At 72.3% G+C, this 56,059-nt stretch carries 52 protein-coding genes, 1 rRNA gene and 1 riboswitch (1 of these 54 cut by a window edge); of the genes, 19 read left to right on the top strand and 34 right to left on the bottom strand.

Annotation, left to right across the window (positions count from 1 at the left end):
- A protein-coding gene (locus tag GPA10_RS26835) for an ATP-grasp domain-containing protein (protein ID WP_246259819.1) crosses the window boundary here: on the bottom strand, positions 1-365 show its beginning. The gene continues 697 nt to the left of window position 1, outside the view; the window shows 365 of its 1,062 coding nt (coding positions 1-365); its start codon is at positions 363-365; its stop codon lies beyond the left edge, outside the window.
- A gap of 378 nt (positions 366-743) precedes the next feature.
- Positions 744-1,349: a GNAT family N-acetyltransferase gene (locus GPA10_RS26830; RefSeq protein ID WP_157167749.1), complete on the bottom strand. Its 606-nt coding sequence runs from the start codon at positions 1,347-1,349 to the stop codon at positions 744-746.
- Positions 1,350-1,520: 171 nt separating this feature from the next.
- Between GPA10_RS26830 and GPA10_RS26825 the strand changes: the two genes are divergently transcribed.
- Positions 1,521-4,358 (top strand): alpha/beta hydrolase, encoded by a 2,838-nt coding sequence (locus tag GPA10_RS26825; RefSeq protein WP_157167748.1) that lies wholly within the window; start codon positions 1,521-1,523, stop codon positions 4,356-4,358.
- On the opposite strand, the gene GPA10_RS26820 is transcribed toward GPA10_RS26825, so the two are convergent.
- On the bottom strand, positions 4,330-4,878 hold the full coding sequence (locus GPA10_RS26820) for a cupin domain-containing protein (RefSeq protein ID WP_157167747.1): 549 nt from the start codon (positions 4,876-4,878) through the stop codon (positions 4,330-4,332). The two genes, GPA10_RS26825 and GPA10_RS26820, sit on opposite strands and share 29 nt — an antisense overlap.
- A gap of 204 nt (positions 4,879-5,082) precedes the next feature.
- On the opposite strand from GPA10_RS26820, the gene GPA10_RS26815 reads away from it, so the two are divergent.
- On the top strand, positions 5,083-5,994 hold the full coding sequence (locus GPA10_RS26815; protein ID WP_343041364.1) for a LysR family transcriptional regulator: 912 nt from the start codon (positions 5,083-5,085) through the stop codon (positions 5,992-5,994).
- 153 nt (positions 5,995-6,147) lie between these two features.
- Here GPA10_RS26815 and GPA10_RS26810 read toward each other — a convergent pair whose 3' ends face one another.
- Positions 6,148-6,888 carry a TetR/AcrR family transcriptional regulator gene (locus tag GPA10_RS26810; protein ID WP_157167745.1) on the bottom strand — a complete coding sequence of 247 codons (741 nt, stop codon included), beginning with the start codon at positions 6,886-6,888 and terminating at the stop codon, positions 6,148-6,150.
- Between the two features lie 66 nt (positions 6,889-6,954).
- Here GPA10_RS26810 and GPA10_RS26805 point away from each other — a divergent pair, with 66 nt between their 5' ends.
- The 5 genes from GPA10_RS26805 to lnt all read left to right on the top strand — a co-directional run bounded on the left by GPA10_RS26805 (position 6,955) and on the right by lnt (position 12,212).
- Positions 6,955-8,535 (top strand): MFS transporter, encoded by a 1,581-nt coding sequence (locus tag GPA10_RS26805; protein WP_157167744.1) that lies wholly within the window; start codon positions 6,955-6,957, stop codon positions 8,533-8,535.
- A gap of 171 nt (positions 8,536-8,706) precedes the next feature.
- Positions 8,707-9,300 (top strand): DUF2165 domain-containing protein, encoded by a 594-nt coding sequence (locus GPA10_RS26800; RefSeq protein WP_058848875.1) that lies wholly within the window; start codon positions 8,707-8,709, stop codon positions 9,298-9,300.
- Between the two features lie 183 nt (positions 9,301-9,483).
- Positions 9,484-9,663 (top strand): hypothetical protein, encoded by a 180-nt coding sequence (locus GPA10_RS26795; protein WP_079086477.1) that lies wholly within the window; start codon positions 9,484-9,486, stop codon positions 9,661-9,663.
- Positions 9,664-9,815: 152 nt separating this feature from the next.
- Complete coding sequence (locus tag GPA10_RS26790) at positions 9,816-10,349, top strand: nuclear transport factor 2 family protein (protein WP_157167743.1); 534 nt, start codon at positions 9,816-9,818, stop codon at positions 10,347-10,349.
- 105 nt (positions 10,350-10,454) lie between these two features.
- A complete protein-coding gene (lnt, locus tag GPA10_RS26785; RefSeq protein WP_157167742.1) occupies positions 10,455-12,212 on the top strand; it encodes an apolipoprotein N-acyltransferase in 1,758 nt (585 codons plus the stop codon).
- Here lnt and GPA10_RS26780 read toward each other — a convergent pair.
- On the bottom strand, positions 12,136-13,041 hold the full coding sequence (locus tag GPA10_RS26780) for a Gfo/Idh/MocA family protein (RefSeq protein ID WP_343041382.1): 906 nt from the start codon (positions 13,039-13,041) through the stop codon (positions 12,136-12,138). The two genes, lnt and GPA10_RS26780, sit on opposite strands and share 77 nt — an antisense overlap.
- Positions 13,042-13,051: 10 nt before the next feature.
- Positions 13,052-14,290, bottom strand: a complete 1,239-nt coding sequence (locus GPA10_RS26775; protein ID WP_157167741.1) for an FAD-dependent monooxygenase — start codon at positions 14,288-14,290, stop codon at positions 13,052-13,054.
- Positions 14,291-14,381: 91 nt separating this feature from the next.
- Here GPA10_RS26775 and GPA10_RS26770 point away from each other — a divergent pair, with 91 nt between their 5' ends.
- Positions 14,382-14,999, top strand: coding sequence for a TetR/AcrR family transcriptional regulator (locus tag GPA10_RS26770; RefSeq protein ID WP_058848878.1), 618 nt, complete (start codon positions 14,382-14,384; stop codon positions 14,997-14,999).
- Positions 15,000-15,156: 157 nt separating this feature from the next.
- Positions 15,157-15,720, top strand: coding sequence for a hypothetical protein (locus GPA10_RS26765; RefSeq protein ID WP_157167740.1), 564 nt, complete (start codon positions 15,157-15,159; stop codon positions 15,718-15,720).
- 49 nt (positions 15,721-15,769) lie between these two features.
- On the opposite strand, the gene GPA10_RS26760 is transcribed toward GPA10_RS26765, so the two are convergent.
- The 7 genes from GPA10_RS26760 to GPA10_RS26730 all read right to left on the bottom strand — a co-directional run bounded on the left by GPA10_RS26760 (position 15,770) and on the right by GPA10_RS26730 (position 22,168).
- A complete protein-coding gene (locus GPA10_RS26760) occupies positions 15,770-16,267 on the bottom strand; it encodes a hypothetical protein (RefSeq protein ID WP_343041362.1) in 498 nt (165 codons plus the stop codon).
- A gap of 283 nt (positions 16,268-16,550) precedes the next feature.
- Positions 16,551-17,234, bottom strand: a complete 684-nt coding sequence (ung, locus tag GPA10_RS26755) for a uracil-DNA glycosylase (protein WP_343041361.1) — start codon at positions 17,232-17,234, stop codon at positions 16,551-16,553.
- Between the two features lie 90 nt (positions 17,235-17,324).
- Complete coding sequence (locus tag GPA10_RS26750) at positions 17,325-18,917, bottom strand: ABC transporter substrate-binding protein (protein ID WP_343041360.1); 1,593 nt, start codon at positions 18,915-18,917, stop codon at positions 17,325-17,327.
- A gap of 145 nt (positions 18,918-19,062) precedes the next feature.
- Positions 19,063-19,818, bottom strand: coding sequence for an SDR family oxidoreductase (locus tag GPA10_RS26745; RefSeq protein ID WP_058848882.1), 756 nt, complete (start codon positions 19,816-19,818; stop codon positions 19,063-19,065).
- A 50-nt stretch (positions 19,819-19,868) separates the two neighbouring features.
- Positions 19,869-20,630, bottom strand: coding sequence for a 3-oxoacyl-ACP reductase FabG (fabG, locus tag GPA10_RS26740; protein ID WP_058848883.1), 762 nt, complete (start codon positions 20,628-20,630; stop codon positions 19,869-19,871).
- A 354-nt stretch (positions 20,631-20,984) separates the two neighbouring features.
- The gene (locus GPA10_RS26735) at positions 20,985-21,386 is read right to left on the bottom strand and encodes a DUF3037 domain-containing protein (protein WP_157167739.1); all 402 of its coding nucleotides are present in this window, start codon (positions 21,384-21,386) and stop codon (positions 20,985-20,987) included.
- 5 nt (positions 21,387-21,391) lie between these two features.
- Entirely contained in the window at positions 21,392-22,168 is a 777-nt protein-coding gene (locus GPA10_RS26730; RefSeq protein ID WP_157167738.1) for a HipA family kinase, read from the bottom strand.
- Positions 22,169-22,396: 228 nt separating this feature from the next.
- On the opposite strand from GPA10_RS26730, the gene GPA10_RS26725 reads away from it, so the two are divergent.
- Positions 22,397-22,870 carry a Rieske (2Fe-2S) protein gene (locus tag GPA10_RS26725; protein WP_425505821.1) on the top strand — a complete coding sequence of 158 codons (474 nt, stop codon included), beginning with the start codon at positions 22,397-22,399 and terminating at the stop codon, positions 22,868-22,870.
- A 65-nt stretch (positions 22,871-22,935) separates the two neighbouring features.
- Here GPA10_RS26725 and GPA10_RS26720 read toward each other — a convergent pair whose 3' ends face one another.
- Positions 22,936-23,580, bottom strand: a complete 645-nt coding sequence (locus tag GPA10_RS26720; protein WP_157167737.1) for a cysteine hydrolase family protein — start codon at positions 23,578-23,580, stop codon at positions 22,936-22,938.
- Positions 23,581-23,685: 105 nt separating this feature from the next.
- Here GPA10_RS26720 and GPA10_RS26715 point away from each other — a divergent pair, with 105 nt between their 5' ends.
- On the top strand, positions 23,686-24,153 hold the full coding sequence (locus GPA10_RS26715; RefSeq protein ID WP_058848886.1) for a pyridoxamine 5'-phosphate oxidase family protein: 468 nt from the start codon (positions 23,686-23,688) through the stop codon (positions 24,151-24,153).
- A gap of 419 nt (positions 24,154-24,572) precedes the next feature.
- Here the strand turns inward: GPA10_RS26715 and GPA10_RS26710 are convergent, their stop codons facing one another.
- Positions 24,573-25,475, bottom strand: a complete 903-nt coding sequence (locus GPA10_RS26710) for a LysR family transcriptional regulator (protein ID WP_157167736.1) — start codon at positions 25,473-25,475, stop codon at positions 24,573-24,575.
- A gap of 74 nt (positions 25,476-25,549) precedes the next feature.
- Here GPA10_RS26710 and GPA10_RS26705 point away from each other — a divergent pair, with 74 nt between their 5' ends.
- The gene (locus GPA10_RS26705) at positions 25,550-26,587 is read left to right on the top strand and encodes a DMT family transporter (RefSeq protein WP_157167735.1); all 1,038 of its coding nucleotides are present in this window, start codon (positions 25,550-25,552) and stop codon (positions 26,585-26,587) included.
- Here the strand turns inward: GPA10_RS26705 and GPA10_RS26700 are convergent.
- Positions 26,578-27,909 (bottom strand): aminotransferase class I/II-fold pyridoxal phosphate-dependent enzyme, encoded by a 1,332-nt coding sequence (locus tag GPA10_RS26700; RefSeq protein WP_343041359.1) that lies wholly within the window; start codon positions 27,907-27,909, stop codon positions 26,578-26,580. The genes GPA10_RS26705 and GPA10_RS26700 overlap by 10 nt on opposite strands.
- A gap of 84 nt (positions 27,910-27,993) precedes the next feature.
- Between GPA10_RS26700 and GPA10_RS26695 the strand changes: the two genes are divergently transcribed.
- A complete protein-coding gene (locus GPA10_RS26695) occupies positions 27,994-28,689 on the top strand; it encodes a pyridoxamine 5'-phosphate oxidase family protein (protein WP_157167733.1) in 696 nt (231 codons plus the stop codon).
- A gap of 206 nt (positions 28,690-28,895) precedes the next feature.
- On the opposite strand, the gene GPA10_RS26690 is transcribed toward GPA10_RS26695, so the two are convergent.
- Positions 28,896-29,918 carry an EamA family transporter gene (locus GPA10_RS26690; RefSeq protein WP_343041358.1) on the bottom strand — a complete coding sequence of 341 codons (1,023 nt, stop codon included), beginning with the start codon at positions 29,916-29,918 and terminating at the stop codon, positions 28,896-28,898.
- Positions 29,919-30,183: 265 nt separating this feature from the next.
- The gene (locus GPA10_RS26685; protein WP_343041357.1) at positions 30,184-30,738 is read right to left on the bottom strand and encodes a Clp protease N-terminal domain-containing protein; all 555 of its coding nucleotides are present in this window, start codon (positions 30,736-30,738) and stop codon (positions 30,184-30,186) included.
- A 197-nt stretch (positions 30,739-30,935) separates the two neighbouring features.
- On the opposite strand from GPA10_RS26685, the gene GPA10_RS26680 reads away from it, so the two are divergent.
- On the top strand, positions 30,936-31,124 hold the full coding sequence (locus GPA10_RS26680; RefSeq protein WP_058848890.1) for a hypothetical protein: 189 nt from the start codon (positions 30,936-30,938) through the stop codon (positions 31,122-31,124).
- A gap of 218 nt (positions 31,125-31,342) precedes the next feature.
- Here GPA10_RS26680 and GPA10_RS26675 read toward each other — a convergent pair whose 3' ends face one another.
- Positions 31,343-32,122: a putative protein N(5)-glutamine methyltransferase gene (locus GPA10_RS26675; protein ID WP_157167731.1), complete on the bottom strand. Its 780-nt coding sequence runs from the start codon at positions 32,120-32,122 to the stop codon at positions 31,343-31,345.
- Positions 32,123-32,512: 390 nt separating this feature from the next.
- A complete protein-coding gene (locus GPA10_RS26670; RefSeq protein ID WP_198351715.1) occupies positions 32,513-33,151 on the bottom strand; it encodes a PadR family transcriptional regulator in 639 nt (212 codons plus the stop codon).
- Between the two features lie 275 nt (positions 33,152-33,426).
- On the opposite strand from GPA10_RS26670, the gene GPA10_RS26665 reads away from it, so the two are divergent.
- Positions 33,427-34,302, top strand: a complete 876-nt coding sequence (locus GPA10_RS26665) for a PhzF family phenazine biosynthesis protein (RefSeq protein WP_157167730.1) — start codon at positions 33,427-33,429, stop codon at positions 34,300-34,302.
- A gap of 191 nt (positions 34,303-34,493) precedes the next feature.
- On the opposite strand, the gene GPA10_RS26660 is transcribed toward GPA10_RS26665, so the two are convergent.
- The gene (locus GPA10_RS26660; RefSeq protein ID WP_058848894.1) at positions 34,494-35,294 is read right to left on the bottom strand and encodes a CPBP family intramembrane glutamic endopeptidase; all 801 of its coding nucleotides are present in this window, start codon (positions 35,292-35,294) and stop codon (positions 34,494-34,496) included.
- A gap of 165 nt (positions 35,295-35,459) precedes the next feature.
- Here GPA10_RS26660 and GPA10_RS26655 point away from each other — a divergent pair, with 165 nt between their 5' ends.
- Positions 35,460-37,454, top strand: coding sequence for a substrate-binding domain-containing protein (locus GPA10_RS26655; protein ID WP_157167728.1), 1,995 nt, complete (start codon positions 35,460-35,462; stop codon positions 37,452-37,454).
- 230 nt (positions 37,455-37,684) lie between these two features.
- Here GPA10_RS26655 and GPA10_RS26650 read toward each other — a convergent pair whose 3' ends face one another.
- Positions 37,685-39,205, bottom strand: a complete 1,521-nt coding sequence (locus GPA10_RS26650) for a glutamate-cysteine ligase family protein (protein ID WP_157167727.1) — start codon at positions 39,203-39,205, stop codon at positions 37,685-37,687.
- A 549-nt stretch (positions 39,206-39,754) separates the two neighbouring features.
- On the opposite strand from GPA10_RS26650, the gene GPA10_RS26645 reads away from it, so the two are divergent.
- Together GPA10_RS26645 and GPA10_RS26640 are read left to right on the top strand one after the other, a co-directional pair.
- On the top strand, positions 39,755-40,339 hold the full coding sequence (locus tag GPA10_RS26645) for a hypothetical protein (protein ID WP_058848896.1): 585 nt from the start codon (positions 39,755-39,757) through the stop codon (positions 40,337-40,339).
- Between the two features lie 380 nt (positions 40,340-40,719).
- The gene (locus GPA10_RS26640; protein ID WP_058848897.1) at positions 40,720-40,926 is read left to right on the top strand and encodes a DUF5999 family protein; all 207 of its coding nucleotides are present in this window, start codon (positions 40,720-40,722) and stop codon (positions 40,924-40,926) included.
- Positions 40,927-41,071: 145 nt separating this feature from the next.
- Here the strand turns inward: GPA10_RS26640 and gcvP are convergent, their stop codons facing one another.
- Positions 41,072-43,960 carry an aminomethyl-transferring glycine dehydrogenase gene (gcvP, locus tag GPA10_RS26635; RefSeq protein WP_157167726.1) on the bottom strand — a complete coding sequence of 963 codons (2,889 nt, stop codon included), beginning with the start codon at positions 43,958-43,960 and terminating at the stop codon, positions 41,072-41,074.
- Between the two features lie 188 nt (positions 43,961-44,148).
- Positions 44,149-44,246, bottom strand: a riboswitch (glycine riboswitch).
- A 188-nt stretch (positions 44,247-44,434) separates the two neighbouring features.
- Between gcvP and GPA10_RS26630 the strand changes: the two genes are divergently transcribed.
- Positions 44,435-44,809, top strand: a complete 375-nt coding sequence (locus tag GPA10_RS26630; RefSeq protein WP_343041356.1) for a PRC-barrel domain-containing protein — start codon at positions 44,435-44,437, stop codon at positions 44,807-44,809.
- Between the two features lie 692 nt (positions 44,810-45,501).
- On the opposite strand, the gene GPA10_RS26625 is transcribed toward GPA10_RS26630, so the two are convergent.
- The 11 genes from GPA10_RS26625 to rrf all read right to left on the bottom strand — a co-directional run bounded on the left by GPA10_RS26625 (position 45,502) and on the right by rrf (position 56,053).
- Positions 45,502-47,049, bottom strand: coding sequence for a DNA polymerase IV (locus tag GPA10_RS26625; RefSeq protein ID WP_343041355.1), 1,548 nt, complete (start codon positions 47,047-47,049; stop codon positions 45,502-45,504).
- Positions 47,050-47,102: 53 nt separating this feature from the next.
- Positions 47,103-47,735 carry a MerR family transcriptional regulator gene (locus tag GPA10_RS26620; RefSeq protein WP_079086484.1) on the bottom strand — a complete coding sequence of 211 codons (633 nt, stop codon included), beginning with the start codon at positions 47,733-47,735 and terminating at the stop codon, positions 47,103-47,105.
- 226 nt (positions 47,736-47,961) lie between these two features.
- A complete protein-coding gene (locus tag GPA10_RS26615; protein ID WP_005475662.1) occupies positions 47,962-48,435 on the bottom strand; it encodes a bifunctional nuclease family protein in 474 nt (157 codons plus the stop codon).
- 53 nt (positions 48,436-48,488) lie between these two features.
- Positions 48,489-49,232 (bottom strand): transcriptional regulator FtsR, encoded by a 744-nt coding sequence (ftsR, locus tag GPA10_RS26610; protein ID WP_058848902.1) that lies wholly within the window; start codon positions 49,230-49,232, stop codon positions 48,489-48,491.
- Between the two features lie 43 nt (positions 49,233-49,275).
- Positions 49,276-50,217: an FHA domain-containing protein gene (locus GPA10_RS26605; RefSeq protein WP_079086485.1), complete on the bottom strand. Its 942-nt coding sequence runs from the start codon at positions 50,215-50,217 to the stop codon at positions 49,276-49,278.
- 82 nt (positions 50,218-50,299) lie between these two features.
- Positions 50,300-51,169, bottom strand: a complete 870-nt coding sequence (locus tag GPA10_RS26600; protein WP_157167827.1) for a DUF881 domain-containing protein — start codon at positions 51,167-51,169, stop codon at positions 50,300-50,302.
- Positions 51,170-51,201: 32 nt separating this feature from the next.
- The gene (locus GPA10_RS26595; protein ID WP_030794354.1) at positions 51,202-51,534 is read right to left on the bottom strand and encodes a small basic family protein; all 333 of its coding nucleotides are present in this window, start codon (positions 51,532-51,534) and stop codon (positions 51,202-51,204) included.
- A complete protein-coding gene (locus tag GPA10_RS26590) occupies positions 51,531-52,430 on the bottom strand; it encodes a DUF881 domain-containing protein (RefSeq protein ID WP_157167723.1) in 900 nt (299 codons plus the stop codon). Before GPA10_RS26590 ends, GPA10_RS26595 begins: the two co-directional genes overlap by 4 nt.
- A gap of 89 nt (positions 52,431-52,519) precedes the next feature.
- Entirely contained in the window at positions 52,520-55,015 is a 2,496-nt protein-coding gene (locus GPA10_RS26585; RefSeq protein WP_058848905.1) for a mannose-1-phosphate guanyltransferase, read from the bottom strand.
- A gap of 116 nt (positions 55,016-55,131) precedes the next feature.
- Positions 55,132-55,740 carry a cardiolipin synthase ClsA gene (gene clsA / locus GPA10_RS26580; protein WP_058848906.1) on the bottom strand — a complete coding sequence of 203 codons (609 nt, stop codon included), beginning with the start codon at positions 55,738-55,740 and terminating at the stop codon, positions 55,132-55,134.
- A 196-nt stretch (positions 55,741-55,936) separates the two neighbouring features.
- Positions 55,937-56,053 (bottom strand): 5S ribosomal RNA (gene rrf / locus GPA10_RS26575).
- Between the last annotated feature and the right edge of the window lie 6 nt (positions 56,054-56,059).

Here is a 56,059-nt window from a genome sequence, read left to right as displayed (position 1 = left end):
AAGTACGCGAGCGTCCGGTCCTTCTCCGTGGCCGCCCGCCACGCCGCCACGCCCGCGCCCAGGGTCACCGTCCGGTGGTGGGCGAGGAGCCGCTGGAAGGCGGCGAGGGAGCGGCGGCGGTGCGGTGGGATCTCGTACAGGACCACGACGTCGGGCACCACCTCGACCCCCTGCTCGGGGACGTGCAGGCGTAAGCGGGTGCCGTCGCGCTCGCGGACGCGGCCGGTGCCGCAGGCGGCGAAGTGCCGGGAGTCGATACGGCACGGCGGCGCCCCCGTGAGCACTTCGACGGCCTCGGCCAGATACTCCCGGCAGCCCTCGGGGGACGTGGGGTCGGCGATCAAGGCGACGCTCGGTCCGGACACGGCTGCCTCCAGCGGCTCTCGGCGCACACCCGGCCCGCGCACGCCGTGGCAGGGGACGGGTGGAGATCACGCGATGGTTGTCGGCCTCGCGGCCGGGCGTCACCGCACCCCGTACGCCGCCGTGCCGGCCGCACCCGTCGGTCGTCCCGGCGGTGGCGGGCCGGGGTGCGTTCCGTCACGCAGGGCCATGGGTCCCACACTGTAGGCCCGGCCAGGGCGCACTGCCAGGGCGCAGGCGCGCCCCGCTCCTGCTCCCGGCATGCGCCGTGCGGCTACGTCCGTGCGCCCTTGCGCGGCACGCCGTGCCTCCGTCCCGTCCTGTCACGTGGCGGGGGCCGCCTCTCACATTCGCCGCATCCCTCACACCCCTCATATCCCTCACATGGGGAGTGACAGGAGCCGCACCTCACCCGCCGGCCCCACCGGCCCCGCCCACTCCACCGGCTCTGTCGGCTCTACCGCCGCTTCCGCGTCCTCGGCCCCCTCCGGGTCGGGCGCCAGGGGCTTCCACATCGTCCGCAGCGGCATCAGCACCGGGCCCGCGGGCTGCTGTACGTACACCTCCTGATCCAGCGTCCGCCAGCCGAGCCGCTCGTACAGGGCGACGAGGGGCGGGCGGCAGAAGAGCAGGGCGTGGCGGGGGCCCATCGTGCGGGCGTGGGCGAGCGCCGCCGCAAGGACCGTGCGGGCGAGCCCGCGGCCCCGCTGGTCGGGGGCGACGGCCACACCGCCCACGCCGATCACTTCGGTCTCGACGCCGCCGATCGAGACGGGCACCCGCAACAGACCCGCGTGCGCCACGAGTCGGCCGTCCGCCCTGACGCCGAAGTGCTCCTGCTTGGGCAGCCACGTCAGGCCCGTGTCCGCGACGCCGAAGGGGTCGGCGCCGTCACCGAGTATCTCGTTCTGGTCGTCCCGGCCGTACGAGGTGAGCCGGACCGCGGTCGGTGACGTGGGAGCGGGCTCGGGAAGGTGATCATCCATGGCCGCATGATGCGCGGCACCGGTCGTACCGGACAAGAGCGCGCGCCCCACGAGGCAACCCGCGCCCATCCGTTGGCATCTCCAGGTGAGGGACCCGGTGACCCTTCTGGGCGGAGCCGGGGGCGGCCGTCGGTCGGACGGCCGCGGAACAGCTCGAACTGGAGGACTGTCTTGATCCATGTCCCGCGCTCGGTGACCGCCGCTGCGGCGGTCCTCGCGCTGGCGGTGGGCGTTCCCGGGCTCGCGCACGCGCAGCCCGGCGACCGAATACCGCCCGCGTCCCCGAGACCTGCCGCACCGGCGCAGAGCCCCGCGGCCCCAGGGGGATCGGCGCTGTCAGGAGACACCGGGGACCGTCTGCCCGAGGGGTGGCGGCTCGACGGGTCCGGCGCCGAACGGCACTTGGTCTGGCGCGCGCCGAAGCGGCTGCCCATGGGGAACGCCCGCGTCGAGTTCTACGCGGGCGACCGGCTCATCGGCGTCCCCGATGCTGCCGCCGACCAGCGGACGTTCCGGCTGCCCCTGAACGGGGCCGGGATCGGCTCGCCGTCCGAGCTCCAGGCGCAGGCGGCAGGCCGCCGCCTGGACGCGGGCGCCGAGCCCGCGGGACCGCCCCCGCGGATCGCGCCGCCCGCCGCGTCCTCGGCGCCCCTGCCGGAGAACCGGGTCGACCCCGGCGTCCCGGGCGACTTCCGCACGGTGAGCGGCGAGTACACCCTGCCGTCCGTGCGTATTCCAGGCTTCCGCGAGCCGGTCGAGATGCGCGCGACGGTGGTCGGCCCGACCGGTGCCACCGGCAAGCGGCCCCTCGCGCTCTTCCTGCACGGCCGCCACGAGACCTGCTACAAGGGCGACTCGGCGACCGGCAGCTGGCCCTGCAAGAACGGTCAGAAGCCGGTCCCCAGCTACCGGGGCTACCTGCACGACCAGAAGCTCCTCGCCTCGCAGGGCTATGTGACGGTGTCGATCTCCGCCAACGGCATCAACGGCCAGGACGACATCCCCGACGGCGGCGCCCAGGCCCGTTCGTCGCTGGTGCGCCAGCACCTCGGCCGCTGGGCGGACTGGGCCGCGGGCCAGGGCGCCCCGCCCGCGGCCGTGCGCGCCACCGCGCCCGTGGACACCTCCCGCGTCCTGCTCGTCGGCCACTCCCGCGGCGGTGAGGGCGTCGACCGTGCCGCGCTCGACAGCCTGTCGCCGCCACCGGCCGACCAGGACGGCGCGCCGGGCCCGGCCCGGTGGAACATCCGTGGCACCGTGCTCATCGGCCCCACCATCTTCGGCCAGAACCCCACGCCCGACGTCCCGTCGATGACGATCCTGCCGGGCTGCGACGGCGACGTCTCGGACCTCCAGGGGCAGTTGTTCGCCGACGGCACCCGTGGCGTCAGCCGCGGCAAGGCCCTGCACAGCGCGGTCTACATGGTCGGCGCCAACCACAACTACTTCAACACCGAGTGGACCCCCGGGCAGGCGAAGGCACCCGCGTCCGACGACTTCTACTCCGAGGGCAGCGGCAATCAGGACCCGGTGTGCGCGCCGGGCAAGCCGACGCGTCTGAAGGCCAAGCAGCAGCAGAAGGCCGGCTCCACGTACATCGCCGCCGCGGCCAGGCTCTTCGTCGGCGGTGACGACCGGGTGCGTCCGCTGCTCGACGGCTCCGGCCGCCGCGCCCCCTCGGCGAACCCGGCGCGGGTGCTCACGCACGCCGTCGGCGGCAACCGCACCCCGGCGTTCGTGCCGGGCTCCGCACTGGACGTGTCCGGCAGCGGCAGGCTGTGCGCGCAGGTGGACGACCGGGCCTCCCGTGCCTGCCTCCCGATGAGTACGAAGGGCTCGTCGCCGCACTTCGCCGTCTGGTCGACCTCGCCGGAGGCCGGCCGTCAGTCGGTGGCGATGCGCTGGTCGCAGTCCGGCGCCGCGACGAAGGTGCGGCCCAGGAAGCCCGTGTCCCTCGCGGGCTCCAAGTCCCTCGCGCTGCGCGTGATCGTGCCGCCCAACTCCAAGGGCACCCGGCTCGACGTCGCGGTCACCGACGCCTCCGGGCACCGGGCGAAGCTCGGCGAGGTCAAGGCCGACGGTCTGCCCGGCACCGAGCGGACGTCCTCGTACTGGGGACGCGAGGTCCGGGTGCCGCTGACCGCTGCCACCCGCGCCGGACTCGACCTCACGCAGGTGACCTCCCTGGAGCTGACCCCGCGCACCCGGTCCGGGCGTGCCTGGCTCGTGGACGGGTGGGGCTGGCGCCCCGGCACCCCGGACGCCGGGACCGCCGATCTCGCGCGGGTCGACATCGGCCGGCTCAAGGTGAAGGAGGGCGACTCCGGGGTCCGCACGTACCAGGTGCCCGTACGGGTCTCCGGGCACGGCACCGGCAAGGTCCGGCTGTTCATGGTCGACCCGGTCACGCAGAAGGCCACGGCGCGCGTGGTCACGGTGCGCGCGGGCGGTGAGCACGTCGACGTGCCGGTGACGGTGCGCGGCAACAAGCGCTACGACTCGGACGTGTCCCACGAGGTGCTGGCCAAGGCCGTCAGCGGCGCGGTGGTCGGTTCCTACGGCGGCGGCGTGACCGTGCGGAACGACGACCCGATGCCGAAGGTCACCGTGACGCCCGTCGCGGACCGCGTCACCGAGGGCAAGCCCCTGAAGTGGCGCATCTCGCTGTCAGCGGTGGCCGACACCCCCATCGAGACCGGGTTCGACATCCGGCCCGTCAGCGGTGGTGCCAAGGAGCTGTCCACCAAGGACGTCGACAAGCGCTGGCTGAAGGAGGTCTTCGGGCGCTCCCCGAACCCGCAGGTCCCGCTGTCCAAGGTGTCGGACGCCCCGTACATCCAGACGTCCGTCAAGGCGGGCGAGCGCAGCGTCGTGGTGAGCGTGCCCACTGTCAAGGACCGGGTGCGGGAGCCGAAGGAGACCCTGCGGCTCCGGCTGTTCACCTACGACCAGTCGTGGAACGTGCACCGCGGCCCGACCGTCACCGGGACGGTGCGCGACCCGTCCTAGCGCGGGCGCGCGCGGACTCCCAGTCCGCGGCGACCGTGCCCCCGAGGAAGTGCACGTCGTACCGGTCCTGTTCGGGCAGGAGGCTCTCGAACGTGTCCAGGCCGTGCTGGATGCGGCCCAGGGCACGGAAGTAGCCGAACCGGTCGACACCCGGTGTCAGGACCGCCAGCAGATCGGCGGTGGCACCGGCCGCCGCGCCGAACGCGTGCGGCGTCCCCGGCGGGACGACGACGAGTCCGCCCCGTGCGACCGTCGTCGTCCCGCCGCCTCCCACGAGGAACTCCACCACCCCGTCGAGTACGTAGAACAGCTCCGTCGACCGGGCGTGGTGGTGGGGTCTCGCGCCGTCGGCGCCCTCCCCGAGCGTCAGCCTGTTGACGCCGAGGGCGCCGCCGGTGTCCCCCGCGTCGGCCAGCAGCTCGAAGGCGCCGCCGTGCGGCAGGGGTACGTGTTCGGCCGTGCCGGGCGGCACGATGTGGGCGGTCGCGCCGGTGGCGTCCTGTACGTCTCGCGTCGTCATTCCTCTCGGCTCTCTCTCGGTGCTCGTGGTGGGCGGCTTGCGCCCTCTTCGGCCACGGCTCCCATTCGACCCGGGGAAGAAGGCGCGTACCACCGGCAGTTGTCGTCTACAGAGATCACCGGCCGTGATGAATCGGTACGGCACGACGGTGCTGCATGGCTGTGCCGCATGGCCGTGCCGCATGGCCGCGCTTCGGAGGTACCCGTGGAACTGCGCCAGCTCGAGTACTTCGCCGCCGTGGCCGACGAAGGCGGGTTCGGCCGTGCCGCCGGACGCCTCGGCATCGTGCAGTCGGCCGTCAGCCAGCAGATCCGCCGTCTGGAGCGCGAACTCGGCGTCACCCTCTTCGACCGGTCGACCCGCCATGTCCGGCTCTCCGGCGCGGGCGAGCGGCTGCTCCCCGAGGCGCGGGCCGTGCTCACGGCGGCGCGCCGCACCCGGCAGCTCGCGGCGGACCTCGCCACGGGTGCCGAGGGAGTGCTGCGTCTCGGCACCGTCCAGGGACCGGGCGAGCGTACGTACCGCCTCCTGGAGGAGCTGCGGCGAACGGCACCGCGCCTGCGGGTGCGGCTGCGGCGGCTGCCCCTGACCGAGCGCCTCGCCGCGGTGCGCTCCGGCGAGTTGGACGCGGCGCTGGTGCGGGCCGCGACGAGGGCGCGGGGCCTCGAACTCCTTCCGGTGTGGGACGACCCGCTGTACGCGGCCCTGCCCGCCGAGCACCCGGCCGCGGGCCCGTCCGGAGGCGCCGGGCCGGCCGCCGCGCCGCTGCGCCTGGAGGAACTGTCGGGCCTGCCGCTGCGCCTCGCCGCGCGCGAGCACAACCCGCCCTTCCACGACCTGGTCACCGGGGCCCTGCGGGCGGCAGGCGTCGAGCAGGTGCCCGGCCCGCCGTTCACCACGCTCCAGGAGACCCTCACGGCCCTGGCCGACGAGCGTGCCGACGCGCCTTCCTGGACGGTGTTCTACGAGGTGACGGGGTTGCCGCCGGTCCCGGGCGTGGTGGTGCGGCGCCTTGCCGCCCCGACCCTCACCACGTCGCTCGCCGTGCCGCCGGGACCGCCGACGCCGCCGCTGCGGCAGTTGCTCCGGGCCTTGCACGGGACATCGGGCGGCTGAGGGCTGGGGGGTTGGCGGGTGCGGGGGCTCGCGGACGCGGGACCAGCCGCTGGGGGGCGACGAGTGCGGGGCCGACGGGTGCGGGGCCGACGGGTGCGGGGTCGGCCGGTGCAGGGTCGGCCGGTGCGTGGCCGACGGGTGCGGGCCCGCGTTTCAGCGCGTGCGCACCGCGTGCCCGCCCGGTCGTCCGTCCGCGTGCTGCTGCTGGTAGTGCCCGCGCCAGCTCGGGGTGGCGGCGCCCTCCATCACGGCCATCACGACGTCGTGCGCCAGGGTGTCCGTGACGGGCAGATGCCCGAACAGCACCCGGTGGTACGTGGTGGCGCCCAGCATGTCCAGGAGCAGATCGATGTCGGCGTCGGCGCGGATGTCCCCACGCGCGATGCCCCGGCGCAGCGCCGCCTCGGTCGTGGCCCGGCGCGGGCGGAAGAGCGTCTCCGTGAAGACCCGGTCGAGGTCGGGGTCGTCGGCCAGTTCGGCGACCAGGGCGGGCAGCGTACGGCGGCCGAGGGTGCCGCCGAAGGCCTGGCTCAGGGTCTCGATGCCGAGGATCAGGTCGCAGTGCGTGCATCCGGTGTCGGGGGTGGGTGCGGTGCCCATGGTCTCCGCGAGCGCGGAGATGACGAGGTGCTGGCGGGACGGCCAGCGGCGACGGATGGCCGGCTTAGTCGTCCCGGCCCGGCGCGCCACGCCCTCCATGGTCAGGTGCGGGTAACCGGACTCCTCCAACAGCGCGAGCGTCGCCTCCAGGATGGCCTCGTCCAGGCGCGTGTCGCGGGGGCGGCCCGTACGTCCCGGCTCGCGGGCGGAGTGAGCGGCGCGGTCCGCTCCGCGGTCGGCGGCGTGTTCCGCTCCACGCTCGGTCGCGCGGTCTGCGGGGTCCGGGGTTGCCATGCCGATGAGTATAGGTAGCATGTCGTTTCGTTCCGTTCCGGATCGAAACATATTGAAGGGGCTGTCTTGCCGTACGAGCAGGAATCCACCACGCGGGCCCCGGCTGCCGCGGCACCGGCCGCAGAGCCCGCAGGGACCATCGAGCCGCCCGCTCCACCTACCGCCCTGACCTGGGGAATCGTGCTGTCGGTCGGGCTCGTCGCCTTCGAGTCGATGGGTGTGGCGACCGTGCTGCCGGAGATCGCCGGGCGCCTCGGCGGCCTCAACGCCTACGGCTGGGGCCTGTCCGCGCTGATGCTGGCCAACCTGATCGGCACCGTCGCCGCGGGCAGCGCCGCCGACCGCCACGGGCCCGCCCGCCCGCTCGCTCTCGGCCTCGCGGTCTTCGCCGTCGGCTGCGCGGTCGCCGGAGCCGCGCTGGGCTGGCCCGTGTTCCTGGCGGGGCGGTTCCTCCAGGGGCTCGGGGTCGGTGCGGTGATGGCGCTGGCCTACACCGCCATCGCGCTGGCCTATCCCCGGCGCCTGCGCGCGCGGATGTTCGCGCTCGTGTCCGGCGCCTGGACCGTTCCGTCCCTGGTCGGCCCGACGATCGCGGCCGTGGTCTCCGACCGGATCTCCTGGCGGGGCGTGTTCGTGCTGCTGCTCCCGCTGATCGCGGTGGCCGCCGTGCTCGCGCTGCCGCAGTTGCGGCGGCTCAAGGCGGCCGAGGGTACGGGCGACGATCGGGACGGGGACGCCACCGGCACCAGCACCGCCGCCACCGCCACCGCCACCAGCAATCGCACCCGTGCCAGCGCCGCCAACCGCGCCCGCGCAGCCACCGGCGCGGGCACCGGCACGGACACCGGCACCGGCACCGGCACCGAAGTCGACCGGTGGTGGTCCACCCCCGTCGCCCGCAGCATCCTGCTCGCCGCGGGCACCGGCATCCTCCTCGCGGGCCTCCAACTGCGCCAAGCCGCCCTCCTCGTGACGCTCGTGGCCGTGGGCGGCGCCACGGCCGTCGTCGCCCTCCGCAGGGTCACCCCCGCGGGCACCCTCGCGGCACGCCCCGGCGTACCCGCGGGCGTCGCCCTGCGCTTCCTGCTGTGCGGTGCCTACTTCGGCAGCGAGGCGTTCCTGCCCCTCGGCCTGGTCCGGCTGCGCGGGCTGAGTGCTTCCGAGGCCGGTCTCGGGCTGTCCGCGGGCGCCATCACCTGGGTGCTCGGGGCCGCGTGGCAGGGCCGGGCGGACAGCCGCTGGAGCGGACGCTCGCGTGCCGTGCCGATCGCGGCCGGGTTCGCGGTGCTGCTCACCGGTGTCGTCGTGATGGCCCTGGGTGTCCTCGTGGACGCGGTGCCCGCGTGGACGGCCGTGGTGGGCTGGGCCGTCGCGGGCGCGGGCATGGGCGTCGCCTTCAACGCCGCGACCACCGACGCCATGGAGCAGGCACCGGCGGACCGGCAGGGCGAGGCGAGCGGCGCGATGCAACTGGCGCAGACCCTCGCCGTCGCGGTCGTCAGCGGACTCGGCGGCGCGGCCGTCTCCCTCTCCGCCGCGCACGGCGGCTCGGTGTCCACGGCCCTGACGGCGACCTTCGCTCTCACCGCGGCCCTGGCCGCCGCCGGTGCCCTGACGGCCCGTCGCATCAGGCCCGCCGCCGGCTGACGCACGCGCGGGACTCACACGCGGGACTCACACGCGGGAGTCACACGCGAGGGTCACGCGCAGGAGTCACGCGCAGGAGTGCGGCTGCACGCAACAGCCGCACTCCCCTGCGCGCCCCGTGCGCCCCCTGAGATCATGGGCCGTCATTCGCGCGCACACAGGGAGCACGGCATGCGCCTCACGCCAGCCAACCGCAAGCAGCCCGACGACCGGGGCACCGCCCTGGGGGCACCGGCCGTGGCCGCCACCGTGCTGACCGGTGTCGTCGCCCTCTACATCGCGCTCGTCGCGTTCGGCAACATCACCGACTTCGGCACCAACCAGCAGTTCGTACGGCACGTCCTGGCCATGGACACCACCTTCAAGGACGACGACCTGATGTGGCGGGCCGTCGAGTCGCGTGCGCTTCAGGACACCGCGTACGTCGCCATCATCGCCTGGGAGACGCTCGCCGCCCTCGTCCTCATCACCGCGACGGTCCGGTGGGCTCTCGCGGTGCGCCGCGGCGACGGCTCCGAGGGCCGCGCCCGGCGCCTGAGCACGGTGGGCCTGCTGATGCTGATGCTCCTGTTCGGCGGGGGCTTCATCGGCGTGGGCGGCGAGTGGTTCGCCATGTGGCAGTCCAAGAGCTGGAACGGACTCGACGCCGCCACCCGGGTGTTCACCTTCTCCGGCATCGTCCTCCTCTTCCTTCATCTGCCGTTCACCGGACGCGGGCGCCCTCAGAATCCGGACGGCGTTCCGGATCGTGCTGTCCGTCACTGACACCGGCCACCGGACATCACCCCGTTCCGTCACTCGGGCCGCCCCACACCTCGTTGACCAGCGCGCGAAGGACAACTCACGCCGGGCGTTCACTCCTTGTGGCGCCTGCGCCCCGATCACGTGCCGCAGGTGTGCGGTAGCTGACAGTTCCGATTGTCGGAGCCATCCCCTAGGCTTGACGCCATGCCCTTAACCCCCCAAGCCCATGGTTCCGTGCGGTCGTCGGCCGAGCTGAACGAGCGGATCCGAGGCCTGTGGCTGCGCGCCGGCGGCCGTCTCTCCGTCGAGCAGCGACGGGAGTACGAGCAGTTGGTGACCGAGTGGGCCGAGGCCGTGCGCACCGAGATCGTCCAGGCCGCGTAGGCGCCCCGGACGACCGGGCCGAGGATGCGTGCGCCCGGCGCCCCCGCGCCCGGTCCGCGTCCGCACCCCCTCCGGCGTACCGGTCGGCACCCCGGTCAACGCCTTGCGCCCCGCCTCTTGGCTCCGTCCTCCGGTTACCCAAGACTGAGTCGATGACGCAGCGCGTGGAACTCGCCGCAGTCCTTGACCGGTTGGCCATCGACGACCTCATCACCGACTACGCCGTCACCGTCGACGACGGCGACTGGGACGGCTACCGCCGCCTCTTCGCACCGGGCGGACGGGCCGACTACCGATCGGCCGGCGGCATCGAGGGGTCCGTCGCCGAGATCTCCGACTGGCTGGCGCAGACGCTGCGGATCTTCGCGGTGCGTCAGCACCTCATCGTCAACCGCAGGATCGGCTTCGGCCTCCGCGAGCAGGACGTCGGCGACACCGCGCGGATACAGGCCGACTACACCAACCCCATGCGGTTCGCCACCGCACCCGGCGCCGCACCGGACTCCACGTACACCGCACCAGACTCCACATACAACGCACCGGACTCCACACGCACCGCACCGGACTTCGAGTGCGGCGGCCGCTACGAGTTCACCGCCGTGCGCACCCACAACGGCTGGCGGCTGCGCCAGGTCGTCGTACAGGAGAAGTGGCGCAGACAACAGGACCGCGGCAGCCATGACTGACCGCGTGCTGTACGGCGCGTCGGCCGCCCCCTGTCCTAGATCGTCGCGGGCGCGCACACTGGAAGGCACGGCGAGAACCGGAGCTGGGGCAGGGAGGCACGCTGCATGGACGTACTCGGCGGCATCCGGCGGCACCGGGGGGTGGCGTCGGGACCAGGGACGGGACCGCAGACGGGAACAGCCACGGGATCAGCCGCGGGGACAGCGGCCGGAACACCGGCCGGAACAGCGGCTGGAACAGCGGCGGCAACGGAGACGGCGCCCTGGTGGCGGCGGACCGGACCCGTGCTCGATCCCGCGCGCGGGCGTGCGCTCCTCGCGTCGCCGCGATGGCGCGGCGCCCTGGCCGTGCTGTGCGGCGCGCTGCCCGCCCTGGCGTTCCCCGCTCCGTCGTGGTGGTGGTTCGCCTACGTCGCGCTCGTGCCGTGGCTGCTGCTCGCCCGCTCGGCCCCGACCGGACGGCGCGCGGCCGTCGACGGCTGGCTCGGCGGTCTCGGCTTCATGATCGCGGTGCACCACTGGCTGCTGCCGAGCCTGCATGTGTTCACGCTGATACTCGCCGCGCTCCTCGGGCTCCTGTGGGCGCCGTGGGGCTGGCTCGTACGCCATCTCCTGGGCGGCGCGCCCTCTGCGGGCCGCGCCGCCGCCGCGCTGCTCGTGCTGCCGTCGGGCTGGCTCATGGTGGAACTGGTGCGGTCCTGGGAGGGGCTCGGCGGGCCCTGGGGGCTGCTCGGTTCCAGCCAGTGGCAGGTGGAGCCGGCTCTGCGGCTCGCGTCGGTCGGCGGTGTGTGGCTGGTCAGCGCCCTGGTGGTCGCCGTGAACACGAGCGTCGCCGTGCTCGCCGCCCACCGTGCCGCCCGTGTGCCCGCGCTGGCGGGCCTGGTCGCCGTGGCCGCCGCCTCGTCCGCGGTCTGGGTCTGGTCCCCGCGCCCGGAAGCCGCGGGCAGCATCCGTGTCGCCGTCGTCCAGCCGGGCGTCATGAACGGCCTCGGCGGTGTCGACAAGCGCTTCGCCCGCGAGGAGGAGCTGACCCGCGCGCTCGCGGGACGCGACCTGGACCTCGTGGTGTGGGGCGAGAGCAGCGTCGGGCACGACCTGGCGGACCGCCCCGACCTCGCCGCCCGGCTCACCGCGCTGTCCCGGCAGGTCGGCGCCGACATCCTCGTGAACGTCGACGCCCGCCGCTCGGACCGCCCCGGCATCTTCAAGAGCTCCGTGCTCGTGGGCCCCGAGGGACCGACCGGGGACCGCTACGACAAGATGCGACTGGTCCCCTTCGGCGAGTACGTGCCCGCCCGCTCCCTGCTCGGCTGGGCGACCTCCGTCGGCAAGGCCGCGGGTGAGGACCGCAGGCGGGGCGAGCGGCCCGTCGTCATGGACGTCGGGCACGGGCTGCGGGTGGGGCCGCTGGTGTGCTTCGAGTCGGCGTTCCCCGACATGAGCCGCCACCTGACGCGCGAGGGCGCACAGCTGCTGCTCGCCCAGTCCTCCACCTCGACCTTCCAACACAGCTGGGCGCCTGAACAGCACGCCTCGCTGGCCGCGGTGCGGGCCGCCGAGACCGGCCGCCCCATGGTGCACGCCACGCTCACCGGCGTCTCGGCGGCCTACGGCCCGAGCGGCGAGCGCCTCGGCCCCTGGCTCGGCACATCCGCGTCGGCCACCGCGGAGTACGAGATTCCGCTGGCCACGGGCACGACCCCCTATGCGCGGTTGGGCGACTGGCCGGTGTACACGGCGCTCGGCGTCCTCGCCCTGTTCGGCGCGGCCGGGGCCGCGCGGGCGTTCAGGAAGCCTGCTCCTGAACGGCAAGGACCACCCGCTCGCACAGCTCATGGGTCGCCAGCGCGTCCCGGGCGCTGACCACCTTTCCGGCGCGCACGGCGTCCAGGAAGGCGAGCACGACCTGCTCGATCCCGCGCTGCCGCGCCACCGGCACCCAGTCGCCGCGCCGCCGCACGGTCGGCTGGCCCTTGTGGTCCACGACCTCCGCGAGATTGAGGACCTGCCGCTTGGTGTCCTGGCCCGACACCTCCAGGATCTCCTCCGTGGACCCGCTCAGCCGGTTCATCACACCGATCGCCGTGAACCCGTCACCCGCGAGCTGGAGCACCACGTGCTCCAGGAGCCCGCCGTCCGTCCGGCCGCGCACACTGACGTGGTCGACGGGTCCTGGCACCAGGAACCGCAGCGTGTCCACGACGTGGATGAAGTCGTCGAGGATCATCGTGCGCGGGTCCTCCGGAAGGCCCACACGGTTCTTCTGCATCAGGATCAGCTCGCGCGGGTGCTCGGCGCACTGCGCGTAGCCGGGGGCGAAGCGGCGGTTGAAGCCCACCGTGAGGCTGACGCCGCGTTCCTCCGCGAGGCGCACGAGGCGTTCGGAGTCGGCGAGTCCGTACGCGATCGGCTTGTCCACGTACGTCGCCACGCCCGCATCGAGAAGGCGCGAGACGATCTCCGGGTGGGCGGCGGTGGGCGCGTGCACGAACGCCGCGTCCAGGCCCTGGGCGAGCAGCGCGTCCAGGTCGGTGTGGCAGCGCGCCGCGGGGATCGCGTGGGCGGCCGCGACGCCTTCCAGGGTCGCGGGCGTACGCGTGTGGAGGTGCAGCTCGACACCCGGCTGCGTGGTGAACACGGGCAGGTACGCCTTCTGCGCGATATCACCGAGTCCGATGCAGCCGACCTTCACCACTGTCTCCTCACCGTTGTGCGGATGCACGCTCCTGCGCCCCCGCGTCCGTTCCCGCAGCATACGGGGGCTGCGGTGGCCGCCAGTCGGCGATGGTGGCGAAGCCCCGCGTGATCAGGTCGGGGCCGATCCGGCAGGCCGTCCGCAGCAGGGCGTCGCGCACGGTCAGGAGCGCGCCGCCGGTGAGGTGGTTCAGGCGTGCGGTACGGGCGGACTGCCGCACGATCGCCGTGGTCCGGGGCACGCGGGCGGCGCTGTAGGCGGCGAGTCCGGCGAAGGGGTCGCTGTCGGGCGCCAGGTGGTGGGCGAGGACGACGGCGTCCTCGATGGCCTGGTTGCCGCCCTGGCCGAGCGTGGGCGCCATGGCGTGCGCGGCGTCGCCGAGGAGCGCGGTGCGGCCGCGGTGGTGGGCGGGCAGCGGCTCGATCAGGTGCCGTACGTCGTTGCGCAGGATGTCCGCGGGCGCCGCCCCCGCGATGATCTCGGGGATCGGGTCGTGCCAGCGCGCGAACCGGCGTTCCAGTTCGGCCTTCTCGCTGTCTGGGGCACGGCTGCCCTGCGGGACGCGTGCGGTGGCGTACGCGTACACGCGGCCGTCCTTGAGCGGATGCGTGCCCCAGACGCCGCCGCGGCCCCAGGTCTCGTGCGGCTCGAAGGGCTTCCGCGGCGCGGGCACGACGAGCCGCCAGGCGGTGAAGCCGGCGTACCGCGGGCCGGGATGGGCGGGGAACAGGGCCGCGCGGACACGGGAGTCGATGCCGTCGGCGCCCACGACCAGGTCGGCGTCGATGTCGCCGGCACCGGTCGCGACGACGGCCTGGTGGCCGGGGCCGCCGGGGTCGGCGAGCCGGGCTTCGGCCCCGAGGCGCAGACACTCGGCGGGCAGGGCGCCGACCAGCAGGTCGACGAGGGTGGCGCGGTGCAGGCTGACGAGGCCGCCGCCGAACTCGCGCTCGGTCGCCGCCGAAGTGGTGCGCACGAGCCAGCGGCCGTTCTGGGCGCGTACGCCGCCCGCGCCCTGCCAGGCGGAGAGCGCGCGCACCCGGTCCCCGAGGCCGAGGACGTCCAGGGCGCGCTGGGAGTTGGGCGCGAGTCCGATGCCCGCGCCCACCGGTTCCAGTGATGTGGCGCGCTCCAGGACGGTGACGCGCCAGCCGGACCGGTGCAGGGCGATGGCCGCGGTCAGGCCGCCGATGCCGCCGCCCACCACCACGGCGCGCGGTGCCTGCCGCCTCGCTGCTCCCGCCATGATCTCTCCTTCGCTCACCCGTGGACTACATATGTAGTTCCGATGGGACACGAAGATACTACATACGTAGTACCAGCGGTAGGGTGAGCCCATGCCTGCACGTGTCACGGGCTCAGCCCGCACCGAACTGATCGCCGACACCGCTCTGGCCCTGCTCGCCGAGCGCGGAATGCGTGGCCTCACGCACCGGGCGGTCGACGAGGCTGCGGGGCTCCCCCAGGGGTCGACGTCCAACCACGCGCGCACCCGGCTCGCCCTCCTCGAAGCCGCCGTGCGCCGGCAGGCCGAGCGCGAGAGCGAGGTCCTCACCCCGGCCGAGCTTCCCGACGCGGCCGGCAGCCGCGACACGCTCGCCGACGGCCTCGCCCTGACCCTGCACCGCTACCTCAGCGGCGACGACTACCGCGACCTCCTCGTGTCCCGCTACGAGCTGGCGCTGGAGGCGACCCGGCGCCCCGAGCTCCGGGCGCACTACGACGCGGCGGGCGCCCAGTTCCGCGAGCCGCTGATCCGGATGATGGCGGCGGCGGGCTCCCCCGACCCGGCCCGGCACACCCTGTCCCTGGTGGCGTGGAGCGAGGGTCTGATGTTCTCGTGCGCCGCGGGTTCGTACCACGCGACGACACCGACGTGGGAGGAACTGCGCATCGGCTTCAGGGAGTTGCTGCACGGGATGCTCGACGGGGGCGCCGCGACGGGCAGTTCGTAGGGCGGGGAGCGGGGCCGAGGGCCGCACAGGAGGGGTGAGGCGCGAGGGCTCCAGCAGGGGTGAGGGCGGCGTCGTCGCACCGCGCGGTGTCACCCGTGCGGGGCATGCGTCGGCGTTCGCCGCCCGGGGCGGGGCCGGGGGCAGCAGAGTGACGCGGGTGCAGCGATCGACGATCACCGCGGTGGTTCTGGTGCCCACGGCCGCGCTTGCGCTGTCCGGCTGTACGGGGGTGGAGCGGACCGCGGGGCGGAGCGCCACACCGGCCGGAGCGACCGCGACCGCCGACGCCCCGCCGAGCCGCCCGCCCCGCGCGGTACGGGCTCCGGCCCCGGCGCAGGCTCCGGCCCACGACACGCTGCAACGCATGGGCCCGGCGGCGGCGCCCCGCAGCACACCCCCGCACACCCCAGGCACCCCGGCTGCCCGCCGTCCGCAGACGACGCCGCCACCCGGAACACCTGCCGCCCCCGCCCGGCCCGCGGCCCCCTCCGGCCACGACCGTCCCCCGCACCGCGAACGTCCCGGGCCGGCCGGACACGGCCAGAGCCACGGCCAGGACCAGGGCCACCACGGCCCTCCCCCACGGCCCACGCCGGTGACGCCCCCGCGCCCCGCGCCCGCCCGCCCCGAGGTCGACATCTGCGCGCTCGGCAAGGTCCACGCGGGCTGGCGGCCCGACAGCCCGGAGGCGGTCATCTGCCGTGAGGCGTACGGGCGTTGAGAACGCGGGAGGTCGAGGAGCGCGGAGGTCGAGGGCGGGGCGGGGTCGCCTACTCCCCGACGGCCCCCTCCCCCACCTCTGTCTCCAGGCGGTCCAGAGCCGCCCTGATGCCGTCTCCGTAGCTGTCGTCGCCGAGGGCGCCCACCGCGCCGCGCGCGAGCCGCAGATGGCTGCGGGCCGCCGCGGGGCGGGAGAGCTTCACGTAGTCGGCGGCCAGGTTCAGATGCAGCGAGGGGTAGAAGCCGCGCACCGCCAGGGACTTGTCGTGGGCGCTGACACGCTCGTCGGTCAGTTCGTGCGCGGCCGACAACGCCCTGAGGTCCCAGGCCAGTTCGTCCGCCGGGTCGTCCTGGGTGTCGGCCATGTAGTGCGCGAGAGTGCAGCGGTGCAGGGGGTCGCCGCCCTCGCCGATCTCCGCCCAGAGGGCGAGGAACCGGGTCCTCGCCTCCTCGCGGTCGCCCGCGTGCTGCAGCATGACCGCCTGCCCGATCCGGGTCATCACGGCGCCCTCGCCGTCCGCCGCCGTCTGTTCCTGCCGCTCCGTCACCGCGCCGCCCTCCGCGTCCGCCGGACGTTCCGCGGGCCGTGGGCGGCCCGCGGAACGTCCCTCGTCAGTCCGTCGGCAGCTGCCGGTCGCCAGCCGCCGGTCGTCCGTCGTCCGCGGTGCCCGGCCGAGGCCCGGCGACAGTTCCACGGACGCTTCCGACGCTAGCGGCCACCACTGACAATCCCGGTCAGGCGCGGGGCGGGGCGGGGCCCTCCCGCCTGCTCAGCCCAGGTCGGGGACGCGGCGCCCGGCCGGGCCCGGGCGCACGGCCCGGTCGGCCCGCTCAGCCCAGGTCGGGGATGCGCCAGTCGATGGGCTCGTGCCCCTGGGCCGCCACCGCCGCGTCGATCTGCGTGAAGGGGCGGGAGCCGAAGAACTTCTTCGCGGACAGCGGCGAGGGGTGCGCGCCCTTCACCACGATGTGCCGTTCGGTGTCGATGAGGGGCAGCTTCTTCTGCGCGTAGTTGCCCCACAGGACGAAGACCGCCGGGTCGGGGCGGTCCGCCACGGCGCGGATCACCGCGTCCGTGAACTTCTCCCAGCCCTTGCCCTTGTGGGAGTTGGCCTCGCCGGAGCGGACCGTCAGGACGGCGTTCAGGAGCAGGACGCCCTGCTGGGCCCACGGCATCAGATAGCCGTTGTCCGGCACCGGGTGGCCGAGCTCCTCCTTCATCTCCTTGTAGATGTTTCTGAGCGAGGGCGGGGTCTTCACTCCGGGTCGGACCGAGAAGCACAGGCCGTGGCCCTGGCCCGGACCGTGATAGGGGTCCTGGCCGAGGACGAGGACCTTCACCCGGTCGTACGGCGTCGCGTCCAGGGCGGCGAAGACCTCCTCGCGGGGCGGGAAGACCGGCCCGTTCGCCCGCTCCTCCTCGACGAACTCGGTGAGCTCCTTGAAGTAGGGCTTCTGCAGCTCCTCGCCGAGGACTCCGCGCCAGGACGCGGGCAGCATGGCGATGTCGGTCACGTCAACAACCTCCGGGGTGCGTTCAGTTCTGCACCACGAAACCTACCGGCGCCCACTGACAATCGGACCGGCACCGCCGCCCCGCGACCCCTACCAGCTCGTCTTGCGCCCGAGCTGCCACATCATCATGATCGCCGACGGGTCCAGGGCGCGCTCCGCGCCGGAGATCTCCTCGCTCGCCATGACGTACTGCTTGCCCTGCCACAGCGGCAGCAGCCGGACGTCGTCGACCAGGATGCGCTGCGCCTCCTCGAACTGGTCCACGACGTTGCTGCGATCGGCCTCGCGGCGCGAGCGCGGCAGCGCCCCGTCCGTGATCCGCGGCACCTCGTAGGGGATGTTGAGGCTGTTGTCCTTGCCCACGAAGGGGGCGATGAAGTTGTCCGCGTCGGGGAAGTCCGGGAACCAGCCGCGTCCGAAGACGGGGTACTCGCCGTTCTTGTAGCCCTTGTCGAACTGCTGCCAGGGCCGGCCCTTGATCGTGACCCGGAACAGGCCCGAGTCCTCCAGCTGCCGCTTGATCTCGGCGAACTCCGGGCCGGTGGCGGAGCCGTAGCGGTCGGTGGTGTACCAGAGCGTCAGCGGGACGCGTTCGGTGATGCCCGCCGCCCGGAGGATCTGCCGGGCCTTGGCCGCGCTCGGGTCGCCGTAGCGGTCGAAGAAGCCCGTGGCGTGACCGGTGACGCCGCGCGGGACCATCGAGTACAGCGGCTCCACGGTGTCCTTGTAGATCTTGTGGGCGATGGCGCCGCGGTCGATCACCTGGGCGAAGGCCTCGCGCACCGCGGGCTTGCGCGTCCAGGGGTCGTCGGGGTTGAACACCAGGTAGCGGATCTCGGTGCCCGCGCCCTCGACGAGCCGGATGTCGCTCTCCTTGCCCGCGCCCTGCTGGGCCACCACGTCCCGCGCGGCGAGACCGCGGAAGGTCACGTCGATCTCCTTGGCGCGCAGGGCGTCGACCATGGCGTCGGAGTCGCGGAAGTAGCGGATGGTCACGGCGTCGTTCTTGCGGTCGGCCGCGCCCGCGTAGTGGTCGTTCCTGACGAGCTCGGCGTGGTCGCCGACGCGGTAGCTCTTGAGCACGTACGGCCCCGAGCCGCTCACCTCGGTGCCCTCGCGCGGCTTGCCCGCCGGGTACTCACCGGGGTCCACGATCGACATGGCGGGCGTGGTGAGCACGAAGGGGAAGGTGGCGTCGGGCTTGCGGAGGCGGAAGACCACCGTCCGCTCGCCCTTCGTCTCGACGGTGCGCAGCGAGCCGAGCAGCCCGGCCGGGCCGCCCTTCACGGCTATCCGGCGCATCCGGTCGAAGGAGAACTTCACGGCCTTCGCGTCCAGCGCGTGACCGTCGGAGAACTTGAGGCCCGCACGCAACGTACACGTGTAGACCATGCTGGAGCCGTCCGTGAACCGACATCGCTCGGCGGCGTCCGGCTGGGGCTCGGAGGCGCCCTCGGGGAAGCTCAGGAGCGTCTGGAAGATGTTCCGGTACAGCTCCCAGGAGCCGTCGTAGGCGACGGCGGGATCGAGGGTGCTCGGCGCGCTCGTGGTGCCGACGTTGATGACGTCGTCCTCGTCCGATCCCTCGGAGGACAGCAGTCCGCATCCCGCGACCAGGGACACGGACGCCAGCAGCGCGAACGGCCGCAGACACCGCAGGTGAACTCTTCTGAACACGCGCACGCTCCTCGGTCTGCCGTGCCATGGATCGGCAGACCATACCGCAGTGCCCCGCCGTACCAACCACGTTGCCCGACGGGGCACTTCATGCGCGGAAACATCACTTACAGACGACAGTCCGGCCTTTGCCGCGCTTCGTCCCGATCCGTCAGCCGACGCCCGCGTTGAGGAACATGCCCCCGTCCACCTGGAGCGTCTGGCCGGTGATCCAGTCGGACTGCGCCGAGGTCAGGAAGGCCGCCGCACCCCCGATGTCGGAGGGCACACCGAGGCGTCCGAGGGGGTAGGCGGCCGCGGCCTCCTCCTCGCGGCCCTCGTAGAGCGCCTGCGCGAACTTGGTCTTGACCACGGCCGGCGCGATCGCGTTGACCCGCACCCTCGGCGCGAACTCGTGCGCGAGCTGGAGGGTCAGATTGACCATGGCGGCCTTGCTCATGCCGTACGCCCCGATGAAGGGCGACGGCGCGACCCCGGCGATGGAGGCGATGTTCACGATCGCGCCGCCGTGCTCGCCCTGCCAGGCCTTCCACGTCAGCTGGGCGAAGCCGAGCGCGGAGATCACGTTCGTCTCGAAGACCTTGCGGGCCACGTTCAGGTCCAGGTCGGCCATCGGGCCGAACACCGGGTTCGTACCGGCGTTGTTGATCAGGAAGTCGACGCGGCCGAACGCCGCCATGGCGCGCTCCACGGCGACCGCCTGGTGCGCCTCGTCGTGGGCCTTGCCCGGGACGCCGATGACGCGGTCGGCACCGAGCCGCTCCACGGCCTCCTTGAGGGCGTCCTCGTTGCGCCCGGTGATGCACACGCGGTCGCCGCGTGCGACGAGGGCCTCCGCGATGCCGTAGCCGATGCCGCGGCTCGCGCCGGTGACGAGGGCCGCCTTGCCGCTGTCCTGCACTGCCATTCGTGCCGTCCTTTGCGCTGGAGCTGGTCCTTGGTGAGGCGGGCGGAGCCCTAGTCGAGCGGGCCGCCGGCCACGTACAGGACCTGGCCGGAGACGAAGCCCGCCGCCTCACCGGCGAAGAAGGCGATGGCGTTGGCGATGTCCTCCGGGTTGCCCACGCGCTGCACCGGGATCTGCGTGGCGGCGGCGGCCTGGAAGTCCTCGAAGCCCATGCCGACGCGCTCCGCCGTGGCCTTGGTCATCTCGGTCGCGATGAAGCCGGGCGCCACGGAGTTGGCGGTGATGCCGAACTTGCCCAGCTCCTTGGCGAGGGTCTTGGTGAAGCCCTGCATGCCGGCCTTGGCCGCCGCGTAGTTCACCTGGCCGCGGTTGCCGAGGGCGGAGGAGCTGGAGAGGTTGACGATGCGGCCGAAGCCCGCGTCCACCATGTGCTTCTGACAGGCGCGGGACATCAGGAAGGCGCCGCGCAGATGCACGTTCATGACCGTGTCCCAGTCGTTCGCGCTCATCTTGAACAGCAGGTTGTCGCGCAGCACGCCCGCGTTGTTCACCAGGATCGTGGGCGCGCCGAGTTCCGCGGCGATCCGCGCGACAGCGGTCTCGACCTGGGCCTCGTCGGACACGTCGCAGCCGATGGCGACGGCCTTGCCGCCGGCGGCGGTGATCTGCTCGACGGTGTCCTTGCAGGCGGCCTCGTCGAGGTCGAGCACGGCGACGGCACGGCCCTCGGCGGCGAGCCGGACGGCGGTCGCCGCGCCGATGCCTCGCGCTCCTCCGGTCACGACCGCGACACGCTGCTCTGTGGTGGACATGCTGGCTCTCCTCGCCCTCGGGATGCGGCTCTGGTGCGATGCGGTCCGCCATCCAGTGAGCGACCGCTTAGTACCTTCAGCAGACGAGACGCTAGAAGCCCTGGCACCCGGTGTCAACGGCCCACCGACGCACTGTGACTCATTACGTCGTCAGGACGCCCTGAACCCGGCCGTCCCGCGCGTCCCGCCCACCCCGGCAGCACCTTGGTGTCCGCCTGGCCTCCGCCTGCCCGCTCAGCGCACCGGGAGCGTCCGCTGGACCGCTCAGCGCACCGGGAGCGTCCGCTGGACCGGTCAGCGCACCGGGAGCGTCCGCCGGACCGGTCAGCGCATCAGAGGCGCCCGCGGGCCCGCTCAGCGCACCAGGAGCCCGAGCAGCCGCTCCACCTCCGCCGCGGGGTCCGCGGTGAGGCCGGTGTGCACGGGGCCCGGCTGCACGACGGTGGAACGCGGCGCGATCAGCCAGCGGAAGCGGCGCCCCGCGTCGTCCGCCGCCGCCTGCCCGGCGGCGGCGCCCCCCGCGCAGACCCCTTCGACGGCCCGCAGCGCCGCGTGCACCCCCGCCACGTCGGCATGCGGGTCCAGGGCCAGGAGCCGGGCCTCGTCGAGGTGGGTACGGGCCGCCACGAAGGACCGGGCGCGGCAGTAGAGCAGGACGCCCGCGTTGATCTGTTCGCCGCGCTCGATCCGCGGGACCACGCGCAGCAGCGCGTACTCGAAGACGTGCCGGGCGGTGGCCTCGACGGCCTCGGTCATGTCGTTCACCTTCCGGCGCCTTCCAGGGTGATCCGTTCGTGGATGCTCCGCGCGCGCGGCAGCAGCACGTCCGCGTACGCCCGCCGCACCGCGTCGGCGTCGTCGAATCCGGGCTCGCCGGCCAGCCAGGCGTCGGGCACGTCGGCCGTGACCTCGGCGAGCAGCTTCTCGGTGACCTGCGGGGCGAGTTCCGCTGCGGCCGCGGCGACGTCCGGCCGGAAGGGGGCGAGGGCGTGGTCGTCCGCGCGGTACGGGCGTGCCGCGGCGGCCGGTGCCGTGGGCCAGTTGTGGTGCCAGATCATGCTCGCGCCGTGGTCGATGAGCCAGACGTCGCCGTGCCACACCAGGAGGTTGGGGTTGCGCCAGGAGCGGTCCACGTTGTTGATCAGCGCGTCGAACCAGACGACGCGCCCCGCCTCGACCGGGTCCACCGCGAGGGCCAGCGGGTCGTAGCCGAGAGCACCCGACAGATACGCCATGCCCAGGTTGAGGCCGCCGCTGGACTTCAGGAGCTGCTGCACCTCCTGGTCGGGTTCCCCGAGGCCGAGGACCGGGTCGAGCCGGACGCCCGTGAGCTGCGGCACCCGCAGGCCGAGGCGGCGCGCGAGCTGTCCGCAGACCACCTCGGCGACGAGCGTCTTGCGGCCCTGGCCCGCGCCCGCGAACTTCATGACGTACGTCGCGTACGACCCGTGGCCGTCGTCGGTCTCGACGAGTCCGGGCAGTGATCCGCCCTCGCGCAGGGGCGTCACATAGCGGACGGCGGTGACTTCGGTGAGCATCGCCCCAGGTTAGCCGGGGTCACCGGCGGGTACGGCGGGGCAGGGCGGTACGGCCGATCCGCTGAACCCGGCGGCCGACTTCACGAGAAAATCCTTGAACGGCTGAACAACCGGGCGGCTCCGTCCGTACCATCCGGCATGACTGCTTCCAGGGAAGAGCAGGACGCATCGCTCCTGCGCACGGCCGACTGCCCCTTCACGCTCCCCGCGGCCGAGTCCACCGCCCGCATCGCCCCCGCCGGACCGACCGGCTCCGCGACGCCCGAGGGATCCCGCGCCGTCCCCACGCGCCGCACGGTCGTCACGGCGGTGGGCGCCGCCGGTCTGGCCGCCGCGCTCGCGGCCTGCGGATCGGATGACGACTCGTCGGAACCTGCCGGGGATGCCTCGGAGAAGGAGGCAGGCGGGGGCGCGGGTGCCGTGCTCGCCACGACGGCGGACATTCCCGTGGGCGGCGGCAAGATCTTCAAGGACGAGGGCGTGGTGGTCACCCAGCCGACGAAGGGCAGCTTCAAGGCGTTCTCCCACCTCTGTACGCACAAGCAGTGCCCGGTGACGAGCGTCGAGGGCGGCACCATCAACTGCCCGTGCCACGGGAGCAGGTTCGACATCGGCGACGGCAGCGTGAAGCAGGATCCGGCACCGCGACCGCTGCCCGCCAAGAAGATCACTGTGGAGGGGGACTCCATCAAGCTGGCCTGACGCACCGCGCCTCCCCGCGTGCGCTCAGCGCGCGTCGGGCCGAGGGCCGTGCCGCACCGGGAGGCTCACCCGGTGCGGCGCGGCCGCTTCCACGCCCCGAGGACGTCCTTCGTCGAGGCGACCGTGGCGACCAGGGCGAGGGTGTGGCGCACCAGGGCGGGGGTGTAGTCGGCCGGAACCCCGGCGATGGCGTCGGCGGGCACGACGGCGGTGTAGCCGAGGTTCACCGCGTCGAAGACGGCATTCGGGATCGCCACATTGGCGGAGACCCCGGTCACGATCACCGTGCGGCAGCCCAGATTGCGCAGCAGCGGGTCGACGTCGGTGCCCGCGAGCGGCGAGAGGCCGTGCAGCCGCCGTACGACGAAGTCCTCGTCGGCGACCTCGATGGGGGCCGCCACGCGCACGGCCGTGGTCCCGGAGAGCTGCTGCACGGGCAGCCGCTCGGCGGCGCGGAAGAGCCGGGCGTTGCGGTTGGCGCCGCGGCCGTCGGGGCGCCGCTCGGCCACGGCGTGCAGGACCTGGACACCGGCGAGGTGCGCGGCGGCCACGAGCCGGGCGACGTTGGCGAGCGCACCGGACGCGCGTGCCTCCTCGGCGAGTTCGGGGAGCGCGCTCTCGGGGCCGACCACGCCCTGCTGGCACTCGACGGTCAGCAGCACGCTCGTGGCGGGGTCGAGGATCTCCCTGAGCTGTTCGACGGACGGCATGGCTCCCCCCTGGGTCGCGGTGCGCGGGAGGCTAACCGGCATTGCTTCACGGCGGAAGACACCTCATGCTTTCCTGACGCTCAGTCAGCCAGGGGAGGACGACGCATGGCCGAGGCACAGCGGCGCGGTCGCCGGATCATGATGACGCCAGGCGAGGTGGACGCCTTTCTCACCGGTGAGCGCACCTGCCGGGTCGCGACGGTGTCCTCCGACGGCGCCCCGCACGTGAGCGCGTTGTGGTTCGTGTGGGACGGCACGTCGATGTGGCTGTACTCGCTCACGCGGAGCAGACGGTGGGCCGAGCTGCGCCGGGACCCGCGGCTCGCCGTGGTCGTCGACGCGGGCGAGGACTACGGGGAACTGCGCGGCGTGGAGCTGACCGGCACCGCGGAGTTCGTCGGCGAGGTGCCGCGCACCGGCGCGCCCTGCCCCGAACTGGACGAACCGGAACGGCTCTTCTTCCGCAAGAACTTCGGCCTGGACGAGGCGGTCCACGACGGCCGACACGCGTGGCTGCGACTCACGCCGGAGTCGGTCGTCTCCTGGGACTTCCGGAAGCTGGGGCAGCGGTAGCCCGTGGTGGGGGGCGCTCATGTTGGGGGCTGCGGGGGCGCAGGGCCGCAGGGCCGCAGCACCGCAGGGCCGCAGGGCCGCAGCACCGCAGGGCCGCAGCACCGCAGGGGCGCAGCACCGCAGGGGCGCAGGGCCGCGGGGCCGCGGGGCCGCGGGCAGGACAACAGGACCGCAGGGCGGCGGGGTCGCAGGACGGCGGGGCCACAGGACCCCGCAGGAGGCCGGAGCCGAAGGAGGCCGGGGCCGAGCCGCAGGGCTACAGGACGGCGAGGCCGCAGGACGGCGGGGCCACAGGAGGCCGGGGCCGCAGGACCGCAGGACCGCAGGACCGCAGGACCGCAGGACCGCAGGACCGCAGGCCGGCGGAGACGCAGGACCACGGCCCCGGCCCGCGACCGCCCCGGTCGCCCCGCGGTGCCTCACCCCAGCCCGGCCCCCGCCACCCGCAGCGCCTCCACCGCCGCCCGGATCGACGGGCGGCGGTCGGCGTCCGCGCGCCACACCACGTACACATGCCGCCGCACGCGGTGCCGCACCGGCACCGTCCGCACGCCCATCGGCATCGGGTCGCGCCCGAGCCGGGGCGCCACGCACACCCCGAGCCCCGCGGCGACCAGCGCGAGCTGCGTGTGATGCTCCTCCGCGCGGTGGGCGATGCGCGGCTCGAAGCCCTTGGCGCGGAGCGTGAACATCAGCCACTCGTGGCAGAACTCGCCCTCGGCCCACGTGATCCACTCGTCCTCGGCGAAGTCCTCGAGGCCGACTTCGGGACGGTCGGCCATCGGGTGGGCCGCCGGCATCGCGACATCCGCGGGGTCGTCGAGGAGCGGTGCCTTCATGAGGCCGTCGGGCACGGGCAGCGGCTTGTTGTACCAGTCGAGGACCACCGCCACGTCCAGGTCGCCGCGCACCACGCCGCTGACAGCCTGCTGCGGCTCCAGCTCCTGGGCGCTGACGCGCAGGCCCGGGTGCCCGGCGCGCAGGGACGAGAGGGCCGCGGGCAGCAGACCGCGCATGGCGGTCGGGAACGCGGCCATCCGCAGCTCGCCCACCGCCTTGCCGCGCTGCTGCTCCAGGTCCGACTGGGCCAGCTCGACCTGGGAGAGGATGCGCGCGGCGTGGTCGGCGAGCAGCCGCCCCGCATCGGTGAGGCGCACGCCCCGGCCGTTCTTCGCGAGCAGCTGCTGCCCGACCTCGCGCTCCAGCTTGGTCATCTGCTGGGACACGGCGGACGTCGTCACATGCAGTCCCGCCGCAGCGCCGCTCACCGATCCGTGCCGGGCGAGGGCGTCCAGGGTCCGCAGGCGCTCCAAGTTCAACATGTAAGTGATGCTACGCGATACTCGGCAATAAATTTCGCTTGTACTAAGAAGTGGGATGCCTCATCGTGGCGTACATGAGCACCCCCGCGGCCCCTTCCGCACCGGCCACCGCACCCAACCCCGCCCCGGCCACTCCCGGCGCGGCGACCGCCGAAGCGATCCCGCCGCCCCCGGCCACCGCGCGGCGGCGGGCCCTCGACTGGCGGATCCGCTTCGCCGCGCTGTCCCTGATATGGGGGTTCAGCTTCCTCCTGATCAAGGTCGGGACGCAGGGGTACGCACCGTTCCAAGTGACGCTGGGCCGACTGTTCTTCGGTACGGCGGTGGTCGCGGCGTTCCTGGTCGCCAAGAGCGAGCGGCTGCCGCGCTCCCCGCGCGTGTGGGCGCATCTCGCGGTGGCCGCCCTGCTGCTCAACGCGCTGCCGTTCTCGCTCTTCGCCTACGCGGAGCTGACGATCCCGTCGACCCTGGCAGGGATATGCAACGCGACGTCACCGCTGTGGGGCATGCTCCTCGCCCTGGTCGCGCTCTCCGAGGACCGGCCGACGCGCCGCCGGGTCGCGGGGCTCGCGCTCGGCTTCGTCGGCGTCCTGACGGTGCTCGGCGCCTGGCAGGGCTTCAGCGACCTGGAGCCCCGGGGCACGGCCATGGCTCTGCTCGCCTCGCTGAGCTATCCGATCGGCTGGATCTACGTCCGTCGTACGCTGGCGGGCTCGGGGCACTCGAACCTCTCCCTCTCGGGCGCGCAGCTGCTCGTGGCGACGGTCGAACTGGCCGTGGTGACCCCGCTGTTCACGTCGATGCCGACGCACTTCCCGATGGGCCCGCTGTTCGCTGTCGTGGCCCTGGGCGCGCTCGGCACGGGCATCGCACTCCTGACCCAGTACGGCATCGTCGACGAGGTCGGCCCCACCACGGCACAGATGGTCACGTACTTCATCCCCGTCATCGCGACGGCGGCGGGCGTCGCGGTGCTCGGCGAATCGCTGACCTGGACCACACCGGTCGGCGCGGCCGTGGTCCTCGCGGGAGCCGCGCTCACCCAGTCCACGCCGCGGCCGCACGCACTCCGCAGACCCGGGGCGCCCCGGCGGCCGACCTCTCAGCCGTAGCGCCGCGCCGGCGCGGGGCCCACCGCCGCGGCGACCGCCGCGGCCACCTCCTCGATGTCGCCGCCGGACAGCGCGGACACGGTGACGCGGATGCCCGGCGGCGCACCCAGCCGGTACCTCGCCCCCGGGGCCACCGCCCAGCCCGCGTGCAGCAGCCGGGCGACGGCGCCGGTCTCGTCCGGCACCGGCACCCACACGTTCATGCCGCTGCGGCCGTACGAGGCGACCCCGTGCCGGGCCAGCGCCGCGATGAGCGCGTCCCGCCTGCGCCCGTACGCCGCCGCGACCTCCCGCGCGTCCACGGCCCCGCTCTCCCACAGGCTCAGGACGGCCCGCTGGAGCACCTTGCTGACCCACCCGGGGCCGAACCGGATCCGGCCCTGGACGTGGTCGACGGTCTCCGGGTCCCCGGTGAGGACGGCGAGCCGCAGGTCGGGCCCGTACGCCTTCGCGGTGGAGCGGACGAAGGCCCACGCGTGCGTGACGCCCGACAGCGTGTGCAGCGGCAGGTCGACGATGCCGTGGCCGTGGTCGTCCTCGACGACCAGCGTCTCCTTGTGGGCGGCGAGCACCTCGCGCACGGCACGCGCGCGTGCGGCACCGACGGCGGCACCGGTCGGGTTCTGCGCGCGACTGGTGACGACGAGGGCGCGCGCGCCGGACGTCAGGGCCCGCTCCACGTCGTCGGGCAGCGGCCCCTCGTCGTCCACGCGGACCGGTACCGCCCGCAGGCCGAGCCCCGACACGAGGTCGAGCAGGCTGCCCCAGCCGGGGTCCTCGACGGCCACGGCGTCCCCCACCTTGAGGCGCACGGCGAGCACACGCTCGATGGCGTCGAGCGCCCCGGAGGTGACCGCGACCGGCCCGTCCGGCACGCCGTCCCGGTCGAGGGCGGCGCGCGCGTACCGTCCGAGCTCCGGGACCACCGGCGCCTCCCCGTACAGCGTCGGGGCCCGGTCCGCCTGCGCCGCGGCCGCCGTGAACACCTCGGTCAGCGGCGGCAGCAGGGTCACGTCCGGGTTGCCGCTGGCGACGTCCCGCACCCCGGGCGGCACGTCGAGGCGGCTGTACTCCCGGGCCGTCGTGGCCGGTTTGCTGCGTACGCGACTGCCGCGCCGCCCGGCCGTCTCGATCACCCCGCGCTCCCGCAGGGTGCGATACGCCGCCGCGACCGTATTCGGATTGACGCCGAGATGGGCCGCCAACTCCCGCATGGGAGGCAGCAGTCGCCCCGGCTCCAGCTCGCCGCGGCCCACCGCGCGCTCGACGCTCGCCGAGATCTCGGCTGCGCGACGGCCTTCGATCGGATACTCTCCTAGCACAAAGCACATTATGCACTAGTGCAATACTGGCGCCAACCGGGGCACCCCGTGCGGCGAGCGCCCCGCGAAGTGATGGAGAAGGACATGGAGACGACGACGCAGCCGGCCACGCCGGAGAACACCCCGTACGCACCGACCGACCGCACCGTCCCCACCCGCTCCCGCGACCGCGCCACGTACGACCGCGCGGAGGTGCACGCGATACTCGACGCGACGTACGTCTGCCACCTCGGCTTCGTGCGCGACGGCGCGCCCGTCGTGCTGCCGACGCTGTACGCCAGGGTCGGCGAGCGGCTGTACGTGCACGGGTCGACGGGTTCGCGACCGCTGCGGATGGCGGGTGCCGCACCGGAGGACGACCCGGGCCTGCCCGTGTGCCTGACCGTCACCCACGTCGACGGTCTGGTCCTGGCGCGCTCGGCCTTCCACCACTCCATCAACTACCGCTCCGTGATGGTGCACGGCATCGCCCGGCAGGTCACGGACCCCGATGAGAAGAGCACCGCCCTGGACGCCTTCGTCGACCACGTCGTGCCGGGCAGGTCCGCCGACTCCCGCCGCGCCGACGCCAAGGAGCTCGCCGCCACGGCCGTGCTCAGCCTCGACCTCGAAGAGGTGTCGGCGAAGATGCGCACGGGCGGCCCGAACGACGACCCGGAGGACATGGACCTGCCGTACTGGTCCGGCGTCGTTCCCCTGCGCAAGGGCTACGACCCCGTGATCCCGTCGGCCGACCTCGCCCCGGGCATCGAGGTCCCCGACTATCTGACGCGGCTCTGACCCGGCTCTGCCCCAGCTCTCAGGCGGCTCTGAGCGGTGCGGCTCGTCCGCTTCCAGGGCGTCGCGTCCCCGCCGCCCAGGAACAGCACCCCGAGCCCGGCGAGTTCCGCCCGGCCGGTGGCCGGACGTGATCCATGGAAGGCCCGCGCCAGGCGGCCGGGGGCAGAAGGGCGAGTGCGCGTGCGCGTGCGTGCATGATCGCCGGCCTAGGTGGCACGGCCGCTGCGGGACAACTCTTCTCCGGGCTCCGGGATGACGGCGTCCCCGGCCGGCTGCGGCTTCGCCGGTGTCGACGACTGGGCGATGAACGCGCCCGCGAGAACGATGGCACCGCCGACGAGTTGGGGCGCGGACAGGCGTTCGCCGAGCAGCACCCACGCCAGGACGGTCGCCACGACCGCTTCGAGGCACGCCACGACACCTGCCACGGCGGGCGACAGCCTGCGTACGGACACCACCCCGGTGACGTAGGCGACGACAGTCGTGAGGAGCACGATCCAGCAGAGGAGGAGCCAGGCGGGAACCATCGCGCCGTCCATGGCCGCGCTGCCGCCGAGCACCGACCAGTCCATGCCCCAGGGGCGGGCGACGACCGTGAGGACGACGGTGCCGACGAGCAGCCCGTACGCGATCACGCCGAGCGGGTCCGGCGCCTGGTCGCCCGCGTCACTGCCCTGGTCGGAGAGGACGAAGTAGCCGACCTGACAGCAGGCGGCCCCGAGCGCGAGCAGCAGGCCGACGGCGTCGAAGCTCAGGCCCGCCCACACCTCGACGACACAGGCGAGACCGCCCACGGCGAGCACCACGCCGAGGGCGGCGGCCCTGGTGACGGGCCTGCGCTGGACGAACCGCACCCAGCCGAGAACCAGGGCGGGAGCGAGGTACTCGACGAGCAGGGCGACGCCGACGGGGATGCGGGAGATCGCGGCGAAGTAGCAGGCCTGCACACCGGCGACGGCGAGCAGGCCGAAGCCCGCGAGCAGCACGGGCCGCTGTCTGACGAGCGCGCGGTGGCGCCAGGCCACCGGCAGCATCACCAGGGCGGCGCCCGCCACCCGCAGCCACACCACGTGCAGCGAGTCGAGGCCTTCCCCGATCAGGGGCTTCGCGGCGACACCCGAGCCGCCGAACGCGAACGCCGACAGCAGGGCGAGGCCGAGGCCGAGCCCCCTGCCACGCTCCGGCTGCCCTGCCGCACCGCCCTGCGACTTCTTTCGAGTCCCGAACACCGGCACATGATGACAGCCGACGTCATGACCGTCATCTTTGATGACCCCTGTCTCAACGGACGGACACGGCCGGATGAACACGACTGGGCAGACACAGCCGGACATCCAAAGCACACCGAACCGCCCGAGCCAACCCCGCGGTCCCGCCCCACGACGGCCCCACGGCCTCCCCGTAGCCGCCCTATGACCGATCCATAGCCGCCCTGTGACCGATCCACGACTGCCCCCACGGCAGCCCCTCGGCCACCCCCGGCCGGGCCGGAACTCAGCCCCCCAAACCCGCCCCCGACCCGTACCCGAACTCGCCCTCCGCGTCGATCCGTCGCAGCAGCTCCGCCACGTCGACCCCCGCGCGGCGCAGCACCTCGACCGCGCGGCACTCCGCGTCAGTGGCCAGGGCCACCAGCAGGTCGACGCCGTCGGCCTGCGCCTCGCCGCGCAGCACGGCCCGCTCCAGAGCGGCCTCCATCGCCCCCGCGGCAGCGGGCGACAGAACCGTTTCTTTGGCCGCGGCCACCAGGGGAACGGCACCCGAGTCCTCCACGGTGCCCTGCCACTGAAGCCCGTACCCGATGCTGCGCTGGACGAGGTAGCCGAGGAGGCGTGCGACCTGTGGCCCGCCGTCGAAGACGGCCCGTACCCGTGGTTCGTGTTCGAGCAGCGAGTGCAGCAGGTGGGCCGTGTCGATCTGCCGGTCCCCGTCGCGCAGCGCACGCCGGCGCGCGCCGGCCGTCACCGGGGCCAGCGCCGCGTTCAGGCCGGATTCTGTGTCTGCGGGGGTCGGACCGGGTTCGGCGCCCTGGGGAGTACGGCTTTGCACACCCCCACCCCATCAGCCCTCCGGCGACCCGGACATCGGCGGTGGGAAGCATTTCGCCGTCCGACACAGGGTGGGCATGAACGACCGGGTTGTCCTCCTTACGGATGACATCGCACCGTTCCCCCAGGTGGGGCGCGCGCCGCCTTGCTTCGCGCCGGGTACGCAACCACCGTGCACCGGCGCTCGTCGTCACAGGCATGGAGAGCGGGTGTTGGCTGGTCACCCTGCCTGCCATCGACGGCAGGCAGTACGTGTACCGGGTGTACGCCCCCGCGGACGCGTTGCTCGCCGACCTGTTCTGGGAGGCCTGGCACTGCCACGACGAGGGGCCCTTCCCTCGGGCCTTGGACCTCTTCGACGCGGCAGTGATACAGCACGTCGGATAGGACGGACAGGACGGACGGAGGGCTGGCGGGCCCCGCAGACCCGACAGGCAGACCCGGCAGGCCCCTCAGGACCGGCAGACCCGACAGGCCCCGCAGACCCGACAGGCCCCGCAGACCCGACAGGCCGGATAGAACGCACAGGTCAGCCAACCGGGCGCCCCAGCAAGGGACAACGGTCGCGGTCGTGACCACTACCGTGACCGCCCCCCGAGGACCGCCTACGCCCCGGCCGCCCCCACGACCACCGTCGCGTACAGCTCCTCATCCGTCACGACCCACGCCCCGAGACCCGCTCCCCGCACGGCCGCGAGCGCCGCCGGCACCTGGCGCTCGCTCGTCTCGAACAGCAGCCGTCCGCCCGGCGCAAGCCATCGCGGCGCGTCCGCGGTCACCCGGCGCAGCACGTCGAGCCCGTCTGCGCCCCCGTCGAGGGCCACCCGCGCCTCGTGCTCGCGGGCCTCCACCGGAAGCAGCGCCACCTCGTCCGACGGTACGTAGGGGACGTTCGCGAGCAGTACGTCGACGCGGCCCGCGAGCCGCTCGGGCAGCGCCGCGTAGAGGTCGCCCTCGTGGACGTGGCCCGCCGCGGCTCCGACGTTGCGGCGGGCGCAAGCGACCGCGGCCGGATCGACATCCGCCGCGTGCAGTTCGACCCGCCCGAGCGCGGCGGCGAGCGCCGCGCCCAGCGCACCCGAACCGCAGCACAGGTCGACCACGACGGCACCGGGCCCGGCGAGCGACGCCGCCTCACGGACGAGGAATTCCGTGCGGCGACGCGGCACGAACACGCCGGGGTCGACGGCGATCCGCAGCCCGGCGAACTCGGCCCACCCCACGACGTGCTCCAGCGGAAGCCCGCTCACCCTGCGCGCCACCATGGCGTCGAGGTCGTCGGCGTCCGACGCCGCCGCGAGCAGCACGTCCGCCTCGTCCTCGGCGAACACGCAGCCGGCCACGCGCAGGCGCTCGACGACGGCGGAGTGGACCGTCAGGGGCATCAGGGGCCTTTCCACGCTCCGGGCAAAGAAGCCCACCCTACCGAGAGCGCCGAGCAGACAGAGCCGACGAGGCCGCCTCGGCCGAAGTCGGCGCGGAGCACGTATCGAGGCACTGGTGGAGAAGAGAAGAGTGGAGAAGATCTGGGCGCAGCGCACCGACTTCTCCTCGTACGGGCAGTGGAACACCGCCCACACCAGCTTCCCCGCCGCGCTGAACGAGTCGCCGCGGAAGCTGAGCGGCCTGGTGACCCGACCCGACCGGGACGGCCGGGCACCCCGACCGACGCGGCCAGGTGGCCCGACCGGCAAGGCCAGGTGGCTCGACCGCCCCAGCCAGGTGACCTGGCCGCGCGGCCAGGTGACCCAGCGGTCCGGCCGGGCCGAGCCGCCTCAGTCCTCATCGGCAAGGATCAGATACAGCTTCTTGCGGGCGTCGTTGATGACGGCGAGCGCCTTCTCGCGCTGCTCCTTGGAGCCGGTCTTCCAGACCTGACCGAAGGCCTCCATCAGACCGAAGCCGGCCTGCCGGATCTCGGTCAGGGCCTCCCAGTCGACTCCGCGCCCGGCCTCTTCCCAGGGCGCGTCCGGACCTTCGGCGGCCGCCTCGCGACCGGCGTCGGTGAGCGAGAAGAGCTTCTTGCCGCCCTCGCTCTCGCTGATGATCAGGCCCTCGTCCTCCAGGAGCTGAAGGGTCGGGTAGACGGAACCGGGGCTGGGCTTCCACGCCCCGCCGCTGCGCTCGGCGATCTCCTGGATCATCTCGTAGCCGTGCATCGACCGGTCCTTCAGGAGGGCCAGGATCGAGGCGCGCACGTCGCCGCGGCGCGCCCTGCCCCGGGGCCCGCCCCGTCCACCGCGACCGCCGCCCCAGGGGCCACCGCCGCCGAAGCCGGGTCCGAACGGGCCGAACGCCGCGCGCCGCCCCTCGAAGCCTTCGCGGCCCTCGCGACCGGGCCCGTACGGGCCGCGCCCGTGCCCGTGTCCATGCCGGTGCTCGTGTTCAAAACCGTGGGAACGCATATCAATCATCCCTTTCGTGCTTCTTCGTTCGTCTTGCTGCTCCGTACTGGACGTTTCGTTGCTCCGTACTGGAGAAACCGCGACATCTTTGATCAGTCGCGATGCCTCAACGATATATCGAGACTGTTCGCCTGGCAACCCCGCGCCGAACATCAACGCCGACTGTCCCTCGTACGCACGTACGCACGTACGCATGGCCAAAATGACGCCGACACTCGCAACTCATGCCAGTACGACGGAATTGGCCTTGGCCGAAGACCCGATCGGCCCCCTAGCGTCGCCTCATGACTGCTGACGCCGCCCCCCGTACCTCGCCGCCCCGTGACCGCCGCGACCACACCGCCGCACGGACCCGTATCCGCGTCGTGGACGCCTTCGCCGAGCGGCCCTTCACCGGCAATCCCGCCGGTGTCGTGCTCCTGGACGCCTTTCCCGGCGACACCTGGCTCCAGCAGGTGGCCGCGGAGGTCAACCACGCCGAGACCGCGTTCGCACACCGGCTGCCCGCGGGCGGCACGGCCGACTGGGCGCTGCGGTGGTTCACGCCCGCCACCGAGGTGGACCTGTGCGGCCACGCCACGCTGGCCACCGCGCACGTCCTGCACACCACGGGCACCGCCACCGGCACCGTGCGCTTCGCCACCCGGGCCGGCGTGCTGCTCGCCACCGCCCACGCCGACGGCTCGATCACGCTCGACTTCCCGACCGCGCCCCTGATCCCGGCCGCGCTCCCGGACCAGGCGGTCGATGCCCTGGGAGCCGAGCCCCTCTCCGTCCACGACACCGGGCCCCACCTGGGCGACCTGCTGGTGGAACTGGCCGACGAGAAGACGGTCCGCGCGCTCGCGCCGGACCACCGGGCCCTCGCCCGGCACTCCCGGCGCGGCGTCATCGCGACGGCGGCCGCCGAGGACCCGTCCCGGGGGTACGACTTCGTCTCACGCGGCTTCTTCCCGGGCGTCGGCATCGACGAGGACCCCGTGACGGGCAGCGCGCACACCGCGCTCGCCCCGTTCTGGAGCGCCCGCCTCGGCCGCGACGACCTGACGGGCCTACAGGCGTCGGCGCGCTCCGGCCTCGTCCGTACCGCCGTACGCGGCGACCGCACCCTCCTGACCGGCAACGCGGTGACGGTCATCGAGGGCGATCTGCTGGCGTGACATCACGGGCGCGGACGGTCGGCAGGCATGCCATCACGGGCGCGTACGGCCTGAAGGCCGGACGAGGCCCGGCCGCCACCGGTACCCGCATCGCATCGCACCGCACCGCATCGCACGTCACCGCACCGTGCCGTACCACCACACGCCCCGGGCCGGGCACCGACGGCGGCCCGGCCCGGGGGTCCGCACCGTCAGGCCGTCGGCAGCCACCCCACCTTGCCCGCGAGCAGCGCGTAGCCCACGAACGCCCCGATGTCGAGCAGGGAGTGAGCCACCACGAGCGGCCCGACCCGGCCCCACCGCCGGTACAGGAGTACGAAGACCACACCCATCGCCATGTTGCCGACGAATCCGCCGATGCCCTGGTACAGGTGGTACGAGCCGCGCAGCACCGAACTCCCGGCCAGTGCCGCCGTCGGCGTCCAGCCCAACTGGTCGAGGCGGCGCAGCAGATAGCCGACGACGATCACCTCCTCCAGGACGGAGTTCTGGAGCGCGGAGAGCACGAGCACGGGGTACTTCCACCAGACGTCCGGCAGGTCCTCCGGCACCACCGTGAGGTTGAAGCCGAGACCGCGGGCCGCCAGATAGAAGGCGATGCCGGTGGAGCCGATGACCGCCGCCACCACGGTCCCCCGGCCGAGGTCGGGCCAGGGCCTGCTCCGGTCGAAGCCGATGGCCCGCAGCCCCGAGCCCTCACGCAGCAGGAAGTGAGCGACCAGCGCCACGGGCACGAGCGCCGTGGTGATGCCGAACAGCTGCCAGGCGAGATCGAGCCAGGGACGCCCGGGAGCGGCCGACGAGTTGAGGGTCGCCGCCTGGTCCTTGAGACCTCCGGGCCGTGTGACCGAGCCGACAAAGCTGATCAGCGCGGACACTCCGCTCGCGCCCAGCGAGAGCGCCAGGACGAGCAGCGTCTCGTCCCTGAGGAACCGCCGCGAGAGCCCCGCCTCGGAAAAAGAACCGGCCATAGGCCCCGGCTCCGCTTGCACCCCTGCCTCCAGTTGAGTAATCCCGCCGCATCCCCGCCCCCGTGCCACTAGGGTCTCGAAGGACCAGGTTCTCGAAAAAACTTACGAACCACGTGTGCGACAGGCCGAGGGGACGAACGCCGACCGTGCCGTGTCGGCCCCCGCCATCGGGGAGGACAGCACGCCATGGGACGTCACAGCTTGCCCGATGGGCGCAGGACGGGAGCAGCCGACCCACCTCCACGGGGCGGCGTGCGCACCGTGGCCGCGGGCCGCAGGCGCACGGTGGCTCTCACCACGGCCCTCGTCCTGAGCCTCGCCGCGGGTACGGCGGTCGCGGTCCGTGCCGGGTTCGGGCCCTTCGGCGGCTCGTGCAGCGACGACGCAGTACGTCTGGACGTCGTCGCCGCGCCCGCCGTGGCCCCGGCCCTGCGCGCCGCCGCCGGTCACGTACGTGAGCGGGACGTCACCTCGGACGGCCACTGCATGGACATCCGGGTCGCCGCGCGGGAACCGTACAAGGTCGCCGACGAGCTCCGCCGCGAGGAGTCCGAGCCCGCGTACGACGTGTGGGTGCCCGACTCGGCGCTCTGGATCCAGCGCGCCGACCCCGGCGACGGCAGTACGCAGGTGTCGCCCGCGGGCACCGTCGCCTCCTCGCCGATCGGCGTGGGCATGGTGAAGTCCGCCGCCGACGCCCTCGGCTGGCCCCGGAAGACCTACACCTGGGCGCAGTTGGCGGGCGCGGCGACGGGCGGTGACGAGCTGCGCCTGGGCGCGGCCGACCCGGCACGCAGCGCGAGCGGGCTCCTCGCCCTGACCAGACTCGGCACGTCACCCACCGATCCCGACGCATCGAACTCCCCGGATCCCGGCTCCTCCGAACCGGGCTCCTCCCGCCCCGGCTCCTCCGACTCCGGCTCCGGCTCCGGCGGACCGGACGCCCCCGGCTCCGACTCCGACTCCTCCGGATCCGACGCCCGCGGATCAGAAAGGACCGGAACCGACGCCCAAGAGCCGAACACACCGGACCCCGGCTCCCACGACGCCGGCATCCGTGCCGCCGCCACCGCCAAGACCCTGGCGCATCGCACCGCCGACAGCGACAGCAGGCTCCTGGACACCCTCCCCCACGACTCCTCCGGCGCCGAACGCGGCAACCCGCGCCGCAACCAGGCCCTGATCCTGTCCGAGCAGGCCTCGTTCACGCACAACGCGTCCGGCGACGGGGAACGCTCCCTCGACCTCTTCTACCCGAAGGACGGCTCGCCGGCCCTCGACTTCCCGTACACGCTCATCCGCGAACGGGACCTGTCCACCGACGAGAGCCGTGCCGCGCTGCGGTTCATGACGCTGTTCAGCGACGACGTGGGCCGGTGCATCCTGCACCGGTACGGGTTCCGCACCGAGGGGACGCAGCCGTCGGCCGCGCTCGTGACGGCGGCGGGCGGCCGCAGCCCACAGCCGTACCGGCGCGACGCGGCCGACCCGCCCTCCGACAAGGAGGTGCAGGAGACCCTCGGCATGTGGACCATCACGGTCCGGAGCGCGCGCTTCATCACAGTGGTCGACGCCTCGGACTCCATGCGGCAGCTCGTGCCGGGACGCGGCGAGTCCCGCATGGACATCACGAAGTCCGCGCTGCTCCAGGCGCTCACGGGGTTCACGGACGACGACGAGATCGGTCTGTGGGAGTTCGCGACGCGCCTGGACGGCGACCGCGACCACCGCGAGCTGGTGCCCACCGGCCGGCTCGGCGACCGCGCGGACCGGAGCGAGGGCGGGGGCACCCACCGCGACCGGCTCGTCGAGGCCTTCCGCGGGCTCCAGCCCGTCCCCGGCGGGGCGACGGGTCTGTACGACACGACCCTGGCCGCGTACGAGAAGGCCCGCGAGGGCTACGCGGCCGGCAGGTTCAACACGCTCGTGCTGCTCACCGACGGCGTGAACCAGGACCCCGACAGCATCTCGCGCGGGGAACTCGTCTCCCGGCTGCGCGCGCTCGCCGACCCGCGGAAGCCCCTGCCCGTCATCGCGATCGCGGTCGGCCCCGACGCCGACGAACGCGAGGCCGACCAGATCGCCCGCGCGACCGGCGGCTCCGGCCACGAGGTAGACGACCCGGCACAGATCCACTCCGTGATCCTCAAGGCGATCACGCAAGCGGGCACACCGCAGTGAGACGACGCGCAGCGCCCCAGACCCACGGGCGACGGGCGACGGGCGACGGGCGACGGGCAACAGGCAACAGGCAACAGGCAACAGGCAACAGGCAACAGGCAACAGGCAACAGGCAACAGGCAACGCGCATGCGGAGTCCCCTGGCCCACAAACCCTCGGCCCCGCCCACGAACCCTCGGCCCCGCCCCCCCAAGCCCTCGGTCCCCGTGCACCACCCCGCCCCAAACGCCTCAGCGCCGCGGCAACGCAGGTTCCGGCAGCCCCACCGGCCAGGTGTGCACGGGCTCACCCGCGTGCATCAGCTCGGAGTAGCGCCGCGTCGTCGCCGCGAGTGCCGCGTCCCGCTCAAGGCCGCGCTCCAGGGCCCGGTGGTAGGTCGCCGTCTGCCAGGAGGCGCCGTTGACCCGCCTGCGGCACCGCTCCTCGATCACGCCGAGATACAGGTCGCGGTCGGCGGGCTCCACGCCCCATGCGTCCAGGCCCGCAGCGGCCAGCGGCAGCAGTTCGTCCCGTACGAGATCGACGGCGGCCACCTGCGCCGTACCGCCGTAGCGCCCGCGCCGCGGCCACTCCAGACGCGCCTCGATGCCGTGACGGCAGGCGGTGTCGAAGTTGCGGGCCGCGGCCTCGAACGGCAGCCGTGACCACACCGGCCGCGCCTCCTCGGCGAGCGCCCTGACCACGCCGTAGTAGAAGGCCGCGTTAGCGATCACATCGGTGACGGTGGGCCCCGCGGGCAGGACCCGGTTCTCCACCCGCAGGTGCGGCACGCCGTCCGCGATGCCGTACACGGGCCGGTTCCAGCGGTACACCGTGCCGTTGTGCAGGGTGAGCTCGCCCAGTTGGGGCACGCCGCCCGCGTCCAGGACGGCCAGCGGGTCCTCGTCCTCGCGCAGCGGGATCAGCGCCGGGAAGTACCGCAGGTTCTCCTCGAAGAGCTCGTAGGCACTGCTGATCCAGCGCTCGCCGAACCAGGAGCGGGGCCGCACCCCCTGCGCCTGGAGCTCGGGCGGCCGGGTGTCCGTGGACTGCAGGAACAGCGGGGGCCGCGACTCGCGCCACAGCTCGCGTCCGAACAGGAACGGCGCGTTGGCTCCGACGGCGACCTGCGCCGCGGCCACGGCCTGCGCGGCGTTCCACACGGAAGCGAACTTCCCCGGCGTCACCTGGAGGTGCAGTTGCACGGACGTACAGGCCGCCTCGGGTGCGATCGACGCGAACGTGCACGTCAGCCGTTCCACGCCCTCGATGTCCAGCGAGAAGCTCTCTCCGCGTGCCGCCACGATCTGATCGTTGAGCAGGGTGTAGCGGTCGGCGTCGGAGAGATTCGCGGATACCAGGTCCTGCCGCGAGAGCGTCGGCAGAATGCCGATCATCACGATCCCCGCGTCCACCTCGATCGCTTTTCGATGGGCATAGCCGAGGCCCGTGCGCAGCTCTTCGGCGAGGCGGTCAAGAACACGTCCGCCCAACCGGTGCGGGGCAATGTTCACTTCCAGATTGAACATTCCGAGCTCGGTCTGGAAATCGCGGCTCGCGATACGCTCGAGAACTTCAGCATTCATCATTCTCGGCATCCCGTCGGGACCCGCCAGATTCAGCTCTATCTCCAGGCCCATCAGATTCTTGGGCCGGTCGAACCGCCGCTCCTCCAGGAGTCGGCCCAGTCCGGCCAAGCACTCCTGCAGCTTGATCCGGTACTGATGGCGATCGGACAGGTCGAACGTTTCTGCCGCGACCTTCTCCCCCATCGAAGCGTCCCTCCTCGGATGGGCCGCCGGCGACCCGGCCGCTGCTGTGAACGAGGCTGCTGTGAACGAGGCTGCTGTGTACGAGGCTGCCGTGTACGAGGGATGATGCCCAGCCGATGTGATCTATAACGCCCCTCGCGGGCCCCCGGGCCCCTATGGTGGAGTGAGTTTCCGTGCGGCACATTCACGGGGCATGAAGTGACGGGCGGTTTTCGATCCTCCGGTTGTGGTGAAAAAAACCGATGAGAATCAGCCGACCGCGCCCACGGGAAATATCGAGGCCATGACTGGGAACGGGGATCCGGAATCGGGAGAAAAGCCGCAGAGGCGCGACTGGATAGCGACTGGATAGCGACTTGCCGACGCTATCCGGAGCGGCTAGTTGAAACAATGCCTGAACATATGTCGTATAAACTCCGCGGTTGAGGCAGAGAGTTTGGCGCCAGCGGTCCCCCTGCCCCCGCCCCGCCCCTCTGGCCCAGAGCTGACAGCGTCGTCCGCACCTGCCCCCGCGCCACCGTGCCTGTCGAATGAGAGAGGCGACCCACCATGCCCCTGTACGTCCCCCCGGCTCCCGCGCCCGCCCTGCGCAGCGTCCTCACCGCCCTCGGCTCCCCGACCGCCGTCCGCGCGGCCCGCACCCCGTCCCTGTGTGCGGCCAAGGGCCCCACGAGCGCGGAACTGCCCCTGCCCGTACATGAGTTGGACCGCGTCACGGCAGCCGGCACATCCCCGACGAAGCTCACCGGCTGGCGCTTTCTGATCCGCAGCGGCGAACGTACGGTGGCCGCTGCGGACACCATGCTCACACCGGACGGCTGGGCGTTCTCGCACTTCTGCGAAGGCCCCTACATCGCCTCCGCCGAGCGGGCCCTGCGCCACGCCGAGGCCATGCCCACGGCCTACCAGCCCCGGCTGCTCTCCGTACCCGAGCTCTACATGCTCACGCTGTGGCTGCACGCCGACTGCACGGACGACGGCGCCGCCGGTTCCCTCGCCCCCACCGACCTGCTCGTGCCGCTCGCCCCCGCGCCCCCGGGCATCGCGGCCCACCGCCCGCACCGCGCCGCCGACCTGCTGCCCGTGCTCACCCACCGGCTCACTCCGGCACCGCTCCTGGGTTCGCCCGCCTGACGTCCCGGCCGCCCCCGGCCACGCCACCTCCACCACGCGCTCCAGGTCTCGGCGAGCCAGGCTCGAGTCTCATGCCTTGCCGAGGCCTGCCGAGTGCTGCACTGTGCTGCCCGGCACCCTGTCGCACCCGGTTGCCCGACCGGACTAGCCCACTTCGGCTATGTCGAACCACCCGAAGAGACAGGGAAGTTGGGCTGAACCGTCCGGGCGGGTGATACGTCATTAAGCAGTAGGAACCCGCTGCAGCAAAATCCCTGCGGAATCACGCTCGTAGGGCAACACTGGATCGGACCGACGAAAACGGGGGAACGGCCATGAACACCTCAGCGAGCCGTGCAACAGACGTCTCAGCCATCACGACCCAGCGAAAGAACCCTTCCATGTGCCAGCACCAGCCACCCTGCCCGACAGCCGAATCCGCCGACCGGGAAGCCGCGTTGCTCACGGCGCACCATCCCGAGCAGGGCTGGAGTCTGCTGTGCAACGGCGTCCTGCTCTTCGAGGACACCGGTGAGCTGCTGCCGAACGGCGAGATCATCGCCCCGCACCGACCGCTGGGCACCAACCAGGTGATGACGGCCGCCTGAGCCGTCCGCACCACGCACACGAAGGGCCGGCCCGGACTTCCGTCCGAACCGGCCCTCACTCATGTCCGCCTCAGGTCCGCCGGCACCGCACGACCGGTGCCGACGTCATCACTGCTGCCGTCGCCTCAGTCCTCGTACGCATCCATCAGTCCTCGTACGCATCCAGGGGCGGGCACGAGCAGACCAGGTTCCGGTCGCCGTACGCCTGGTCGATGCGGCGCACCGGCGGCCAGTACTTGTCCGCCACCACCACTCCGGCGGGGAAGACGGCCTCCTCGCGGGTGTAGCCGTGCTCCCAGTCGCCGCCGAGCGCGGCCGCGGTGTGCGGGGCGTTGGACAGCGGGTTGTCGTCCGCGGGCCAGGCGCCGCTCGCGACCTTCTCGATCTCGCCGCGGATGGCGATCATCGCCTCGCAGAACCGGTCGAGCTCGTCCAGGTCCTCGCTCTCCGTCGGCTCGATCATCAGCGTGCCCGCGACCGGGAAGGACATCGTCGGCGCGTGGAAGCCGTAGTCGATCAGGCGCTTGGCGATGTCGTCGACGCTGACGCCCGTGGCCTTGCTGAGCGGACGCAGATCGATGATGCACTCGTGCGCGACGAGGCCGCCGGGACCGGTGTAGAGCACCGGGTAGTGCGGCTCGAGGCGCTTGGCGATGTAGTTCGCCGAGAGCACGGCGACCTGCGTGGCGCGCTTGAGGCCCTCGCCGCCCATGAGGCGTACGTACGCCCAGGAGATCGGCAGGATGCCGGCCGAGCCCCACGGGGCCGCGGAGATCGGGCCGATGCCCGTCTCGGGACCCGCGGCGGGCTGCAGCGGGTGATTGGGCAGATACGGGGCGAGGTGCCCGCGCACGGCCACCGGGCCGACGCCGGGGCCGCCGCCGCCGTGCGGGATGCAGAACGTCTTGTGCAGGTTCAGATGCGAGACGTCGCCGCCGAAGTGGCCGGGCTTGGCGAGGCCCACCAGCGCGTTGAGGTTGGCGCCGTCGACGTACACCTGGCCGCCCGCGTCGTGCACGGCCGCGCAGATGTCGGCGACGTGCTCCTCGAAGACGCCGTGCGTGGACGGGTAGGTGATCATGAGGACGGCGAGCTGGTCGCGGTACTGCTCGATCTTGGCGCGCAGGTCGTCGACGTCGATCTCGCCGTCGTCCGCGGTCTTCACCACGACGACCTTCATGCCCGCCATCACGGCGCTGGCGGCGTTCGTGCCGTGTGCGGAGGACGGGATCAGGCACACGGTCCGCTGGTCGTCGCCGTTGGCGCGGTGGTAGCCGCGCACCGCGAGCAGTCCGGCGAGCTCGCCCTGCGAACCCGCGTTGGGCTGCAGCGACACCTTGTCGTACCCGGTGACCTCGGCGAGCCGCTCCTCCAGCTCACGGATCAGCGTCAGATAGCCCTGCGCCTGCTCGGCGGGCGCGAAGGGGTGCAGCTGGCCGAACTCCGGCCAAGTGACCGGCTCCATCTCCGTGGTCGCGTTGAGCTTCATCGTGCAGGAGCCCAGCGGGATCATGCCGCGGTCGAGCGCGTAGTCGCGGTCGGCGAGCCTGCGCAGGTAGCGCAGCATCGCGGTCTCGGAGCGGTACTGGTGGAACACGGGGTGGGTGAGGTACGCGTCGGTGCGCAGCAGACCGTCCGGCAGCGAGTCCGCGGTGGCGGCGTCGAGCGTCTCCACGTCGGCCTCGACGCCGAACGCCGTCCAGACCGCGGACAGCTGCGCGCGCGTGGTGGTCTCGTCGCACGCGAACGACACCGTGTCGGCGTCCACGAGGTGGAGGTTGACGCCGCCCTCGCGGGCCGCGCCCACGACGTCGGCGGCCCGGCCCGGGACCCGGACCGTCAGCGTGTCGAAGTACGCCTGGTGCACGACCTCGACGCCGCCGGCCTTCAGGCCCTCGGCGAGGAGCGTCGCGTACCGGTGGGTGCGCCGGGCGATCGTCCGCAGGCCCTCGGGGCCGTGGTAGACGGCGTACATGCCGGCCATGACGGCGAGCAGCACCTGTGCGGTACAGATGTTGCTGGTCGCCTTCTCGCGGCGGATGTGCTGCTCGCGGGTCTGCAGCGCGAGCCGGTAGGCCTTGTTGCCGTCGGCGTCGACGGACACGCCCACGAGCCGCCCCGGCAGGCTGCGGGCGAACTTCTCGCGCACCGCCATGTACCCGGCGTGCGGTCCGCCGAAGCCCATCGGGACGCCGAAGCGCTGCGTGGTGCCGACGGCGATGTCCGCGCCGAGCTCGCCGGGCGAGGTGAGCAGCGTGAGCGCCAGCAGGTCGGCGGCCACGGAGACTATCGCTCCCAGCTCGTGGGCCCGGTCGATGAGCGGCTTGATGTCCCGTACGGCTCCGGAGGCGCCGGGGTACTGGAGGAGCACGCCGACCACACCGCGCTCGGCGACCTCGGCCGGGATGCCGTCGGTCAGGTCCGCGACGACGACCTCGACGCCGGTCGGTTCGGCCCGGGTCCGGATCACGGCGACGGTCTGGGGCAGTACGTCGGCGTCGACGAGGAAGACACCGTTCTTGACCTTGCCGAGGCGCCGGGAGAGCGCCATGGCCTCGGCCGCCGCGGTGCCCTCGTCGAGCAGCGAGGCGCCGGAGGTGGGCAGTCCGGTCAGTTCGGCGACGACGGTCTGGAAGTTGAGCAGCGCCTCCAGGCGGCCCTGCGAGATCTCCGGCTGGTACGGCGTGTAGGCCGTGTACCAGGCGGGGTTCTCCATCACGTTCCGCAGGATCACGGGCGGCGTGAACGTGCCGTAGTAGCCGAGGCCGATCATCGAGTCGAGGACCTGGTTGCGGTCCGCGAGGGAGCGCAGCTCGGCGAGCACCTCGGCCTCGGTACGCGCGCCGGGCAGCTCCAGGGCCTCGGCGTTCTTGATCACGTCCGGTACCGCGGCGGCCGTGAGCTCGTCCAGCGAGCCGTAGCCGACCTGGGCGAGCATCTTGGCGCGGGCTTCGGCGTCGGGTCCGATGTGCCGGTGCTCGAAGGGGATTCCCTGCTCGAGCTGCGAGAGCGGCGTACGAGGGGTGGCGGTCATTGCGGAGGCCTCCTGGTCTGACACGACCTGCGAGGGGCACCACGGCGCGGGTACCCGGACGGCCTCCCCCTCTGTCATCTCAACCTGAGAGCTTCACAGCGCCGCCGTGCGGAGGCACTGCTTTCACCGTCGGTGAGGAAGGGTTTCGAACGTGCCCGCCCGGCGCCCGCCCTGCTTTCCAGAGTGACCTCGTCCGTGCGGTACAGGGGCCTGAGAGATTCCGGGGAGGAGTTGCTCCTTCGGCGCCTCCGGTGCTGCCACCGAAGAGCTCTCCCGCACGGGGTCAACAGCCGCCTGCCAGCCTACCAGCGAGGTCCGTGGCCGGTCCCTCGAGTGGCCGCCTGCCTAGATGTGCTCTTTCGTAGTGATTACGAACAAAATCCGACTGAAACCCAAACGAGGTTAGAACTGGTACGGACGGCATTTAAACCAGTACAGACAAGCATGAGCGAATTGCGAACCGTTGGAGGGCCCGTGCAGACCGACATCGATCCGCGCAACCTGATCGGCCGCAAGGCGTTCGACCGCGACGGAGCCAAGATCGGCACGATCGACGAGGTCTACCTCGACGACGCCACCGGTGCCCCGGAGTGGGCGGCGATACGCACGGGCCTGTTCAGCAGGGACGCCTTCGTGCCCCTGGAACCCAGTGAGCTGGTGCAGGACGGCACCCTGCGCATCCCCTTCGAGCGGGCCCTCATCAAGGACGCCCCCGACTTCGGCGTCGGCCGCCACCTCTCCCCCGAACAGGAGCTCCAGCTCTACCGCCACTACGGCCTAGACCTGGCCCCGCCACCGCCCCCACCGGACATGGACTTCGGCCACACGCCCAGGACCACCGAAGCCTGAACGCGCCCTACCGGGCGGCTCCGCGCCGTTTCGGGGGCGCCCTCTCGCCTGGCTGCCGGGGGGTGGGGCCTGCGCGGGGCCTAGCTGCGGGCCTGAGGCCCGCGTGGCGTGGCTTGGGGCCAGCGTTGCGGGCCCAAGGCCTGCGCTGTGGGCCTGGAGCCAGCATTGCGCTGCGGGCCCGAGGCCTGCGCCGGGACCAGGGGGCCTGCGGTGCGGGCCTGCCGCTGGCGGCGCGGATCAGGGGGCGGCGGTGCAGAGCAGAGGCAGACCAGAGGCCAGCGCTGCGGGCCGAAGCTGGCGGTCCCCGACCCAAAGCCTTCGTCGCCCGCCTGAGCACCCTCCCGGTGCAGCACAGCCCCGCTCACACCCACGGCAGCCTCGTCCCGCCGGACAGGACCTCCCCCGCCCCCGTGCTCTCCCCCGCTGGCCGCCCCGCCCCTTCCAGCGTCCCGGAGCTCGCGGCCGCCCGGCTCCACGCCCGCGGCCCCCTGCGGGACACAGCGCCGAGCCACAGCGGCACGGCGGCCTCGCAGCACGGCGGCCTCGCGGCACGGCGGCACAGCGGCGCGACGGCGCGGCAGCACAGCGGTACGGCGACGGCGCGACGTAACAGCGCAGCGACGGTGCCGCAGCGCCCGTCAGCGCCCGCCGCAGCCGTCCGTCCCAACCTCCCCCTGCAAGGGACACCCCCGTCAAGGCGCAGGAGCCGCAGTCCGCCCCGAGCCCGACACCGGCAGCCCCGCTTCCGGGCCGGCCGCCGAGACCCCCTCCCCCGGACCGGAAGGCTCCACGAGCGGGAGCGGATCCGATGGCTCCAGTTCCGGATCGTCGGTACGGAATGTGCGTACCCGACCGGGCACCGACTGCGGTGTCTCGAACCGCACCGTGACCCGCCCCAGGCCGCTCCCCTGGACCCACCCGGCCCCGTGCACGGCATGCCGCACGTCGTGCCCCGAGGGCCACCGGCGCTCCGCGGGCGGCACGGGCTCGGCCCCACCGGAATCGGCCCCGCCGGTACCAGCCCCACCGGGCTCGGCCCGGCCCGGCTCGCCCCCGGCGGTGCCCTCGTCCCCCGCCCCCTCGGGAAGCAGCGCGCCACCGTCCCCCTGGGCGGCCCCATGCGGAACATCCATCCCGGCGGCCTCCGCCGCCTCCGCCTCCGCCTTCGCCTGGGCCTGCGCGAACAGGTCCTCCTGCGTGTAGTCGGCGAGCCCGCTCACGCCGACGCCGAGCAGCCGCACACCCCCCGTGGTGTCCACGGACTCCAGGAGCCGCGCGGCGGCCTCACGCACCACACCGGGGTCGTCCGTGGGCCCCCGCAGCGTCTCGGACCGCGTCAGCGTCGAGAAGTCGAACCGCCGCACCTTCAGCACGATGGTCCGCCCGGAGTGCCCCGCGGCCCGCAACCGCTGCACACACCGGTCGGCGAGGCGGGCGACCTCCATCCGCACCCGCACCCGGTCGTGGATGTCCACGTCGTACGTGTCCTCGACGCTGACCGACTTGGTGTCCCGCTCGGCCACCACGGGCCGCTCGTCGTGCGCCAACGCCATCGCGTACAGCGCGCCCCCGTGCGCCTTGCCGAGGAGCCGCACCAGTTCGTCCTCGCCCGCCTCGGCGATCTCCCCGACGGTGGTGATGCCGGCTCTTCGCAGATGGTCCCCCGTCGCCGGCCCCACACCCGGCAGCGTCCGCACCGTCATGGGCGCCAGCAGCTCCCGCTCCGTGCCGGGGGCTATCAGCGCGAGCCCGTCCGGCTTGGCCTCCTCGGAGGCGATCTTCGCCAGCATCTTGGACGCGGCGAGCCCCACCGACCCCGTCAGCCGCGTCACCCGCAGGATGTCCGCCCGCAGCCGCTCCCCCACGACCCGAGCCGACGCCTCGTCCGAGGCCACACCGCCCGCCTCCAGGTCCACGAAGGCCTCGTCCAGGCTCAGCGGCTCCACGAGCGGCGACAGCTCCCGCAGCAGCCGCATGACCTGCTCGCTGATGTCCCGGTAGAACGAGAACCGCGGCACGAGATACGCGGCGTTCGGAACGAGTCGGCGCGCCTGCCCCATGGGCATCGCCGAGTGCACCCCGAACCGGCGCGCCTCGTAGGAGGCCGTCGCCACGACTCCGCGCGGACCGAGCCCGCCGACGACGACGGCCTTGCCGCGCAGGCTCGGCTTGGCCGCCTGCTCGGCGGACGCGTAAAAGGCATCCATGTCGAGATGCAGAATCGTCGGCGCGGTTCTCACATCTCCGATGCTGCCCTACGCCACTGACAATCCCCCTGAGGAGAGCTCGCCGGTCAGACGGCCCGGTTGCGCCGCCTGGCGAGTTCGTCCGCGGGATGGTTCCCCACCAGGGTCTCCCCCGTGTCGACCCGCTCCCCGTGCAGCTGCGACAGCGCGGCCTCCACGTCGCGCCACACCACGCCCACGGCGATCCCGAAGACACCCTGTCCGCCCTGGAGGAGGTCGTGGACCTCGTTCGGCGAGGTGCACTCGTACACGGTCGCGCCGTCGCTCATCAGCGTGGTGCGCTCCAGATCCCGGAAACCGCTGTCCCGCAGGTGCTGGACCGTGGTGCGGATGTTCTGCAACGAGACCCCGGTGTCGAGGAACCGTTTCACGATCTTCAGTACGACCACGTCGCGGAAGCTGTAGAGCCGCTGCGTCCCCGACCCGCCCGCCGCCCGCACGCTGGGCTCGACGAGCCCGGTCCGTGCCCAGTAGTCCAACTGGCGGTATGTGATGCCCGCGGCGGCACACGCCGTGGGACCTCGATAACCGACCTGCTCCCGCTCCGGGTCCACAGCCTGACTTTCCGTTCCGGAGCCGCCCTCAGGCACTGCCACCGGGCGTTTCGGAGAGTGCTCGGCCGAGCCGCTGTGCAGCGGATACGGACCACCCACCGCCGTGCCGTCGCCGCTGCTACTCACGCCGACCTCCGTCCTTGACCTGCCTCCTCGAAGGTAGGCAGTCACCAGGGGCTCGTCAACGAACGCCACACTCGGCACGCCGAGTGATAATCACCCTGCGAGTGGTTTCCCGTCCCTCGCCGCGGGGAAAGGCTAGCCGAATGCTCCGGCGGCGGCCTCCTGAGAGGGGCTCACCGGGCGACGGACGGCGGCGGCACACGGGCCCGAACCGACGTCCGGACACGGCTCACTGACTGTTGGTACCGAAGTCCTCGGGCGAGATCTGGTCGAGGAACTCGCGGAACTTCTCCACCTCGTCCTCCTGCTCGTCCGGAATGGCGATGCCCGCGTCGTCGAGGACACCGTCGCTCCCGAAGATGGGCGTCCCCGTGCGCAGCGCCAGCGCTATGGCGTCCGAGGGGCGCGCGCTGACCTCGACACCGCTCGCGAAGACCAGCTCGGCGTAGAACACGCCTTCCCGCAGATCGGTGATGCGCACTTCGGTGAGCTCCTGGCCGACAGCCTCCAGCACGTCCTTGAACAGGTCGTGGGTCAGCGGCCGTGCGGGCGCCATGCCCTGCTGTGCGAAGGCGATCGCGGTCGCCTCCCCTGGTCCGATCCAGATGGGGAGGTACCGGTCGCCTCCCACTTCACGCAGGAGCACGATCGGTTGGTTGGAGGGCATTTCCACCCGGACACCTACGACGTCGAGCTCGTTCACACAGCAACCCTAGGACGTGCCCGGCAGGTTTGGGTAGTCGGGCACCCGTCGAGTCAGCGCACCCGGACGCCGAGCGCACTGTGCACGAGTGCCGCATGCAGCCTTCCGATGAGCCCCGCGAGCTCCCTCGTACGGGCTTCCGCATGGGCTCTGGTCTGCGGATTGCGGTGCCGGCGCAGCGGCGCGACGACCTGGTCGACGAGCCCCGCCTCCCGGTCGGCCGCGCCCTTCATGGCCCGCAGATGGCGGGGTTCGATACCGAATCGGCCGAGTTCCACCACGAGAGCGGCGACCGTTACGGCATCCGCGTCGTAGCTGCCGTCCGGCAGCGGTGCGACAAGTCCGTACGTCTCCCACTCGGCGAGCTGCTCCTCGTCGGCCTCGGCAGCCGCAAGGAGGGCCTCCCGCCCCAGACGCGCCACCGTGCGCTCCTCGTCGGCGGCCACGACGTCACCGTCGCCCGGCTCGGCGGAGGACCCCTGTGCGGGCAGCACGGAGCCTTCACCGCGCTCGGAGGCGTCCAGCTGGTCGCGGATGACCTTGAGCGGCAGGTAGTGGTCCCGCTGCATGCGCAGCACGTACCCGAGCCGCTCCACGTCCTCCGGGCTGAACTTGCGGTATCCGGACGGTGTGCGCTGCGGCTCGATGAGCCCCTCGGACTCCAAGAACCTGATCTTGGAGATCGTGACCTCGGGAAACTCGTCGCGCAGCGTGTTCAGCACGGTGCCGATGCTCATCAGCCGATGGTCCGCAGCGGCGGTGCCGTTCCCGGCACCGCCCCTCGGTGTCTCCAGCATGGGCCTTCCTGGGGGTACCCCCGGACGAGGTCCGGGGGGTGGGTCAGATGCCCCGCTGGCTCGCGTAGAAGACCAGCCGGTACTTGCCGATCTGCACCTCGTCGCCGTTGGACAGCGCGACGGAGTCGATCCGCTCCCGGTTCACATACGTGCCGTTGAGGCTGCCCACGTCGGCGACGGTGAAGGAGCCGTCCGCGAGGCGACGGAACTCCACATGGCGCCGCGACACGGTCACGTCGTCCAGGAAGATGTCGCTCTGCGGATGCCGCCCCGCCGTCGTCAGTTCACCGTCGAGCAGGAAGCGGCTGCCCGAGTTCGGACCGCGGCGCACCACGAGCAGCGCCGAGCCGAGCGGCAGCGCGTCGACGGCCGCCTGCGCCTCGGGCGAGAGCGCCGGAGACGGCGTCTGGCCCGTGACCTCGGCGTCGTACGCCTCAAGGCCGGAGATGGAGATCGTGGACGTGGTCTCGGACGGACGCTCGGGGACCGCTCCGGCCCGCAGCGGCGCACCGCAGTTGGAGCAGAAACGGCTCGCCTGCGCGTTGCGGTTCCCGCACCTCGTACACACCAGGGCCGACATGGACGGATCCTCCTGCCGCGGCTGCCCCCCGGGGGCATGGGACGCGTACGGGTCGGGCGTGAACCCGGCACCCGCACCTGAGGGCGACGGTTCCCCGAAACCTATGCGTCCGGAACTGGCAGGGTCAACAGATGACGCGCCCTGTCCGCCCGAAATGTCTCCGCCGACCTGGTCCCGGAACAGGGGGCGCTCGCCCACCTGGGTCTCCGGCACGTCTCCAGCGCGCGGCGCACGGTGACGGGCGTCCTCACGTGCGCTCTTGCCGAACAACTTCGCAAACAACTTCACGGGCGATTCCCCTTGACCGAAACAGACCCGCCCGTGGGGCAGGACGAACCCTGATTGCACACACCGTCGTACCGCGGCACCACGGACATCCTCACAACGTCCGCAGCCGCCAAACAGTTTCCACCACGCACCGCGTCTATCGTGCGCCGACCCCCCGCAACCTCATGCCCTGGACCAGCGGCCCCCATGCGCCCGCCCCTCACTGGGAGGACGACCGAGCGTAGTCAGGCCGCTTCGCCGGTCGCAAGGCGTCCACGACGATCTTCTCCGTACGTGCGACGGTGACCGTGGCCTGCTCCTTCTCCAGAGTCTGCACCACACCGCCGGGGATGTTCAGTGCCGGCTCCAGGTCCTGCGGCTTGCCGATGACCTTGAAACGGTAGGGCGCGGCGACCTTCCGGCCGTCCACGCGCACTCCGCCACCTGTCGCATCCGACAGGTGGGTACTGGCCACCACCCTGACGTCATTGACCTGGATGGCCTCCGCACCGGCGGCACGGAGCTCCTGGATGGCGTCGAGCAGCATGTCAGCCTCCACCGTCCCCTTCTTGTCGTTGATCGTCAGCGTGATGCCCGGACCCTGCGCGGCCACGGTGCCCGCCAGAATGCCGAGTTGCCGTTCCCTCTCGACCGTCTGCTTGCGGGCCTCCTCGGCCTGGTCCGAACTGTTCTCCAGACCGGTGCGCTGATCCTCCAGTCTGCGCTTCTCATCTTCCAGACGCTGAGTTCGGTCATCCAGTTCATCGAGAATGCGAACAAGATCTTCCTGACGTGCTCCGCGCAGCGCGCTGCTGTCGTTCGTGGACCGCACCTGGATGGCGAGACCCAGGCCCAGCACGAACAGCAGCAGGGCCACGATGAATTGGGCACGGGTCAGCCGCGGCGGCCACAACCCCTTGACCAGGCGCTGCCGACCGCTCAAGGAGGAACCCCCGGAGGACGGGGCACCCGCACCCCCCTGCCCGGCCGGAGCGCCACCGGGCGTCCGCGGCACCACCGGTACCTCGGCGGGCAGTTCCCTGCGGCGGCCGTCCCCGGAAGTGCCGCCCCCGTCGTCCCTGTTGTGCATGGGGTCCTCGGGATTCATGGAGCTCATCGGCGTCACGCCCGGAAGATGTGCCGGCGGATCGCCGCGGCGTTGGAGAAGATCCGGATGCCGAGGACGACGACGACACCCGTGGACAGCTGGGCACCCACGCCCAGCTTGTCGCCGAGGAACACGATCAGGGCCGCCACCACCACGTTCGACAGGAACGACACCACGAAGACCTTGTCGTCGAAGATGCCGTCGAGCATCGCGCGCAGGCCGCCGAACACCGCGTCGAGCGCGGCCACCACGGCGATCGGAAGATACGGCTCGACCACCGCCGGTACCTCGGGCCGAACCAGCAATCCGGCCACGACTCCCACGACGAGGCCCAGTACGGCGATCACGATGTGCCCTTTCCTGCCTTCGGCTCTGCTGTACGTACGGTCACACTCGGCGCAGCTGGAAGCCGGGCGTCGTCGACCGCTGAGATGCTGGTCCGGATGCCGAAGTTCTCCTGCAGGGAGTGCAGATACTGACCGTCGCGGCTGTTCTGGAACCTGGTGCTCAACTTCTGCCCGTCACCCACCGCGAGCACCGTATACGGCGGCACCAGCGGCCTGTTGTCGACCAGTATCGCGTCACCGGCCGCCCTGATCGCCGACAGGGCGGTCAGCCGCTGGTCGTTGATGGCGATCGCCTCGGCGCCCGACTCCCACAGACCGTTGACGACCCGCTGCATGTCGCGGTCGCGCACCCGGCCGGTGTCGGAGAAGCCCGCGCTCTCGCGGGGGCCGCCGCCGCCCTGGTCGGCTTCCTTCTTGTCGTCGACCACGAGCTTCACGCCGGGGCCGCGCACTGCCGTCGCGCCGGAGAGCAACGAGACCAACTCGGCCCGGCTGCCCCCGTGTTTCTCGAGGGCCGCCCGCTGCCGTGCGCTCACGTCCCCGCGCAGGTCGTCGACCTCGTCCTCCAGGTCGTCCGCGTCCGCGGTGGCCGACTCGACCCGGTCGATCAGCTCCGAGCGCTCCTTGGCGAGCACCGGGGCCTCGACTCGCGCCTGCGCGGCACCCACGGTCACCACGAGCGCGGCGAGCACCAGGCCCGCCGCTAGTCCGAGCTTGGCCCGCAGCGGCTTGGGCACGCCAGTCGTGCCGGAATCCTTCTTGCGGGCGGCTGCTTCCGCGTACCCCTCGTCGAGGCTGTGGTCCATGACGGTGGTGAGCAGCGACATGGAGGCGTCCGGGCGCCTGGGGCGCGAGACGGCACTCCGAGTGGGGGGCTGCTGCGGCATGCCGCACATCGTCGCACGTCGCGGGCGCTACCTCCGAATGGCCCCACCGGCGTGCCGGACAGCGCCACTTACGGGTGCTGTCCGGCACATATGCGCCATCAGTCCCCGGCGCTGTCCACCACGGCGGCCCACTCGTCGAGCAGGGCCTGGGCGGAGGCCTCGTCGGGCCCCTCCGCCCACAGATGGGTGACGGCCTCGGCGGGGTCGGGGAGCACCAGCACCCACCTGCCGTCCGCCTCGACGACCCGGACGCCGTCGGTCGTGTCCACGGAACGCTCGCCCGCGGCCTCCACCACGCGCCGCATCACGAGCCCCTTGACGGCCCACGGAGTGGCCAGGTCACGCCGCTGCACGTGTGCACGCGGGATCCGCGCGTCGATCTGGCTCAGCGTGAGCTGGGTCCGCGCCACCAGGCCGATCAACCGTACGAACGCCGCCGTGCCGTCGAAGACGCTGCTGAACTCGGGCACGATGAAGCCGCCGCGCCCGTCACCGCCGAAGATCGTCGAGTCACCGCGCCCGGCCCGCGTCAGATCGTCCGGCGACGTCGTCGTCCAGTCCACCTGCGTGCCGTGGTACGCGGCCACCTGCTCGGCGATGCGCGTCGTCGTCACGGGCAGCGCCACCCGACCGCTGCGCCGCTCGGCGGCCACCAGGTCCAGCATCACGAGCAGCGCCCGGTCGTCCTCGACGATCCGGCCCTTCTCGTCGACGAGCGAAAGCCGCTCGCCCACAGGGTCGAAGCGCACCCCGAACGCCGCCCGCGCGGAGGCCACGATCTCACCGAGCCGCACAAGACCGGACCTGCGGGCGTCCGCCGACTCGGTGGGGCGCGACTCGTCGAGCCCCGGGTTGATCGTCAGCGCGTCGACGCCGAGCTTCCCCAGGAGGCTCGGCAGGACGAGCCCGGCGCTGCCGTTGGAGGCGTCCACGACGACCTTGAGCTCCGACTCGGCGATCCCCGTCGTGTCGACGTTGCGCAGCAGCGAGCCCGTGTACGAGTCGTAGACGCTGGAGGGGAAGTGCAGGTCACCGATCTCACCGGGGAACGCGCGACGGTACTCCTGGCGTGCGTACACCCGGTCGAGCTTCCGCTGGCTGCCCTGGGAGAGGTCCGCCCCGTTCCCGTCGAAGAACATGATGTCGACGGAGTCCGGCACCCCCGTCGTCGTACGGATCATGATGCCGCCGGCGCTGCCCCGCGCCGTCTGCTGCCGCGCGACGGGCAGCGGCACGTTCTCCAGGTCGCGTACGTCGATGGCGCTGGCCTGCAGCGCGGAGATCACCGCCCGCTTCAGCGCGCGGGCGCCCCGGGAGTGGTCGCGCGCCGTGGTGACCGTGGAGCCCTTCTTCAGCGTCGTCGCGTACGCACCGGCGAGACGGACCGCGAGTTCCGGAGTGATCTCCACGTTCAGGATACCGGAGACACCGCGGGCACCGAAGAGGTGCGCCTGCCCCCGGGACTCCCAGATGACCGAGGTGTTGACGAACGCGCCCGCCTCGATCGTCTTGAACGGATAGACCCGCACATTGCCCTGGACAATCGATTCTTCGCCGACGAGGCATTCATCGCCGATGACGGCGCCGTCCTCGATGCGGGCCGCTCGCATGATGTCGGTGTTCTTGCCGACGACGCAGCCGCGGAGGTTGCTGTGCTGCCCGATGTAGACGTTGTCGTGGACGACGGCCTTGTGCAGGAAGGCGCCGCTCTTCACGACCACGTTCGAGCCGATCACGGTGTGCTCGCGGATTTCGACGTCGGCCTCGACCTTGGCGTAGTCACCGACGAACAGGGGCCCGCGGAGAACAGCGTCCGGGTGCACTTCGGCACCTTCGGCGACCCAGACACCGGGGGAGATCTCGAAGCCGTCGAGTTCGACGTCGACCTGACCTTCGAGGACGTCTGCCTGGGCTTTCACATAGCTTTCGTGGGTGCCGACGTCCTCCCAGTAGCCCTCGGCGACGTACCCGTAGATGGGCTTGCCTTCCTTCATGAGCTGGGGGAAGACATCACCGGACCAGTCCACCGGCACGTCGGCCTCGACGTAGTCGAAGACTTCGGGCTCCATGACGTAGATGCCCGTGTTCACCGTGTCGGAGAAGACCTGCCCCCAGGTCGGCTTCTCCAGGAAGCGCTCGACCTTGCCTTCTTCGTCGACGATGGTGATGCCGAATTCCAGTGGATTGGGAACTCGGGTCAGGCAGACGGTGACCAGCGCGCCCTTTTCCTTGTGGAATCGGATCAGGTCGGTGAGGTCGAAGTCGGTCAGAGCGTCACCGGAGATGACGAGAAAGGCGTCGTCCTTCAGCGCTTCCTCGGCATTCTTCACGCTGCCGGCGGTGCCGAGTGGCTTCTCCTCATTGGCATACGTGAGCTCCATACCGAGCTCTTCACCGTCGCCGAAGTAGTTCTTGACGAGTGACGCCAGGAACTGAACGGTCACAACGGTCTCGGTGAGCCCATGCCTTTTCAGCAGGCGCAGCACATGCTCCATGATCGGCCGGTTGACCACCGGCAGGAGCGGCTTGGGCATGCTTGAGGTCATGGGGCGCAGGCGGGTGCCTTCGCCCCCGGCCATCACGACGGCCTTCATGTCGGTAACGTCCTCCTTGATAGACGACGACGATCCAGCCGACTCAGCCCACCAGGATCGGCCCGTTTCGATGAGTCACGGGGCTTCGAACCGCTGTGGCCGCCATATCGGGGGACTCAATCGGCCATGGCATCCGCCTTGACAAGTCGGCGGACTTGAACCACATAGAGGATCCCTGCCCACCAATACAGAGTTGTACCCCATCCGGCGAACGCCCATCCGAAAATAGCAGCGAGTGAGTGGATCCAGCCACTTCCGTCACTGAGCAGAAGTAGCGGAAAGGCGTACATCAGGTTGAAGGTGGCTGCCTTGCCGAGGAAGTTCACCTGGGGCGGCGGATAGCCGTGACGTCGGAGTACCCAGACCATGACCAGGAGAACCAGCTCACGCAGAAGTAGTGCTGCCGTGAGCCAGAGCGGGAGGATCTCCCGCCAGGTGAGGCCGACGAGGGTGGAGAGGATGTACAGCCGGTCGGCGGCGGGGTCGAGGAGCCGGCCGAGGCTGCTGATCTGGTTCCAGCGTCGTGCGAGCTTGCCGTCGAGGTAGTCGCTGACGCCGCTGAGCGCGAGGACGAGCAGCGCCCAGCCGTCACTCTTGGGCCCGCCGAACTCGGGCCTGAGGATCAGCCACAGGAAGAGGGGTACGCCTACCAGGCGCGCCATGCTGAGGATGTTCGGGATGGTGAGGACCCGGTCCGTCTGGACGCGAGTCTCCTGGACCTCCACCCGGGGGCCTCCTGTGGGGAAATGAGCCGATGATGCCCCCTGACCTTACCGTCAGTTGTCGGGCAGCCATGCGGAGGGGTGGCGCGTCTTGCCGTGCACCACGTCGTGGCTTGCGTCAGCGGCACCAGCTGGGTGGAACGCAAAATAGCCGTGCCCACGAGTCGAAAATCGGGGGCACGGCTATTTATCAAGATGAGTTCGGCGGCGTCCTACTCTCCCACAGGGTCCCCCCTGCAGTACCATCGGCGCTGTGAGGCTTAGCTTCCGGGTTCGGAATGTAACCGGGCGTTTCCCTCACGCTATGACCACCGAAACACTA

It is taken from the genome of Streptomyces typhae, from assembly GCF_009755605.1.
Taxonomy (GTDB): domain Bacteria; phylum Actinomycetota; class Actinomycetes; order Streptomycetales; family Streptomycetaceae; genus Streptomyces; species Streptomyces typhae.
The sequence above is the reverse complement of the archived record's forward strand: the minus strand, read 5'-3'. Positions and strand labels throughout refer to the sequence as shown.

What these genes read in the sequence shown, in the direction of transcription:
- GPA10_RS26655 (WP_157167728.1), top strand. Translation starts at nt 35,460, where the DNA reads ATGGGACGTCACAGCTTGCCCGATGGGCGCAGGACGGGAGCAGCCGAC.
- GPA10_RS26795 (WP_079086477.1), top strand. Translation starts at nt 9,484, where the DNA reads ATGCCCTTAACCCCCCAAGCCCATGGTTCCGTGCGGTCGTCGGCCGAG.
- GPA10_RS26600 (WP_157167827.1), bottom strand. Translation starts at nt 51,169, where the DNA reads ATGCACAACAGGGACGACGGGGGCGGCACTTCCGGGGACGGCCGCCGC.
- GPA10_RS26680 (WP_058848890.1), top strand. Translation starts at nt 30,936, where the DNA reads ATGGAGAGCGGGTGTTGGCTGGTCACCCTGCCTGCCATCGACGGCAGG.
- lnt (WP_157167742.1), top strand. Translation starts at nt 10,455, where the DNA reads ATGGACGTACTCGGCGGCATCCGGCGGCACCGGGGGGTGGCGTCGGGA.
- GPA10_RS26675 (WP_157167731.1), bottom strand. Translation starts at nt 32,122, where the DNA reads ATGCCCCTGACGGTCCACTCCGCCGTCGTCGAGCGCCTGCGCGTGGCC.
- GPA10_RS26745 (WP_058848882.1), bottom strand. Translation starts at nt 19,818, where the DNA reads ATGGCAGTGCAGGACAGCGGCAAGGCGGCCCTCGTCACCGGCGCGAGC.
- GPA10_RS26775 (WP_157167741.1), bottom strand. Translation starts at nt 14,290, where the DNA reads ATGGCGGGAGCAGCGAGGCGGCAGGCACCGCGCGCCGTGGTGGTGGGC.
- fabG (WP_058848883.1), bottom strand. Translation starts at nt 20,630, where the DNA reads ATGTCCACCACAGAGCAGCGTGTCGCGGTCGTGACCGGAGGAGCGCGA.
- GPA10_RS26820 (WP_157167747.1), bottom strand. Translation starts at nt 4,878, where the DNA reads ATGACGACGCGAGACGTACAGGACGCCACCGGCGCGACCGCCCACATC.
- GPA10_RS26720 (WP_157167737.1), bottom strand. Translation starts at nt 23,580, where the DNA reads ATGCCGTCCGTCGAACAGCTCAGGGAGATCCTCGACCCCGCCACGAGC.
- GPA10_RS26810 (WP_157167745.1), bottom strand. Translation starts at nt 6,888, where the DNA reads ATGGCAACCCCGGACCCCGCAGACCGCGCGACCGAGCGTGGAGCGGAA.
- GPA10_RS26730 (WP_157167738.1), bottom strand. Translation starts at nt 22,168, where the DNA reads ATGCTCACCGAAGTCACCGCCGTCCGCTATGTGACGCCCCTGCGCGAG.
- GPA10_RS26645 (WP_058848896.1), top strand. Translation starts at nt 39,755, where the DNA reads ATGCCCCTGTACGTCCCCCCGGCTCCCGCGCCCGCCCTGCGCAGCGTC.
- ftsR (WP_058848902.1), bottom strand. Translation starts at nt 49,232, where the DNA reads ATGCTGGAGACACCGAGGGGCGGTGCCGGGAACGGCACCGCCGCTGCG.
- GPA10_RS26710 (WP_157167736.1), bottom strand. Translation starts at nt 25,475, where the DNA reads ATGTTGAACTTGGAGCGCCTGCGGACCCTGGACGCCCTCGCCCGGCAC.
- GPA10_RS26670 (WP_198351715.1), bottom strand. Translation starts at nt 33,151, where the DNA reads ATGATTGATATGCGTTCCCACGGTTTTGAACACGAGCACCGGCATGGA.
- GPA10_RS26830 (WP_157167749.1), bottom strand. Translation starts at nt 1,349, where the DNA reads ATGGATGATCACCTTCCCGAGCCCGCTCCCACGTCACCGACCGCGGTC.
- GPA10_RS26695 (WP_157167733.1), top strand. Translation starts at nt 27,994, where the DNA reads ATGGAGACGACGACGCAGCCGGCCACGCCGGAGAACACCCCGTACGCA.
- GPA10_RS26790 (WP_157167743.1), top strand. Translation starts at nt 9,816, where the DNA reads ATGACGCAGCGCGTGGAACTCGCCGCAGTCCTTGACCGGTTGGCCATC.
- GPA10_RS26640 (WP_058848897.1), top strand. Translation starts at nt 40,720, where the DNA reads ATGTGCCAGCACCAGCCACCCTGCCCGACAGCCGAATCCGCCGACCGG.
- GPA10_RS26665 (WP_157167730.1), top strand. Translation starts at nt 33,427, where the DNA reads ATGACTGCTGACGCCGCCCCCCGTACCTCGCCGCCCCGTGACCGCCGC.
- GPA10_RS26800 (WP_058848875.1), top strand. Translation starts at nt 8,707, where the DNA reads ATGCGCCTCACGCCAGCCAACCGCAAGCAGCCCGACGACCGGGGCACC.
- GPA10_RS26705 (WP_157167735.1), top strand. Translation starts at nt 25,550, where the DNA reads ATGAGCACCCCCGCGGCCCCTTCCGCACCGGCCACCGCACCCAACCCC.
- GPA10_RS26770 (WP_058848878.1), top strand. Translation starts at nt 14,382, where the DNA reads ATGCCTGCACGTGTCACGGGCTCAGCCCGCACCGAACTGATCGCCGAC.
- gcvP (WP_157167726.1), bottom strand. Translation starts at nt 43,960, where the DNA reads ATGACCGCCACCCCTCGTACGCCGCTCTCGCAGCTCGAGCAGGGAATC.
- GPA10_RS26650 (WP_157167727.1), bottom strand. Translation starts at nt 39,205, where the DNA reads ATGGGGGAGAAGGTCGCGGCAGAAACGTTCGACCTGTCCGATCGCCAT.
- GPA10_RS26735 (WP_157167739.1), bottom strand. Translation starts at nt 21,386, where the DNA reads ATGACCGAGGCCGTCGAGGCCACCGCCCGGCACGTCTTCGAGTACGCG.
- GPA10_RS26590 (WP_157167723.1), bottom strand. Translation starts at nt 52,430, where the DNA reads ATGTGCGGCATGCCGCAGCAGCCCCCCACTCGGAGTGCCGTCTCGCGC.
- GPA10_RS26585 (WP_058848905.1), bottom strand. Translation starts at nt 55,015, where the DNA reads ATGAAGGCCGTCGTGATGGCCGGGGGCGAAGGCACCCGCCTGCGCCCC.
- GPA10_RS26715 (WP_058848886.1), top strand. Translation starts at nt 23,686, where the DNA reads ATGGCCGAGGCACAGCGGCGCGGTCGCCGGATCATGATGACGCCAGGC.